A 56,350-nucleotide genomic window follows, 5' to 3' on the forward strand; every position below is an offset into this window, starting at 1 on the left:
ATATTTCCCGTCATCCCGGACGAAGCGTCAGCGCAGATCCGGGATCCAGAGCCGCGACGATGCCGAACGAAGTACGACGCGGCTCGCTTCTTCCTGAACTCTCCGCGGCTCTGGATTCCCGCTTGCGCGGGAAGGACAGCGGCGAGGTGATGGTGCCCCATCCTGCACCCGAGCCCGGACCAGCACCCGCCGCGTCATGGCCGGACGTGATCCGATCGATCCACGTCTTGGGAACCACAATGCTGCCAAGGTGCGGATGCCCGGCATGAGGCCGGCAGCGACGGGCAGAGCTCTCACCAAACGGCACAGGTTCGACGAAGACGCGACTAAAGTCGGGCATTCGTCTATTGCAAACGCGTTCGCTGTGAGATACCACTATGAGCAAGCTCTGACACAAGAGCGGCCATGAAAACGCAGAAGGAGAGAAGCGTCCTGATGCCGTGAATTGCGACGCTCGAGACGTCGCGTCCGGCCCCGCGGGAAGAACTCCGCGCCGCTCCTCCCTTCCGTTCGACTTTCGATACCCGGCAGGCTCTTGCCATGCTGAAAAAACTTGAGCGGGCGACGCTCGACTGGCGTTGCATCCGCAGCAGAAATCGAACCCCTTGAGGGAAGGAACACCATGACGCCAACATCCGCAGCGCTGAAAGCGGCTCTTCTCGGAACCGCGCTCACCATCTCGACCGTAGGCTATGCTCAGGAGATCAAGATCGGCTTCAATGGCGATCTGTCGGCTTCGCCGTCCGCCCAGAGCGGACAGGCCGGCGTGCTCGGCATCCAGGCCGCGATCGAAGACATCAACGCCGCCGGCGGCATTCTCGGCCGCAAGCTGGCGCTCGTGGTTCGCGACGATCTCTCGCAGCCGCCCAAATCGATCCAGAACATGAGCGACCTGATCGACAACGAGAAGGTGGTCACGGTTCTCGGCCCGACCAATTCGGGCAACGCGCTGGCCTGGAAGCACATTCCCAACCAGAAGAAGAACCCGTCCATCGGCTGCATCGGCTCGGCGACGGATATCACGAAGGCTGCCGGCGGCGATAACTACATGTACCGCGTGTCGATGGTCGACCGTGCGCAGGTTGCAGGCCTCATCGCCTATGCGAAGAACAATCCGTCCACCAAGAATGTCGGCTTCCTCGTCGAGACGACGGGCTATGGCCAGGGCGGTTTGAAGGATCTTCAGGAACTCGGCGAAGCCAAGGGGCTGAAGCCGGTCGCGACCGAGAAGTTCGGCGTCAACGACACCGACATGACCTCGCAGCTCAACAAGATGAAGGCTGCCGGCGTCGATACGGTCCTCGTTTGGGCGCAGGGCACTCCCATCGGCCAGCTCGTGCGCAGCATGGAGAAGATCAACTACTTCCCCGTGACGCTGACCTCCTGGTCATCGGACAATGCGAGCTTCTACGACACGGCCGGAAAGACCCTCGCCGAGAAGCCGATCTTCATGCGCACGATCACGGAGGATCGTACGCCGAAGCAGCAGCAGCTCTACGACCGCCTTGGTCCCAAGCTGACCTCGAAGAGTGCCTTCAGCTTCGCGGCGCATTGCTATGACGCAACGATGATCGCGGCGGCTGCCATCAAGCAGGCGGGCAGCACCGAAGGGCCGAAGATGCGCGAGGCGCTCGAGAATCTTCAGGCACCGGTCGACGGCATTATGAAGACCTACAACAAGCCGTTTTCCGCGACCGAGCACGAGGCGCTGACCGCTTCCGACTACCGCTGGACACACTGGAAGGACGGCAAGCTCGTCTCCTACAGCGACGACGTGGTGAAGGCCCTGAAGCCTTCGGACTTCACGCAGTAAGCCGATATCCAAGAGAGATGGTTCCGCGTGAGCGGGACCGTCTCCTCTGGATCGGCCGTATTCCCGACGGCGAACCGGTTCCGCTTCGCCGGACAATATACCGGGCCTTCCGGCCATGAGCGGCAGGCCTGACACCTTGCACCGTTGGAACGCGCCATGCTGGACGTATATCTCCAGACTCTCCTGAGCGGCCTCGCCGTCGGTGGGGTCTATGCCCTGATCGCCCTCGGCTTCAGCATCACCTTCACGACCACGAAGACGCTCAACTTCGCACAGGGCGAGTTCATCTCGTTCGGCGCGTTCATCGGTGTCACGATGCTCCTGCTGCTGTCCGGCCTCGCCGGAACGACAACGGCCGTTCCCGGTGAAGCGGCCGCCGCCTGGCGCTATCCCGCGGCGCTCGTCGGCGCCGGCGTGGTGGCGGGCGTCATGGGCATTCTCATCTTCGTCCTCGCCGTGCGCCCCTTTGCCGGAAAGGGCGGCATGAACTGGGTGATGAGCACCATCGGTTTCGGCGTGATCCTGCAGAGCGTCGGCCTCGCCATCTGGGGCCCTGCTCCCGTCATGGTGCCGTCCCCGCTGGGCGATGACGTGCTGCGCATCGCCGGAGCGGGCGTCCGTCCTCAGGAACTGCTCGTGCTCGCCTGCGCCATTCTGATCATGATCGCGCTCGATCTCGTCATGCGCCGCACGCGCATCGGCAAGGCCATGATGGCCGTCGCGCATTCGCCGCAGACCGCGAGCCTCATGGGCATCAACGTCAACCTGGTCATGATCGGCGCGTTCGCCCTGTCGAGCGGCCTTGCGGGCGTGGCCGGCGTCCTGATCGCGCCGATTGCCTCGGCGTCGCTTTTCATGGGCATGGGTTTTGCCCTCAAGGCCTTCTCCGGTGCAATCATCGGCGGATTGAACAACCCGCGCGGCTGCATCTATGGCGGCTTCATCCTGGGCGTTCTCGAATCCGCCGTCGGCCTCTGGCAGGCGCAGTGGCGCGAGATCGTCGTCTTCGGACTGATCATCCTGGTTCTGGCATTCCGCCCGGCGGGCCTCTTCGGCCGGGCTGCCGTCGACAAGGTTTAAAGCGCATGCGCCACGTCATCGGATCCATCGTCCTCGTTGCGGCTCTCGCGGTCGGCGCATCGTTCATCGAGAACGAGTTCTACCTGCGCACGCTCTTCATGATCTGCATCTATTTCCTCTGTGCCGCGGGCATGAACGTGCTGCTGGGATTCGCGGGGCAGAAATCCCTCGGCCAAGCCGGCCTCTTCGCTGCGGGAGCCTATGCGGTTGCGCTCCTGACCACGCGCTACGAGGTCGGTCCCTGGCTGTCGCTGCTGCTCGCCTGCTTCGTCTCTGGGGTCTTCGGCATCCTGATCGCCGTGCCGTCCCTACGGGTGAAAGGGCCGAGTCTTGCCATGGTGACCTTGGCCTTCGGCATCGTCATCGAAAAGGTGGTGACGGAAGGCTCCGACGTTTTCGGCGGTGCCATGGGCATCTACTCCATCCAGCCGCTGAACATCGGCGGCACGCCGTTCACGATGGTGCAGTGGGTCTGGTTCGGGTTGCTCCTGTGCCTCGCGGCTCACCTTCTGCTCCGCAATCTGCTTCGCGGGCGGTTCGGGCGCGCCTTTCTGTCCCTCCAGGCCGACGAGGTGGCCGCCGGAGCGGTCGGCGTCGCGGTGTATCGCTACAAGGTGCTGGCCTTCGTTATCGCGGCCGTGACCTGCGGCCTTGCGGGTGCGCTGGTGGCGCAGCAGAACCAATACATCAACTCCGACTTCATCAACTTCCACCTGTCGGTCTTCATCCTCCTGCTGGTGCTGTTCGGCGGAAGCGGATCGCTCTATGGGCCACTGCTCGGATCCGTGACGCTCGTGATCATCGGGGCCCTCGTGGCGCGCTGGTCCTGGATCGAGCATTTCGTCAATGGCGCTCTGCTGCTGTTCGCCCTCTACGCCATGCCCAAGGGTCTCGCAGGTGTATTCGGATCGCTCTTCCACAAGACCGGGCTGGTTCGCAGCGCGAGCGCAGATGCCGGAACAGCGCAAGGTATGGTTGCCCCCAGGCTGCCGACAAGGGCCCTGTCTCGGGCAGGAGCGGGAAGCCTTCTGACAGCCGACAAGCTCAACAAGGCCTTCGGCGGCGTCGTTCCGGCAAGGGATGTCTCCGTCAACCTGACGGAAGGCCATATCCATGCCTTGATCGGCCCGAACGGGGCGGGCAAGAGCACCTTCATCAATATGCTCACCGGGATCATCCGCCCGGATCAGGGCAAGGTGACTTTCCTGGGAGGCGAGATCACTCAGCAATCCGTCCATGGGATCTGCGACCAGGGCATCGCCCGGACCTTCCAGAACCTGAGGCTGTTCAAGGATCTGTCCGTGCGTGAGAACGTGCTGCTCGGTCAGCATTCCCGGATGCGGAACGGCTTCGTCGCGTCGCTCCTGGGCCTTCCCAAGGCCTGGCAGGAAGAGGCCCGGGCACTGCGCAAGGTGAACGACATCTTGGCCTTCACCGGCCTATCCCACTATGCCGGGACGCCGGCCGGAAGCCTGGCTTACGGCCTCCAGCGCCGGGTCGAGCTGGCGCGGGCTCTCGCGTCCGAGCCGTTTCTTCTCCTGCTCGACGAACCGGCCGCAGGCCTGAATCCCCAAGAGACGGCGGAACTGGGGCAATTGCTCGTACGCATTCGCGACGAGGGGATCACGATCCTGCTGATCGAGCATCACATGGATCTGGTCATGTCCATCTCGGATCACGTGATCGTGCTCGATTACGGCCAGAAGATCGCCGAAGGCACACCGGCCAAGATCCAAGCCGATCCGCGCGTCATGGAGGCCTATCTCGGCACCTCCACCGAGGCTGCTTAAGGCCAGGAGAGCGACAATGCTGAAAATTCAGGACGTTCATCTCGCCTACGGGCCGATCTCGGCGGTCCGCAAAGCCACCATCGAAGTCGAGGCTGGCGAGGTCGTCGCCATCGTGGGCGGCAACGGGGCCGGAAAGAGCACCTTGCTGAAAGGAATTGCCGGACTGATGCCGGTCAGTTCCGGGCAGATTCTCTTCGAAAAGGAAGATGTCACCAGGCTTCCGCCCCATCGCAGGGTCGCGCGCGGCATCGCCCTGTCGCCGGAGGGCAGGCAGGTTTTCCCGGACCAGTCTGTCTACGACAACCTGACCCTCGGGGCCTATTTCCGGCGGCTCTCCAACGAGGCCCTGGAGGCGGAAGTCGAGGAGCAGTTCAAGCTGTTCCCACGCCTGCGCGAGCGCCGTGACCAGCTGGCCGTGACCCTGTCCGGGGGTGAGCAGCAGATGCTCGCCATCGCACGCGCCCTCATGGGCAAGCCCCGGCTCCTCCTGCTCGACGAGCCTTCATTGGGCCTCGCGCCGAAGATCATCCAGGAAATCTTCGACATCATCGTGTCCCTGCGCCGCTCGGGCATCACGATCCTGCTTGTGGAGCAGATGGCCAATATGGCGCTGGCCATCGCGGACAGGGCCTATGTTCTTGAGACCGGCAATGTGACATTGTCCGGGACAGGGCAGCAGCTCCTTCACGATCCGAAGGTCCGCGCGGCCTATCTCGGGGTATCCCACGGCACGGCGTGATGCCGCGGCTTTCGGGAAGATTGGATTGAACGATGAGTATCGAGGGACGCGGCGTACAATCGGTCGAAGTCGGGGGAAGGATCCTTGCGGCCATGGTCAAGGCCGGAAAGCCCTTGATGCTGCGCGAGCTGGCCACTCTGGCGGATGTCGCACCGGCTCAGGCACATGCCTATCTCGTCAGCTTCCGCAAACTGGAACTCGTCGAGCAGGACGGGGCGAGCGGGCGGTATCAGCTCGGCCCCTTTGCTCTTCAACTCGGTATCGCGCGCCTGCGAAGCTTCGACCCGCTGCGTCTCGCCGCACAGGCGGTTGTCGAATTCGCCGAAGAGGTCGGCCTCATGGTGACGATCGCCGTGTGGGGAACCCACGGCGCCACCATCGTCCAGGTTCAGGAAGGCAGCGATCAGGTCCACGTGAACGTGCGGACCGGAACCGTCTTCTCGATTACCGGAACGGCGACGGGCAAGGTTTTCGCCGCATTCATGCCTCCGAAGATCATCGAGGCGCAATTGGCCGAGGAACTCCGCAAGGGCGCTCGCATCCAAGGCGTCGGCGCATCGACCTCGCGCAAGGAGCTGGAAGCCGAAGTGGCAACAGCCAGACGGCTTGGCTATGCGACCACCGAGAGCAAGCCTGTCACCGGCATCAACGGCATTGCGGCTCCCGTCTTCGATTACAGCGGACAGATGCAGCTCGCGATCACGTTGATCGGGCCCACGGGCGTTCTCGACATCGGTCCCAAGAGCGCCGATGCAAAGGCGTTGCTGATCTTTACTCGAAAGCTTTCGGCTCAGCTTGGCTATGCGCCGCACGCGGACAGCGAGACTTCTTCGCAGGAAGGAGCCGAGGTCGTCGTGGCACCTGTCGCCAAGCGTCGGCGCCGCGCGTAATCGTTTTACGTTCGTTTCCTTTGGTGTCGCACGCTCTGCTGCGCGGAGCGCGATCGTCCGCGTTGCGATCTTGCTTGCAGCATGTGTCGATCTACGACTATTCGCTATTTGCGAATGCGTTCGTCATATGATTATCTTGATCCAAGGCCCGATGAGTCATGCTCGGGCAATGCATCAATCACAATCAGGGAGCCGAAGCAGATGTTGCTCGAAGGGCGTATCGCACTTGTCACCGGTGCCGGTCAGGGAAATGGTGCCGCCATTGCGCGCGGGCTCGCCGCGGAAGGAGCCCGGGTCATCGTGACCGATCTGAATGGCGATGCGGCCAAGCAGACGGCTGAAGGCATTGTCCAGACGGGCGGCGAGGCTTGGTCCTATACGCTCAACGTGGCCGATGCGGAGGCCTGCAATGCACTGGCGCGCGAGGTCGAGGCTTCCATCGGTCAGGTCTCGGTTCTCGTCAACAATGCGGGCATATGCCCGCGCAACACCATCGACAGCCCTGACGTGCGCCGCTCCTGGGATGCTGCGATGCAGGTCAATCTCGACGGCACGCTCAATGTGACGCTGGCATTCGTTGCTGCCCTGCGGGCGACGAAAGGAACCGTCATCAACATGGCATCGATTGCATCCTTCGTGTCCACATCCACATCGATCAGCTATTCGACCTCGAAGGCTGCCGTGCGCATGCTGACCCAGAACCTCGCGCAGGAACTGGCCAAGGATGGTGTCCGCGTGAATGCGATTGCGCCAGGCACGCTCAACACGCCGATGACGGAAGCCACGCGCACCAATCCCGAGCGCGCGGAGCGCTTCCTGGCGCGTATTCCGCTCGGCCGCTTCGGCGAGCCCGAGGAACTGATCGGCCCGACAGTTTTTCTGGCATCCGACATGTCGACCTACGTGACGGGCACGACGCTCGTGGTCGACGGCGGCTATCTCGCCGTCTGAGGAGAGCGTCATGATCGTTCGCATGGGACTTCTGACCCGCAAGCCGGGCTTAAGCGTCGAAGAATTCCGCAATCATTGGCGGAACGTGCATGGACCCCTGGCGGCACGCCTGCCGGGCTTGAGGCGCTATCATCAGAACCACATCGTCGATAGTCGTCAGCTTGCAATCGATCATGCCAGAGGGACCTGGGTGATCGACGGCATCTCGGAACTGTGGTTCGACAGCATCGACGACATGCATCGGGCGATCTCATCCGAGGCCTATCGCGAGGTTGCTCAGGACCATGTGCGCTTCGTCGGCGAAACAGGTTTGATCACGGCCGAGCAGAACGTCGTCGTGCCCGTCAACGCCGCAGCAGGGCCGCTCGTCAAGCGCATGTCGATCCTGACGCGCAAGCGTGGCCTCACGCCAGAGCAGTTCAAGTCGGAATGGTGGGGCTTTCATGCCGACGCGGTGAAGAAGTTTCCAAACCTCATGGGCTACACCCAGAACCTCGTCGCCGACCGCAGCGCCGGTTTGGGGCAGCCCGCTTCCGACGAGGCGCTTCCCATCGACGGCATGGTGGAAATGTGGTTCCGCTCCGTCGCCGATATCGAAGCGGCGTTTCGCTCTCCAGCGGCGAACGTCTCGCAGACACATGCGCTCAGCTTCATCGAGGAAATCACGACGTTCCTCGTCGAAACGCATGAAGTGATCTGACGAACCGGGCAGTTCCAGCGTCCAAGAGGGCACTCGAAATCGTCTTGAAATAGCGAATGCATTCGTCTAAAACAAATATAACGAACGCATTCGCAAATACCGAATGCAGAAGCAGAAGCGCTCATCGGACGAGAGAGCGGGGCGAGATATGAGGAACGCCATGAAGCCGACGAAGACTGTCACGTGCGATGTTCTGGTTGTCGGGTCCGGCGCCGGCGGTTTTGCAACCGCGCTGACGGCCCGGCTTTACGGCCTCGACGTGATCATCACGGAAAAAGAACCTGTTTTCGGTGGAACGACCGCTCGCTCCGGCGGGTGGATGTGGATCCCCTGCAATCCGCTGGCGAAACGTGAGGGCTTCAAGGATTCCCGCGAGGCGGCCCGCACCTATCTTCAGCATGAGGCCGGCAATCACTTCGATGCCGCTCGCGTCGATGCCTTCCTCGACAACGGTCCGAAGATGGTCGATTTCTTCCAGGAAAAGACCGAGATGGATTTCACCCTCGGCCCGGCCTTCTCCGACTATCATCCGGATGCTCCGGGCGGCATGCCCGGCGGACGCTCCGTCGTGGCGACGCCTTACGATGGGCGCAAGCTCGGCAAGGAGATCGCGCGTCTCCGGCCCCCGCTGAAGGAGATCACGTTCCTCGGTATGATGATCGGATCGGGCAAGGAGCTACTGCACTTCTTCAACGTGACACGCTCCGTCAAATCGGCCGCCTATGTGGGCGTTCTTCTGGCGAAGTATGGCCGCGATCTTGTCTCCCACGGTCGCGCGATGCGATTGACGAACGGCAATGCGCTTATCGGTCGGCTCGCCAAGTCTGCATTGGATCAGAACATTCCGATCTGGACCTCTTCGCCTGTGAAAGATCTGATCGTCGAAGACGGTGCCGTGAAGGGCGCTTTCGTACAGACCGAGGATGGCATTACCGAAGTCCGCACCCGTCGAGGCGTGGTGCTGGCGGCGGGCGGCTTTCCGCAGGACATGCTGCGCCGGAAAGAGTTGTTCCCGCATGCGCCGACGGGGGCCGAGCATTGGTCGCCAGCCCCTCCCGGCAATACGGGCGATGGCATCCGTCTGGGCGAGCGGGTCGGAGGAAAAGCAATCGAAGGACTTCCCAATGCGGCTGCCTGGGTTCCCGTTTCGCTCGTTCCGCGCCGGGACGGCACCTCAGGACCGTTCCCGCATTTCATCGACCGCGGCAAGCCTGGCGTCATCGCCGTGACGAAGAACGGCAAGCGCTTCACGAATGAGGCGAATTCTTACCACGATTTCGTGCAGGCCATGGTCAATGCCTGCGGCGACAACCCGGAAAAAGCAGCCTGGCTCATCGTCGATCATCCGACGATCCGCCGCTACGGCCTCGGCTTCGTGAAGCCGTTCCCGGTGCCTCTGACGCCCGCTTTGCAGAACGGCTATCTGGTGAAGGGGCGCACCCTGCGCGAACTGGCGGAGAAGCTCGGCATCGACGCCGCCGCGTTCGAGCAGACGATCGAGACGTATAATCGCGACGCGCGCCAGGGCGAGGATCCGCAGTTCAAGCGCGGCAGCACTGCGTATAACCGCTATCTTGGCGATCCGGATCACAAGCCTAACCCGTGCGTCGGTCCGATCGAAAACGGTCCCTTCTATGCGGTGAAGGTCGTGCCCGGCGATCTCGGAACTTTCGCAGGACTGCGCACCGATGCCGATGCGCGGGTAATCGACGAGAGCGGAAATGCTATCCCGGGCCTCTATGCCGCCGGCAACGACATGGCGAGCATCATGGGCGGCAATTACCCGGGCGGTGGCATCACTCTTGGGCCGGCCATGACCTTCGGCTTCATCGCAGGGCGGCATCTCGCCGGTGCTGGCGCCAACGCTGTGTCAAACGCAAGCCGTCCGGCGGCTTGAGGCGCGACCATGAAGGCGCTTATCCATCGTTCTGGAGAGTGAGCAATGAATCCGGCGCGCCAACAGCCGCGGCTCTTCGAGCCCCTGACGATCCGGGGGCTCACACTCAAGAACCGCGTCGTCATCTCGCCCATGTGCCAGCATTCGGCCGAACAGGGGCTGGCTGGGGCATGGCATCTGGTCCATCTCGGCAAGTTCGCCTTAGGGGGAGCAGGATTGATCTTCGTCGAGAGCACGGCCGTCGAGCAGAACGCGAGGATCGGGGTGCGGGATGTCGGCCTGTGGGCTGACGAGCAGATTGCTCCCTTCAGGGCCATCGTCGACTTCGTTCACCAGAACGGCGCTGCCATCGGCGTGCAGCTCGCTCATGCGGGGCGAAAGGCAGGCTCGCAGGCCCTGTGGGAGGGCGGCAGAGCGTTCACAATGGAGCAGCTACGTGAGACCGGCGAGCCGTGGCGAAGGGTCGGCCCGAGCGCGATCGCAGCCGGACCCGAATGGTCCGTGCCGGATGCCTTGAGCGTGGACGAGATCACCCGCACCCGCCAGATGTTCGTCGATGCAGCCGAACGGGCGGAGCAGGCCGGATTCGACGTCCTTGAACTGCATTTCGGACATGGTTATCTCGTCGCATCTTTTCTCTCGCCGCAGTCCAATCGCCGTGATGATGAATATGGCGGATCGCGCGAGAATCGCATGCGGCTCGGCCTCGAAATCGCAGCCGACATTCGCGCCGTGTGGCCGAAGGAAAAGCCGCTCTTCGTACGCATCTCGGCTGTCGACGGAACCGAAGACGGGTGGGGCATGGACGATTCCGTCGTGTTTGCGCGGGAGCTTAAGGCCATCGGCGTGGATGTGATCGATTGCTCCTCCGGCGGGCTCTCGGACGAGACGCGCAACATGAATGTTCCGCGGGGACTTGGCTTTCAGGTTCCATTCTCAGAGCGCATTCGCTGCGAGGCGAATGTCAGGACCCAGGCCGTCGGCGTCATTCTCGACGGCCATCAGGCGGAATCGATCCTCCGGGACGGCAAGGCGGATCTGATTGCCATTGGCCGACAGGCTCTTTACGATCCCTACTGGCCCCACCATGCGGCTCACGCGCTCGGCCACGATCATGGGTTCGAGGACTGGCCGATCCAGCATGGGCCCTGGCTCGCAAAGCGGGCACCTCTCATGGAGAAGCTCAAGTTTGCCGACAACAGCGTCAGGAGTCTGACAGGCTCCGGCCACCATCAGCTGGGAGAAACAGGACAATGACTGCCAAAACTTTTGCCTCGACGGGAGACACGGCCGCCAAGACGGTCTCCTTCACCGAGATCGGGCCGGATCTTTATGCCTACACGGCCGAAGGCGATCCCAATTCCGGCATCATCGTCGGCGACGACGGCTGCATGGTCATCGATGCCCAGGCGACGCCCGCCATGGCCGAGGACGTGATCGCCCGCGTGCGCACCGTCACCGACAAACCGATCAAGTATGTGGTGCTCTCCCACTACCATGCGGTGCGGGTGCTCGGCGCCTCCGCCTACCAGGCACAGGGCATCATAGCCTCGAACACGACTTACGATCTCATCGTCGAGCGCGGCGAGCAGGACAAGGCCTCCGAGATCGGCCGCTTCCCGCGTCTGTTCCGTGGTGAGAGCAGCATCCCGGAGGGCCTGACCTGGCCGACTCTGACCTTCGAAAGCGGCATGTCGGTTTTCTTGGGCAAGCGCGAGGTCAAGTTGTTCCATCTCGGCGCCGGCCACACTGCGGGCGATATCGTCGCCTGGGTGCCGGATGCGGATGTGATGTTCACCGGCGATCTGGTGGAGTATCACTCGGCTTGCTATTGCGGCGACGCCCACCTGCGCGAATGGCCCCAGACCCTCGATTCCATCCTCGACTTCCAGCCCAAGGCCATTGCGCCGGGGCGGGGCGATGCGCTGCAGGGTGATCAGGCGGTGCGCGAGGCCGTGGCCATGACACGCGACTTCGTCAACACGCTCTATGGCGCGGCCGAACTGTCGGTGGCGCGCGGGCGCTCCCTGAAGGAAACCTTCGCCGCCACACGCGAGGTGATGGACCCGAAATTCGGCAATTTCGCCATCTACGAGCATTGCCTGCCGTTCAACGTCTCGCGTGCCTTCGACGAAGCCTCGGGCATCGACCATCCCGTCATCTGGACCGCCGAACGCGACCGCGACATGTGGGCTCAGCTCCAGGGGTAAGGATACCAACCGCACGAGAGGACTATCTCGCTCGTGCGGATAGCCGCTCAGCCGCTTCCGGATGCGTCTGGTTTGCATGAGCATCTGGAAGGATGTGTGGCATGTCCCTTGCTCAAAAGACCGAACTCCAGGCAAGGGCGCGGGCATCGGTCCCCATCGGCGTTCTTTGGGGGCTGACCGCCGCTCTGGCTTGGACGGGCTACAATGTGGGCTCAAGGCTTGGGAGGATGGACGGCCTTGCCCCCATGGACATGTCGATGCTTCGATTCGGTGTCGCGGCCCTATTGTTGATGCCATTGGTGCTATCCCGCCGCAGGACATATGGGCTGGGATGGGGAAAGCTTCTCTCGCTCACTCTTCTGGCAGGCCCTCTCTTCGGCCTGCTCATCAACACAGCCTTTGGGCTTGCACCTTTATCTCACGCAGTGGTGCTGACCGCAGGCGCGACGATGATGAGCGCCAATGCGCTCGCATGGTGGCTTGATGGGAAACGCCCGCCCACTCTTCGTGCGTTGGGCATGATGGTTCTCATCGCCGGATTGCTGCTCATTGCATCGGCCCAGCACACTCAGGCATCCCAACCGGGAACTCATGTCTGGCTTGGAGACCTGTGCTTCCTTGGAGCAGGATCGCTCTGGGGTACGTTCACGTATCTTCTCGGCCGCTGGAAGGTGGATCCGGTTGCAGGCATCGGTCAGGTCTCCATTCTGTCGGTGTTCGCCTTTCTTCCGTTCTTTCTGGCTCGGCATCACGACAGCGCCGTATCGCTGGACGTCTGGCTGGTTCAGGCATTCTTCCAGGGCCTATTGGGCGGGTGCCTGGCACCTGTCGCCATCGCCAAGGCGGTCGCCCGAATTGGATCAGGGGAAGCGGCGCTCTTTCCAGCCCTGGTTCCATCCGGGGCGCTTCTGCTCGCGATCCCACTTCTGAACGAATGGCCGAGTTTCTTCGAGATCCTGGGGATCGGGATCTGCACGCTTGGCCTGCTCACGACATTCGACTTCACGCGGTTCTTGCGAAAGAGGCGCGTCTCAGGGTGATCGTACCCTCACCGTTTGTCTGATCGAGCCGGCCATGGGAGTGAAAGCCTCCCATGGCCGGCGAAAGAACGGCTCTCCTAAACGGCTCTCCTATTGGCCATTGACCCGGCGATCATCTCCGGGCTCGAAACGCCTGTCGCGATCCAGGCGCCCGCCGTTATCGTCCAGAGCGCCGGCGTCATCCGCGCCGCGTCCCCGCACCCGCCGCATTTCGGCGAGATCGTCCGCCCCACGCGTCCGGGTCCGGGTCTGGTGCTGATCCTGGGTCCTTGTCCGGGAGTTGTCGTCGGCCCGGCTGTGATTGCGCCCATTGTCGTCGCGGCTCCGGGTCGGGCCGTCATCTGCGCCACGGCCGCGCCCGGAATTGCCGCCGCGGTTGCCGCCGTCATCGTTGCTCCGGCCGCGCCCGCCGCTATCGTCTCCGCTTTTAGCGCCGCCGTGGTCGTCGCCCCCACGGCCGCCACGACCGCCGCTGTCGTCTCCGCCGCGACCGCCGCCATCGCCACCACGAGCCAGTGCCGGTGACAAATAGGCGCTTGCGACAGCCGCCGGAATGGCTGCGGCCGTCAGGGACGCCAGAACTGCACCCAGGACCATCACGCTCGGTCCGCTCTTGATTGACTTGAACATTGCTTTCCTCCGTTCATCCGGCGCGAAAGATCGGCGCCGATGCCAGGACAATCTGAACGGAACCGGGCATGCGAACCTGATGGACCATGTCAGCGAAATATCAGTTTCGGCGTGCTATGCTGGATCGCTTGGGAAGATTTCATGATCCGACGTCAGTTTATAGTTCTCCTCACGGCCACGCTGGCTTCCACCACCCTGGGGAGCTCCTGGCCCGCCACGGTCCTCGCCAAGGATGGAGATGGTGGAGGTGGAGGTGGGGGTGGAGGAGGTGGCGATGGCGGTGGCGGCCATGGCGGTGGAGACAACAGCGGCCGAGGGGGCGGGGATGATGGCGGAAACGGCCGAGGCGGCGATGACGGTGGCCAGGGCAGGGGCCGGGGCGGCGATGATGGGGGACGTGGACGAGGCCGGGGGCGCGGCGGGGACGAGGACGAGCCTACCCGGCGCGGCTGGGGCAGAACCTCCTCCGAGAATGCCCGAGAGGCCGTCTCCCAGGGCTGGGCGCTTGCCCTGAGTGCGGTGCTGCCGGCTGTCTCGCGAGCTGTTCCCGGGCAGGTCCTGGAGGTCGACCTGCGGCAATCCTGGAGCGGCCAGTGGCGCTATGAATTTCTCATTCTCACCCGGGATCGGCGTTATCAGGAGGTCGTCGTCGATGCCCGCAACAGTCAGATCCTACAGATCCGGAGGCGCTAATGAGGGTTCTTCTCGTCGAGGATGAGCCGGCCATCGCCCGTGATGTCCAGCATGCATTGGCCGGGACCGGATACGTGGTGGATGCCGTACGGGATGGGGAGGAGGGCTGGTTTCGCGCTTCGACCGAGGATTACGATGCACTCATCCTGGACCTGGGATTGCCGAAGCTCGACGGTCTGTCCGTCGTGCGGCGGCTGCGGGACGAAGCCAGCACCATTCCGATCCTCGTACTGACGGCCCGGGGCTCCTGGCTGCAAAGGGTCGAGGGCATCGACGCCGGAGCCGACGATTATCTGACCAAGCCCTTTGAAATGGAGGAGCTGCTCGCCCGATTGGCCGCGCTGCTGCGGCGGGTCGGGCGTCATGTCACTCCGCTCATCGAGATCGGTGCCCTGCGCATTGATACGCGGCAGCTGCGGGTCATGCTCAACGGCAGAGCCATCGAGCTGTCGCCCCTCGAGTTTCGCCTGCTCCGATATCTGGCTCACAACCGGGATCGTGTCGTCGCTCAGAGCGAACTCGTCGAGCACGTCTACGGCTCGGACGAGCCGGAAAGCAATGCAGTCGAAGCTCTCGTAGCCCGTCTGCGGCGCAAGATCGGATCCGATACGATCGGAACCCGGCGCGGCCACGGCTACATCATGGAGACACCTGCGCCATGATATGCAATTCCATCCGTCTGCGGCTGCTGGTCGTCGCCGTCACATCCATCGTCGTGACGATTGCGGTGGCGGGAGCCTCTCTCGTCGTGTTCTTCGAGCGGCAGGTGCTCCGTTACGTGGAGCAGGATCTCAATATCCATTGGACCGAGCTTGCCACGGCCTTCGGCACGGAGGGAGAAGCCGGGATTGGCCAGAAGCTGACGGACCCGCGCTATCACCAACCGTATGGCGGAGCCTATTGGCAGGTCTCTGAGGGCGGACGCCCGATCATGCGGTCACGTTCCCTCTGGGACAAGGAGCTTCCCCTGGCCGGACCGCGTGAAGGTGCTGATCGCGACAGGGCCTTCGAGATGGGCGGACCCGATGGCTCGGAACTCTACGTGATCGAACGGGAGGTCACGGTCGATGGCGAACAGGGGCCTCGTCGTGTCAACTTGTCCGTCGCTCTCGATCACGGACAGGTGGTCGAGCTGCGTCAGGCCTTCGGATGGGACGTTACACGGGTCCTCATCCCCATTGCCGCGGCGCTCGTGCTCTTCGCCTGGCTTCAGCTCTCGCTGGGCCTGCGCCCATTGCGGGCCATAGGGCATGAGCTGAGTGCCGTTCAGACCGGCCAGATCCGGCGCATGACGCAACGTTTCCCCGATGAGGTGGAGCCGCTCGTCGAGAGTATCAACAAGCTCCTCGATCGGCAGGATGACCTTGTCCGTAAAGCCCGTGATCGTGCCGGCGCGCTGGCGCACGGTCTGAAGACACCGTTGACGATCCTCCGAGGAGAAGTGAGGCGGCTCGAGCAGGCGGGCCTGCATGATGCCGCAGGATGCATGCAGGAACAGCTGCAACTGATCTACACGCATGTCGAGCGCGAGGTCGCACGGGCCCGCACCAGCGGCGCATCGGTGGGCTGCGGGGCCTATACGCAAGTGGACGAGACGGTCGCTCGCCTCCTGAGACTGATGCAGCACATGCCCAGAGGCGAGCGGTTGGTCTGGGACACCGATATTCCTGCGGGCTTGGCCATCGACATGGATCCTCATGACTTCGGCGAGGTCATGGGCAATCTGCTCGACAATGCCCGAAAGTGGGCGAAGACCCGGGTCGTGGTCCACATCGGCAGGTTGGGCGACAAGGCTCGGATCAGCGTCGAAGATGACGGACCAGGATTCTCCGGCGATGCTCGCGGGGGACGACCTGAGCGCGGTATGCCGGGTGGTTCCGATCCGGACTCGAGTGGGCTCGGCCTCGGGATCGTGGAAGACATCCTGGCGGAGTACGGAACGAGCGTCGAGATCGAGAGCAATGGGCGCTGCCGCATCGTCGTCGATATCCCGCTTTGCCGACCGGGGCAGGTCCCTGTGCCATCGAAGAGCGCCGTGCCGGCAAGTTCGTGAGAGAGGGCGCCGTCATGCGCGAACTCTCATCGGCCATCGGCTCCGAAACACTATGCTTTTTGAGGTTCGGCGCTTCTCGTCACTTCGTTACGGACGAGCTGATCCCGATGAGCAAGGTCGGGGAACCAGAATCTCCATAGAACCGCGAGCGTCAAGGTCCCGAGGCCACCGATCACGACGGCTGCGGGAGCCCCGACGAACCATGCCAGCGTCCCTGACTCGAACTCGCCGAGTTCATTGGAGGCGCCGATGAACACCGTGTTCACTGCTGCCACGCGTCCCCGCAACTCGTCCGGCGTCTCCGCCTGAACGAGGGTCTGACGGACGACAACGCTGACCATGTCGGCTGCGCCGAGGATGGCGAGCAGCATGAGTGTCAGACCAAAGCTTGTCGATAATCCGAAGCCTATGGTGGCTAGTCCGAAAATACCGACAGCCTGCAGCATGCGCAGACCGGCACGGCGGCCGAGAAGGGACGAGTGGGCCAGAACGACCGCCATGGTGACGGCTCCGACGGCCGGCATGGAACGCAGGAGGCCGAGACCCCATGGCCCGACGTGGAACACGTCGCGGGCAAAGATCGGCATCAGGGCCGTCGCACCTCCGAGAAGGACGGCGAACAGGTCCAGGGAGATCGCTCCGAGCAGAAGCGGCTTCGCCCGCAGGAAGACGAGGCCTGCGACGAGGCGCGACCAGGTCACGGGCTCCCGTTTGACCTCGGCGGGCCGCAGGCGCAAGGCGGCAATGAGGAGGGCGGCCAGCCCGAAACAGACAGCCGATCCCAGGAATGGTGCCGTCGGATGAACGGCGTAGAGGATGCCTCCGACCGCCGGGCCGCTGATGGTGGCCACCTGCATGACGGAGGAGTTCCAGGCGATCGCGTTCGCCAAGTCGCCCGTTGGCACCAGGGCCGGGACGATCGCCTGAGCGGCAGGGTTGCCGAAGGCCCGGGCGGCGCCGAAGGCCACCAGAAGGCCGTAAATCGGCCAGAGGCTCGGCACGCCCGCGTGCACCTGCACAAGCAGGCCGAGGGAGGTCAGGGTCATCGCCGAGAAGACCAGAAGAAGGATCCATCGCCGGCTGTACCGGTCTGCGACAAGGCCGGTGACGAGCACGAGGGCCATCGTGGGCAGGAACGACGCGAGCCCGACAAGGCCGAGGTTCAGCGCAGAGCCGCTGAAGTCGTAGACGAGCCATGCGACGGCAACGGTTTGGACCTGAACGGCAAGCGCCATGGCAAACCGGGCCGCGCAGAACAATCGAAAATCCGTATTGCGGAAGGCCGCCCAGCCCCTGGATCCCATTCTCGAGTATCCTAACCCCTGTTCGGATGTAGCGTGAGCTTCTCTAGCGCATCGTGCGGAAAAGTGGATCCGGTTTTTCCGCCGACGCCGATACTCGGGGCTGCGTCCATCGACGCACTCTCCGACGAGCAAGCAACGGCTGCGACCTCAACGGCTATCTCAATCCGATGTTTCATAAGCAAGCCGTACGCGTCGCACGTAAGGCTCAGCTCGAGCTTGCATCGTTTGACACTAGAAATGTTCGAAACTAACCTACTTTAAAGCGAAGAAGTTGTTGCAGTGCGAAATCACAGGGAGGGTGACCATGAACATGGAACTCTCACGACGCGGCTTCCTCAAGGCTGCAGGCGTGGGTGTTGCCGGGACCACGATGGGAGCCTTCGGGTTCGCGGATCTTGAGGCGGCGCAGGCCGCGGCCATCCGGCCCTTCAAGCTGACGAACACGATGGAGACGCGCAATACCTGCCCGTATTGCTCCGTGGCCTGCGGCATCATCATGTATTCGAAGGGGGACCTTCGGAAAGGCGAGACGGCCGAGATCGTCCATATCGAAGGCGACGCCGATCACCCGACCAACCGTGGCACTCTCTGCCCGAAAGGTGCGGCGCTCAAGGACTTCGTGAAGGCGGAGACCCGGCTGAAATACCCGATGGTCCGCAAGCCGGGTTCCGACAGGTTCGAGCGGGTCTCATGGGATCAGGCGCTCGACCGCATCGCCAAGCTGCTGAAGGAAGACCGTGACGCGAATTTCATCGCCGCGAACGCAGCCGGCGTTCCGGTCAATCGTTGGACGACGGTCGGTTTCCTGGCTGCATCGGCGACGACGAACGAAACCGCTTGGCTGACTTACAAGGTCGTCCGCAGCACAGGGATAGTCGCATTCGATAATCAGGCACGCGTTTGACACGGCCCCACGGTGTCCAGTCTGGGCCCAACTTTCGGTCGTGGCGCGATGACCAATTCTTGGACGGATATCCGGAACACGGATCTCGTCGTCATCATGGGCGGCAATGCCGCTGAAGCGCATCCGTGCGGATTCAAATGGGTCACGGAAGCGAAGGCCAATCGTGGCGCGAAGCTGATCGTCGTCGATCCGCGTTACACGCGCTCGGCCTCGGTGTCCGATTTCTATGCACCCATCCGGCAGGGGACCGACATCGCGTTCCTGCTCGGCGTGATCAATTACTGCATCCAGAACGACAAGGTTCAGTGGGAATACGTAAAGGCCTTCACCAACGCGGCCTATATCGTGAAGGAGGGCTTCACCTACAACGATGGCCTGTTCACGGGCTACGACGAGAACAAGCGCGATTACGACCGCTCGACTTGGGAGTACGAGATCGGGCCGGACGGCTTTGCCGTGGTGGACGACACGCTGCAGAATCCACGCTGCGTCTGGAACCTGCTCAAGACCCATGTGGCGACCTACACGCCCGACATGGTCGAGCGCATCTGCGGAACGCCCAAGGACAAGTTCTTGAAGGTGGCGCAGATGATCTCCGAGTGCTCGTCGCCGACCAAGACCATGACGTCGATGTATGCGCTCGGCTGGACGCAGCATTCCAAGGGATCGCAGAATATCCGATCCATGGCGATGCTGCAGCTCATCCTTGGCAATATCGGCGTGCGCGGCGGCGGCATGAATGCTCTGCGCGGGCACTCGAACATTCAGGGCCTGACCGATATCGGCCTGATGTCGAACCTCCTGCCGGGCTACCTGAACATTCCGGTGGAGCGGGAGACCGATTTCACAACCTACATGTCGAGCCGGGCGTTCAAGCCGCTGCGGCCGAACCAGACCAGCTACTGGCAGAACTACAAGAAGTTCTTCGTCAGTTTCCAGAAGGTCATGTGGGGTGAGGCGGCGACGGCGCAGAACGAATTCGCTTACCAGTACCTGCCCAAGCTCGACGTGCCGGCCTATGACGTGCTGCGCACCTTCGAGATGATGCACCAGGGGAAGGTGAACGGATACTTCTGCCAGGGCTTCAACCCGCTTCTGGCCTTCCCGAACCGCCAGAAGATCACGGAGTCGCTGTCAAGATTGAAATGGCTCGTGACCATGGATCCCCTGGAGACGGAAACGTCTCGGTTCTGGGAGAACCACGGCGAGTACAACAACGTGAACCCCGCGTCGATTCAGACGGAGGTGTTCCAGCTCCCATCCACCTGCTTTGCGGAGGATGATGGCGCGCTCGTCAATTCAGGCCGTTGGCTGCAATGGCACTGGGCGGGCGGCAGCCCTCCCGGCGAGGCGAAGCACGACACGTGGATCATGGCGCAGATCCATCGGCGGCTGCGGGCGCTCTATGAGAATGAGGGGGGGGCCTTCCCAGATCCGATCCTCAACCTCACCTGGAACTACCAGGATCCGGACGAGCCTTCCCCGGAAGAACTCGCCAAGGAGCTCAACGGCTACGCAGTCGAGACCCTCACCGATCCAGCGGACCCGACCAAGGTCGTGCTTGAGAAGGGCAAGCAGCTCGTCAACTTCTCGGTCATGCGCGATGACGGCACCACCGCCTGCGCCTGCTGGATCTATTCCGGCTGCTTCAACGAGGCCGGCAACAACATGGCGCGCCGGGACAACACCGATCCGGACGACACGGGCGCCTATCCCAACTGGTCGTTCTCGTGGCCGCTCAACCGGCGCATCCTCTACAACCGCGCCTCGGCAGATCTGCAGGGCAACCCGTGGGATCCGTCCCGCAAGCTGATCGCCTGGGACGGAACGAAATGGTCGGGCTACGACGTTCCCGACATTGCGCCAACTGCGAAGCCCGGCGAGGTCGGCCCCTTCATCATGAACCAGGAAGGCGTGTCGCGTCTCTTCGCCCGGGGGCTCATGCGGGAAGGGCCGTTCCCGGTGCATTACGAGCCCTTCGAGGCTCCGATCGCCAACGTGATCGCTCCGAAGATCCGGGGCAATCCTGTTGCGCGGATCTTCCAGAGCGACGTGGCGCAGTTCGCCACCTCGGAGGAGTTCCCCTATGCGGCGACCTCCTATCGCCTGACGGAGCATTTCCACTATTGGACGAAGCACAATCGCGTGAACGCGGCGCTTCAGCCGGAATTCTTCGTGGAAATCTCCGAGCAGCTCGCGGCGGAAAAGGGCATCGCGGCCGGTTCATGGGTGCGCGTCTGGTCCAAGCGCGGCGAGGTGAAGGCGAAGGCCCTCGTAACGAAGCGGATCAAGCCTCTCATCTGCGACGGCAAGCCCGTCCATGTGGTGGGCATTCCGCTGCATTGGGGCTTCATGGGCCAGGCGCGGAAGGGCTGGGGACCGAATTCCCTCACGCCCTTCGTGGGCGACGCCAACATCGAGACGCCTGAATACAAGGCGTTCCTGGTCAATATCGAGCCCACGACGGCCCCGGCGACGGCCTGAGGAGAAGCGGAATGGAACCAAGTCCTCACACCGCAACCAGCAACCCGCCGGTCGCCGCGACCAACGCAAACCTGACGGAGCGGGATCTCGTTCGCCGCTCCGCCTCGACGGTCCCGCCGCCCGCGCGGCAACTGGAGCCGGTCGCGAAGCTCATCGACGTGTCGAAATGCATCGGCTGCAAGGCGTGCCAGTCGGCCTGCATCGAGTGGAACGATACCAATCCAGCCATCGAGACCAACACGGGCGTCTACGACAACCCGCATGATCTAACGCCCGACATGTTCACCCTGATGCGGTTCACCGAATGGGATAATCCGCAGACGGGCAATCTCGAATGGCTGATCCGCAAGGACGGCTGCATGCATTGCGAGGACCCGGGCTGCCTGAAGGCCTGTCCCGCGCCCGGCGCCATCGTGCAGTATTCAAACGGCATCGTGGATTTCGTGCACGAGAACTGCATCGGCTGCGGCTATTGCATCAAGGGATGTCCGTTCAACATCCCGCGCATCTCGAAGGTCGACCATACGGCCTACAAGTGCACTCTCTGTTCCGACCGCGTCGCCGTGGGGCAGGGACCTGCCTGCGCAAAGGCCTGCCCGACCCATGCGATCACCTTCGGCACGAAGGACGACATGAAGAAGCTGGCCGACAGCCGCATTGAGGACCTCAAGTCCCGAGGCTACGACAATGCCGGCCTGTACGATCCGCCGGGTGTCGGCGGGACGCATGTGATGTACGTTTTGCACCACAACGACCAGCCGGAGATCTATGCGGGCCTGCCGAGAGATCCGAGGGTCAGCCCCGTCGTGAATGCCTGGAAGGGCATGGCCAAGTATCTCGGCTTCGCCGCCATGGGGCTCGCGGCGGCGGCGGGCGTCCTTCATTCGGCGCTGGTCAGCCCGAACCGGGTCACGCGGGAGGATGAGGAGAAGGCCGAGGATCTCGTGAGGGAGAAGACCTGATGGCACAGACGAGCATCGAGAAGGAAGATGCGATCCATCCCGGCAACCCGGTCGTCGTCGACCGGTATAACCTGGGCGCGCGGGCCAATCACTGGATCACGGCGGTATCGCTCATTCTTCTTGCTCTGTCCGGCCTTGCCTTCTTCCATCCTTCCCTGTTCTTCCTGACGGGCCTGTTCGGGGGCGGACAGAGCGCCCGCGCCCTCCACCCCTGGATCGGCGTCATCCTGTTCTTCAGCTTCGCGGGTCTCTTCATCCGATTCTGGCGCGCCAACCTGCCGGAGAGGGCCGATCGGCAATGGCTCGCCCATGCCGGCGACATGATCAAGGGCGACGAGGAGAAGGTGCCGCCGGTCGGGCGGTACAATCCGATCCAGAAGTTCAATTTCTGGGTCATGTCTCTCCTCATCATCGCCTTGATCCTGACCGGGATCGCGATCTGGGATCAGTATTTCTTCGATTGGACCACCATCCCACAGAAGCGCGTGGCGGTGCTTATCCACTCCCTCGCAGCCGTCGCGCTGATCTGCATCTGGATCGCCCACGTCTATGCGGCGATCTGGGCGCGGGGTACGCTGCGGGCCATGACGCGCGGTTCGGTCACGGGAGGCTGGGCCTGGAAGCACCACCGGCTCTGGTTGAAGGAACTGGCCGAGCGTCATAGAGTGAAGAAGCCGGCTACGCCTGCCGAGTAGTCACATGATGACACGTAACCCGTGCGGTTCGTGAGGTAGCATGACACATCCAGGTTCCGTCGATCCCAATCCCGCCTCCATCGGCCGCGTCCCCGCTCCTCCGTTTGTCAGGCTGCCCGATCCACGACGATTGTTCGAGGCGCGAAAGGAGCGGCTCGATGTTCTGGCGGAGACGGGCGAGCTTGCGCCTTACCTTCGTTTCATCGCAGGCATCGCGGCCGTCCAGAGCGCCATTCAGGATGGTCTGCCCGTGCCTGAGCTTCCGCCTCCGGATGCGCTCGACCGCGCCCGCGAATTCGGCATGCCGCCGCTGGATCGCAACCAGACCGATATTGACGATGCCGTAAGCGAAACCCTGCGCCGCCTGTTCGATGCCGTCGTTTCGCTCGCCAAGCCGGCCGAGGCACAGGCGGCTCTCGAGCGGGTCAAGGCGGCCTCGCCGGACGAGACGCGCGACATGGTGCGCCATGTCCTCTCGGATTCCATTCCAGCCGAGACCATTGCCGAGCACGTTTATGTGGCGGCGGGATTGCAGGTGCATTTCACCCGTCTCGCGGCAAGGCTCGACAAGGATAAGCTCACGCGGATCAGCGACGGCACATGCCCCTGTTGCGGTGGTGCGCCGACATCGTCCCTCGTCGTCGGATGGATGGAAGCGGAGGGGACGCGCTACTGCTCCTGCTCCCTGTGCGGGACGCTCTGGAACGTCGTTCGCGTGAAATGCGTGTTGTGCGGCTCAGGAAAAGGGATCGGCTACCAGGAGATCGAAGGTGGGGCCGGGACGATCAAGGCGGAGTGCTGCGACACCTGCAGGGGCTATGTCAAAATCCTGTACCAGCAGAAGGACATGGCTCTCGATCCGGTCGCAGACGATATCGCGAGCCTTGGGCTCGACCTTCTCTTGAAGGACGGTGAATACCGTCGCGGCAGTTTCAATCCCTATCTGCTCGGGCTTTAGGAATGGCCGAAACGGCACTTTCCCCTCTACGCCATCTCCCGTCGGTTGATCGCGTGCTGCGCCAGCCGGATGTCGCGATCCTCATCGGGAAGTACGGCCGCGCTGAAACCACCCGGGCTGTTCGCGAGGCCCTTGCGGCTCTGCGGGATGAAATGAAGCCCGGAGCCGTGTTCGACGACGCGGCCATCTCTGCCTCCGTCCTGGCCTATCTCGAAGCGCGGGCGGAGCCCCGGCTGAAGCCGCTCTTCAATCTGACCGGAACAGTGCTCCACACCAATCTCGGACGTGCGGTTCTGGCGGAAGAGGCCATCAAGGCCGCGACGGTCGCCATGCGAAATGCCGTCTCCCTCGAGTTCGATCTCGCGACCGGCAAAAGAGGGGAGAGAGACGACCATGTCCGTGCGCTTATCTGCGAATTGACGGGCGCGGAGGACGCGACCCTCGTCAACAACAATGCGGCTGCGGTGCTTCTTGCCCTCAACACCCTTGCGCAAGGCAGGGAGGCCGTCGTCTCCCGCGGCGAACTGATCGAAATCGGCGGTGCGTTCCGCATGCCCGAGATCATGGCGCGAGCTGGAGCGCGTCTGCGCGAGGTCGGTACGACCAACCGGACCCATCCGCGCGATTACGCAGATGCGATGAGCCCTGAGACCGGTCTGATCCTGAAGGTGCACACCTCGAACTATCGCATAGAAGGCTTCACCGCAGAGGTCGGCGCCCGCGACCTCGCGACGCTCGCACGACAGCACAATGTGCCCTTCGTCAACGATCTCGGCTCAGGAACTCTCGCCGATCTGTCCCGGTTCGGCCTCAGAAAGGAGCCGACCGTCCGTGAGGCGGTGGACGAGGGAGCCGATCTCATCACGTTCTCCGGCGACAAGCTCCTTGGCGGACCGCAGGCTGGTTTCATCGTCGGCCGGAAGGATCTCATCGCGGCCATCAACCGTAACCCCATGAAGCGTGCGCTGCGGGTGGACAAGATGCGTCTCGCAGCCTGCGAGGCGACCTTGCGGCTCTATCGCGATCCCGACCGACTCGCGCAGAGACTTCCCACCATGCGCTTCCTCGCGCGGAGCATGGAAGACGTGCGGAAGCAGGCCATTCGTCTTGCGCCCGTTCTGGCCGCAATTCTGGAAGGCAGCGCTGTCGTCGAAGCGGCGTCATGCTCAAGTCAGATCGGTTCTGGCGCGCTTCCCCTCGACACGATCCCGAGTTTCGGGCTGGTCATGCGGCCGAAAGGTGGAGGGCGAGCGGTCGAAGCTTTGAGTGCGGCGTTCAGACGCCTGCCATGGCCCGTCATCGGCCGCGTTGCCGAGGGTGCACTCGTCTTCGATCTCAGGTGCCTGGAAGACGAAGGCCTATTTCGGGAAAATATCACGTCACTGCGCTTCGAGGCCTCTTCATGATCGTCGGCACGGCAGGCCACATCGATCATGGCAAAACGGCGCTCGTCAAAGCGCTGACGGGTGTCGACGCGGATCGCCTGAAGGAGGAGAAGGCGCGCGGCATCACCATCGATCTCGGCTTCGCCTATTGGCCTCAGAGCACCGGTGACGTGATCGGCTTTGTCGACGTGCCCGGGCATGAGCGCTTCGTCCACACCATGGTGGCAGGTGCCAGCGGCGTCGACTTCATCATGCTCGTGGTAGCAGTGGACGATGCGGTGAAGCCGCAGACCCTCGAACATCTGGCGATCATCGACATCCTGGGAATCGAGCAGGGCGTCGTCGTGCTCAGCAAGGTCGATCTTGCCGGCGAGGAGCGCCGTGGGGAGGCCACTGCGCAGATTAGAAATGCCCTGGCAGGCACGGTCTTGGCGGAGTGCCCGATCATTCCCGTGTCCGTTGTCACCGGTGAAGGGATCGATACGCTAAAAGTGCATTTGCAGCGGGCGGCATCGGCACGGAGAGAGCGGAACGAGGCTGGAATCTTTCGCCTTTCGGTCGACCGCAGCTTCGTCCTTTCAGGTGCCGGCACGGTGGTCACGGGAACCGTTCTCTCCGGCTCGGTTTCCATCGGCGATCAGGTGATCGTCAGCCCGTCCGGACGCACGGCCCGTGTCCGTTCGATCCATGCGCAGAACCGGGCCGCGGAGCGCGGCATTGCCGGCCAGCGCTGTGCCCTCAATCTCACAGGCGAGGGCATATCGAAGGACAGCATTGCCCGTGGCGACATGGTGCTCGCACCTGAACTTCATGCGCCGACCGACCGGATCGATGCGAGCCTGCGGCTCCTTCCGAGCGAGAAGAAACCTGTCGGCCAGTGGTTTCCCGTTCGCTTGCATCATGCGGCCATGGAGGTTGGGGCACGGATCGTTCTTCTGCAGGATGAGCCCATACAACCGGGCGAGAAAAGCATCGTTCAACTCGTCCTCGATCGTCCGATTGCTGCTACCGTGCATGACCGCTTCGTGGTCCGGGACACATCGGCCCAGCGGACCATCGGAGGCGGGTTCTTCATCGATCTACGCGCGCCTGCCCGTCACAGGCGCGGCGAGGAGCGGCGTGCGCATCTCTCGGCTCTGGCACAGGACGATCTAGCTATCGCCATGAAGGACTTGGCTTCGGTGCATCCCGGATTCTTCGATCTGGTGGCCTTCGCCCGGGACCGGGCCTTGCCCCTCGGCGCCGCGACAGGCATGGCCGACAGGCTCGGCTTCGTGCGCCTTGCCGCAGGCACTGCCCTTCTGGCGCTCGCAAGAGAACGCTGGCTTGCCTTCGAGGCAGGCTTGGTCGGCATTCTTGACACATTCCACGGGGAGAACCCGGATCTGCAGGGAATGGGTTTCGAGCGACTACGTCTTCAATGCGAGCTGCGCCTGCCGACACCGGCTTTCCGCGCTGCGCTGCAGTCCCTCGTCGCGGATGGTCGGATCAAGGTCGATGGTTCATGGGTACGTCTACCGGGTCACGAGGTGCGTCTCGACAGCCGGGAGGAGGGCATATGGGAGGCGATCCAGCCGCTCCTTGCAGGGGAGGAACGCTTCCGGCCGCCCCGGGTGCGGGATATCGCCGATGGGATGGGCGTGCCGGAGAACGAGATCCGACGCCTCTGCAAGATTCTGAGCCGCCTCGGACACGTCGACGAAGTCGCCCATGACCACTTCTTTCTGCGCAGCACGATCGCAGAGATGGTCGACATAATCCAGGCACTCGCTCTTCATGCAGCGGACGGGCAGTTCACGGCCGCGCAGTTCCGAGACTGTGCCCAGAACGGGCGCAAGGTCGCCATCCAGATCCTGGAATTCTTCGATCGTCACGGCGTCACCTTGCGCCGCGGCGATCTTCGTCGCATCAATCCTCATCGGCTGGATCTCTTCCGTGCGATTCCGCCGTTCGATGATGCTCATGGAGGAGAGGCGTCCCCGGTGGGGCGTCCGGACTTCAAATCCGGGTGGGGCCGCGAGCCGGTCCTAGGTGGGTTCGACTCCCACTCTCTTCCGCCAACATCTCCCAGCAGCCTGACGCGAGGACGGAATTAGCGGTCGCCGGCCTTTGTCGCGTCAACGAGACGGCGTGCACCCGCGGGACGGCCCGGCGGGAGCCGCAGAGGCGCTTTTCATCGGATCGAGGCCGCTCGCTGTCGCGGGATGATCCGACGGGGATTGCGGGGTGGGACCTTTCGGAGTCGTGCCGATGAAGGAGCCACCGAGTCCTCCGGTCCAGCCGGACGATCCGGCCGTTCCCGGTGAGGTGCCGGAGGCTTGGTTGTTCGGATCGGGCGCCGTGGCGGCCGTGGTCGCAGGCTCTTCCGGGCAGGGGTTCTGTGCTGCGCTCTGCGCCCAGCACGGTGTCGACAAGCCCACAGCCGCAACGACAAGGATCAGGGGGGCACGCATGGCATCCGGCTCCTCTTGGCTAAGCTCTCTGAGCAACGTGGCGGAGGACGGTGGGTTCCGGCGGACCCTAGATCACTTTGACCTGCGGAGATCCTGCTTCCGCATGGCCGACAATACGGGCCGATGGATAGCCGGCCTCGACGATGAGCCTGAGAATCTGCTCTGCCCGTTCCGGCGCGCAGGCGACGAGGAGCCCTCCGGAGGTCTGGGGATCCGTGAGCAATTGCCTCTGCCACGGCTCGAGACTCTCGGGCAACAGGATGCCGTCCGCGTAGCTGTCCCAATTGCGGGTCGAGGCTCCCGTCACATAGCCTTTCCGGGCAAGCGAAGCGGCCTCCTGCAGCAGGGGCAGGCGGGCATGGTCGATGCTCAAGGTCAGGCCGGACCCACGGGCCATTTCGAGGCCGTGGCCGAGAATGCCGAAGCCGGTGACATCCGTGATGGCATGGATGTCGGGGTCCCGGGCGAGTTCGGCGCCGATCCTGTTCAGCAGGGTGACCGAGTTGATCATTTCCGCATAAGCGTCCGGCGGAAGCGCATCCTTCTTGAAGGCTGCCGAATAGATGCCGACGCCTAGCGCCTTCGTCAGGATCAGCGCGTCCCCGGCCTGCGCGCCGCTGTTGCGGCGGATCTCGCCGGGTTTGGCCGTTCCGGTCACGGCAAGCCCATAGACGGGCTCCGGGCAGTCAATGGAGTGCCCGCCTGCCACCGGGATGCCGGCTTCGGCGCAGATCGCAGCACCGCCCCGCAGAATCTCTCGGACGGTCGCAGGCGCAATCTTGCCCAGCGGCATTCCGAGGATCGCCAGAGCCATGATCGGGCGGCCACCCATGGCGTAGACGTCAGAAATGGCATTGGTTGCCGCGATGCGCCCGAAATCAAACGGATCATCCACCATCGGCATGAAGAAGTCCGTGGTCGCGATGATGCAGGTCTCGTCGTCCAGTTGCCAGACGGCTGCATCATCCGCCGTCTCCGTGCCGACGAGAAGCTGCCGGAACGGCCCGGCTGCCGGCTGCTCGGAGAGGAGTTGCTGGAGGACGGACGGCGCCAGTTTGCAGCCGCAGCCGCCCCCATGGGACAAATGGCTGAGCCGAACGTTTTGCGTGTCCATAAGCGTCGTCCTCCCATTTTCAAATCATGGTTTCAGGTTCGGGCCCGCAAGGCAACCACGCCGGTCTTCGGGGCGTTGCTCTGAAAGCCAAGCTCCTCGGGACAGGAGGAGGATCTTGCGTTTCGATAAGCGCAATGCCCCTATGGAGAGGCTGCCGATGAATGCGCTTGAAAGCAGGGGAGCCGATGACGCCGGTTGAAGATGCCAAGCAGGAGAGTGCCATCGGCAGGGACCATGAGGATTCTGCACTTCCCACGGCTCTGGAGGCGCCGATCACAGTCATCCCCTTCGAGGGCACTGGGGTGTCTTGCGGAACGCGGGCGATCCCGTCGGAGGTGCCGGTCAATCTCGTCTATGGCGGAATACCCTTCGCCGTCATGATGACGACGCCGTCCGACCTGGAGGATTTCGCGTTGGGCTTCAGCCTGACCGAGGGCATCATCACACATCCGCAGGACATTCGCGGCAGTCGCGTGGAGCAGGATGAGCGCGGCCTTCGGCTCGCCATCGATCTGGTTCCCGACAGGCTGCACGAGCATCTGGCGCGCAAACGCGCCCTGTCGGGGCGAACGGGTTGCGGATTGTGCGGCATCGACGATCTCAAGTCCCTGCCTCAGGCCCGAGCGCCCGAAGGCGATGCGCCGGTCGTCGCGGTGTCAGCCATCCATTCGGCTCTCCTCGGTCTTGATCGCCGGCAGGATCTCAACGAGCGGACCCGCGCGGTGCATGCGGCCGCCTGGGCCGATCGCGATGGAACGATCCGCTTCGTCCGCGAGGATGTCGGCCGTCACAATGCTCTCGACAAGCTCATCGGCGCAGCATGCCGGGCGGGTACGCCACCGGACAGCGGTTTCGTCGTCGTCACGAGCCGCTGTTCCTTCGAACTGGTGGAGAAGGTTGCCGCCTTCGGAGCGAGGACTCTCGTTTCGATCTCGGCGCCGACCTCGCTCGCCTTGGAACGGGCACGACATCTCGACATCACCCTCATCGGGATCGCCCGCCGCGACACCATGACGGTCTTCCATGGCATCGAGCGCATCATCCGCATGGACGGTGCTTAGCCATTTGGCAGACACGCGGATATTGGTCCGGGAGCCATCGCGTCAAAGCCGCTCTACTGCACGTGTCCCGTGAACACGTATCCCACGCCACGCACCGATTTCACCAGCATGGGATGCTTCGGATCGGGCTCGATCTTGCGCCGCAGGCGCGCCACCTGGGCGTCGATCGAGCGGTCGATGGCCTCCCATTGCCGGCCGCGCGTCAAGTCCATCAGCTGGTCGCGGTTGAGCACCCGGCCAGGGTGGCGGGCCAAGGTCATCAGCAGCTCGAATTCCCCGGTGGTCAGTGCGATCTCGGATCCGTCCGGCGCCTTCAGCTCCCGCCGTCCCAGATCGAGCCGCCATCCGTCGAACCGGATAACCTCGCCGGCATCCAGCGGAGCCATGACGCCCGGTTGCACTGACACGTCTGGTTGGGTGCGTCGAAGGACGCTCCTGATCCGGGCCAGGACCTCGCGCAGTTGAAACGGCTTGGCGATGTAATCGTCGGCTCCCACCTCGAGGCCCACCACCATGTCGACCATGTCGGACCGACCTGTCAGCATGATGATGCCGGTCTTGGCCACGCCCGGCCGTGCCCGCAAATCGCGGGCGAGCTGAAAGCCGTCCTCGCCGGGCAGGACCAGATCCAGAAGCACCAGATCGATCTGCGTACGGTTCAGGCATCCCCGCATGGCCTCGCCGTTGGCGGCAGCGCTGACCTGAAAGCCTTCACCGGTCAGATAGCGGGTGAGCATCTGACGGATTTTGGCATCGTCATCGACGATGAGGATATGCGGTGCCTCTGTCATCACCGGCCAAGGTCCATGAGTTCGGTCTCTCCTGACATTGGTCCTGTTACGTTATCGCGTGAACCCGAGGTCTGGAAATACTCCTGAATTGCCACGGTCGAGTTGTGGGCCGTTCTCTAGGCGCGATGCTGTTACGAACCGTTACAGGCCGGCACACAATCGCACAGGACAACGGCACCGGTGTGACATTCGACTGCTTTAGTCACGACAGTCAGGATCGTGTTCGGAGCATCCCATGTACTCCTCCCATCTCCTTCCTTCAGCTGGAAGCGCAACCCTCCCGACGTTCGGCATGCCAGCCGAGAATTTGACCTTGGAGCATCTGTTCGCCGGCCAGCCAGCGGACAAATTCGCCGCTGGGGAAGGAGTGTTCTGGGAGGGCGATCCGGCGTCCGACATCGTCCAGATCGTCGAGGGCTGCATGCGCCTGTGCCGTATTCTGCCCGACGGGCGACGGGCGATCGTGGGTTTCAAGTTCGCCGGCGAGACGCTCGGGCTCTCCTGCGAGGAAACTCATTGCTACACGGCAGAGGCCGTTACGCCTGTGCGGCTGCGGCGACTGAGCCGTGCCCGCCTGCGGGCGATGGGCGAGGAGGCCAGGCCATTGCAATCGCTGTTCCTGGCGAAGGTCTTCGAGGAGATCCGCGATGCCCGACAGCATATCATCGTGCTGGGGCAATTGGGGGCCGAGGAGAGAACGGCCCATTTCCTGGTGTCCGCGGCATACCGGACAGGAGCCGACCGGAGGCGTCCGGTGACGATCGAGCTGCCGATGACGCGCCAGGACATCGCCGATTATCTTGGCCTGACCATCGAGACCGTCTGCCGTATCCTGTCGAAACTCAAGCGCGATGGATTGCTCGCCCTGGATGGGCGCCACAGGATCACCCTGCTTCGGATGGCGGATCTGCAGCACCTCGCCGGCGAGTTCGACGATGCGGAGCCGCAGACTGCGTCCTGGACGCCGGCCAAGTGGCCGCACTGATTGTCCAGGAGGTGATCGATGGGTGAGCATCGGGCCGGTCCCAAAAGCGCAAGTCCACTTTTCCGAACGATGCTCTAGTCTGGAGTCCAGCCCGGAGAGGGTGATCGAGCAATCACATCCCGGGTGACGTGAAGTTGCCGGCGATTGTCCGGCCTGACGGCAGTTTCGCATTTGGTCCGAGGAGCTCGGGACAGGGATCGGATTGCATGGGCCATGGTGTCAAAGAAAAGGATCCATCGGGTTCTGCGGGAGCACCGAACGATCTGGTCGATGGCCCTGATCATTCGCTCTTCCAACTGGTGTTCGACCAAGCGGTGGTCGGGATCGAACTGGTGGACAGCAATGGTCGCCTGCTCGACGTGAACGCCGCCGTCTGCGCCCTGCTCGGCTATGCCAGGGACGAGCTGATCGGGCGCCGCTTCGAGGAGATCGTACATCCCGAGGATCGGCAGCAGGTGTCGGCACTCGTGGCCCAACTCATGGCGCGCAAGATCCCCAGTTATCGGATCGAGAAACGCTACCTGTGCAAGAACGGCACGATCGCCTGGGTTCGCGTGAGCTCATCCTTGGCGGCGGCCGATCCCGAGCGTCCCTACCGAATTTCCATTGTCGAGGATATCAGCGAGCGCAAGCAGGCCGAAGAGGTGCAGCGGGCGAGCGAGGCCCGGCTGCGCACCGTGCTCGAGGCGATCCCCATCGGGGCGATCCTGTCGGATGCCGACGGCCGGGTGCTAGAGGCCAACAAGGCCTATCTCGGTCTGATCGGCCGTTCGCTGGCGGATCTCCGCGCAGGCCGCGTGCGCTGGGACGAGATCACGCCGCCCGAATGGCTGGCCGCCGACGAGCGCGCCATCGCCGAGGCCCGGGCTCATGGCGTCTCATCCCTGTACGAGAAGGAATATCTTCGTGACGGCAAGCGCATCCCGGTTCTCCTGAAACTGGCTTCGGTCAACAATGGCCATACCTTCGCGGTATTCGTGCTCGACCTGACGGAACGCAAGGCTTCCGAGGCGGCCCTGCAGGCGCGGACGACGGAGTGGGAGGCCCTGATCGAGACTGCCCCGGTGGCGGTCTGGTTCACCTACGATCCCGACCTGCGCGAGGTGAGGGCCAATCGGCTCGCCTCCGAGCTGCTCGACCTCCCCCTCGTCTTTGGCCTGTCGGATCGAGAGTCGAGACCATTGTCCCGTCGCCGCATCTTTCGGAACGGTGCGGAGGTCACGTTGGATCAGGCGCCTCTCCGGCGGGCGATCCGAGGTGGAGAAGTCCGCAACGAGGAGTGGGAGTGCCGGTTCGAGGACGACCGGCGTGTGGACCTGCTGTACAATGCCTCGCCGCTGCGGGACCGCTCGGGCGCCGTGGTTGGAGCAATTGCCGCCGCCGTCGACATTACCGCCCGCAAGCATTCAGAGGCCGTTCTGCAGGAACGCGAGGCGCGGCTTCATTCCATTCTGGAAACAGTGCCGGAGGCCCTGATCACGATCAGCGAAAAGGGAGCCGTCGAGTCCTTCAGCCGCTCGGCAGCAGCCCTGTTCGGGTACCTGCCTGACGAGGTGATCGGGCGAAACATCAGCATGCTGATGCCATCGCCATACCGGGAGGCGCATGACAGCTACCTGGAGCGCTATCTGCGGACGGGCGAGAAGCGCATCATCGGCATCGGGCGCGTTGTCAGCGGTCAGCGCAAGGACGGCAGCGTGTTTCCGATGGAACTCGCCGTGGGCGAGGTGAAGGTGGGTGGGCAGCACATGTTTACCGGCTTCGTCCGCGATCTCACCGCAACCCAGAAAGTCGAGCAGGAACTGCGTCAGGCCCAGAGGATGGAGGCTGTCGGCCAACTGACCGGCGGTGTCGCGCACGACTTCAACAATCTGCTCACCGTCATTCTCGGCAATCTCGAAATGCTCGAGATGCGGCTGACGGACGACCGTGAACTGGAATTGGTGCGAGAGGCCCGAGAGACGGCCGAGCATGGCGCCCAGCTGACCGAGCGCCTGCTCGCTTTCGGACGCCGACAGCCGCTGCAGCCCAAGCTGACCGATGTCGGAGATCTCCTGGGCGAGATGACACCCCTGTTGCGGCGTACCCTGGGCGAGACTATCCAGGTGAGGAGCCGTTCGGACAACGACCTCTGGCAGGTCCTGGTCGATCCGAGCCAGCTGCAGAACGCGATCTTGAACCTGGCGCTCAACGCCCGCGACGCCATGCCTGCCGGTGGTCGGCTGACGATCATGGCCGAGAATGCGGAACTCGAGCCGGACTATGCCCGGATGCATCCGGAAGTCCGAGCCGGCCGCTATGTGCTGGTAGCCGTTACCGATACCGGCATTGGTATGCCCACGGAGATACAGGAGCGCGCATTCGAACCGTTCTTCACCACGAAGGAAGTGGGGGCTGGAAGCGGGCTTGGCCTGTCGATGGTCTACGGTTTCGTCAAGCAGTCGGGCGGCCATGTGGCGATCTACAGCGAGCCCGGTCATGGGACGACGATCAGGATGTACCTGCCACGTGCGGCGATCCCGGACGAGGCCGTGGAGGAATCCGCGCCCGTGACCCCCGTGGAAGCCTTGCATGGGCAGGGCGAGATCGTGCTTCTGGTCGAGGACGAACCCCGGGTGCGGCGAATGACGACGGCCCGTCTGCAGGATCTCGGCTACCGGGTGGTGGATGCGGCCAATGGCCCTGCCGCGCTGGCAATGCTCGACCTTCATCCGGAGATCGACCTGTTGTTTACCGACATGGTGATGCCCGGTGGCATGACTGGGACGGACTTGGCCGAGGCCGTGCGGATCAGGCGACCCGAAATCAGGATTCTGTTCACGTCAGGTTATGCTGAGCCGGATGTGGTGCTCCGCGGGCAAACGACTGAGGCGCGCTGGCTCAAGAAGCCCTACAGCACCCGGGAACTGGCGCGAACCCTCCGAGAGGTTCTCGACGCAGGATCATAGGTCGGGCCGGGTGATGATCGGACCAGCAGGGTGAACCAAGCCTGACAATCCATAGGGCTATTACGAAGCGTTACAAAACGGAACACGATTTCACGGGTGTGTGGTTCGGGCGTAACAGAAGCAGTCTTATATGGTTCCATGAACCAAGATGGGAGCCAGCCATGAAGGTCGCTCGTCCTATCTCCCTTCTCAGCGCAGGCGCACGGGCCGTCCTAGTCCTGACGGCTCTCGTCGGGGCAGCAGATTTCGCGACCGGGCTGGCTTTCAGCCGAAATGCGATCCAGATGCGGGTGGACGGCGTCATGCGGCATGCTCCGAGCCTGACTTCGTCCGATGAAGGAGATGAGGTCACGGTTCCGCTTCATTGATCTGCTCGACGCTTTTCAACTGAAATGCTCGGGGCCCGTCATCCCCGTTTCCGATGCATCCGCGTTCAATGACAATGATGAGGCATTGGCATATCGGCGGATCGTAGTGTCGGGGTCTGAAGCCAGCACGCAGGCGCAGCACAGCCGTCGCGGCAAGGTCGACATTACGCTTCCGGCCCAGCCTCACTCCAGACGCTTCGTCGGCAAACCTCTGATTGTCGGCATTGCCGTCTCGATTACCGTTCCGAGCCCATAGCCGATTTCTGCTCAGGCGGCGAAGTCTTCGTGGTTGCCTCAATCATCATGAACTTCGGGCTCCTGCCCGCGGTCGTTCTGTCCGTGCTGCTTTCGATGCTCACTTCTCTTGGCTGGCGCACCGTTTTGTTCGGAAAACCTGTCCACGTTATCCGCATGATGCGCCAGAGACAATTTGGCGCCTGTCACCTTTCATTAACATGGGTTAAAAGCGTGAGCGTTGACCTCCACCGTAGGTCGGTGGTCGAGGGTTGCCATGGACGCTTCGCTCACCAGCCGTCCGGTTTACCGAGCCTATGTGATCGATCCCAATGGCGGAATTCTGATCGCACATCCACTGATCTGCCAAAACGACGAGGAGGCGATCAGCAAGGCCAAGGAGTACGCCGACGGCAATGCGGTTGAGTTGTGGGACAGAGGCCGCAAGATTGCGTTCATTCCTTTGGGTGGCGCTCCCTGCGTGGTCTTCTAACGACGCTCATTGGCATCATCGTTTCGATGCTCATGTCTCTGGTTCGGAAGGCCGAAACGTGACCTTGAAGACCAGGCAGCCATCCATCCCGCTCACGGCGACAAAGCTGTTCATCGGATCGCGGCAACGGTCCGCAAGAAGCAGGGTAATATGGCCGGCATGCGCTCGCGCGGCACTTTCATCCGGGAAGACCTGTCCGAGTCCGTCCACTGTCGACTGACCGTCCAGGACGATATTGAAGAAGTATTTGGGCATGGATTCCATCTTCCCAACACCACTCCATATTCACCTATCTGATCGCGGAGCCGCTGGCCTTGCCATTTGTCAATTTGCCGGATGTCATCATTAGGTTGTCCATGCCGCCCTTCCGTCATGGATGTTGATACAGACTTGTAATGTAGGCTGTGACATCCTGGAGTTCCTTGGGCTCCAGCATGATGTTCGGCATCGTCTCATGCGAAGTCCTCATGGCGACCGTCAACGCGGTCGTGGTCATGCCTGGAACGCGCGCGATTTGAGTGAATGTCGGCGCCTGTGCGTGAGGAGATCGAGTCTGTCCGGCTTCGACGGCGTGGCAGGCTGCACAGGTTTCGCGAGCTACGCGGAGCCCTGCAGCCGGATCGCCTTGTTCCTGTGCATGCAGCCCAACCGGCACCATCAGGAAAAGGATGACGGATCCGCGGATCATGGACGGCTCCCCTGCCGAAGCCTTGAACCGGCCGCCGATAGCGCATCGATCAGTAAGATAGCTCCGGATAGTGATCGGCGCATCTTTGAGCCCTCCCTGAGCGTCAGGTTGAGAGACCTCTAAGATGCGCCGTGAAGCACCCTTCGGCTTTGACTATTCGCAACCCTCGCAAAACCTGATGCGACGGGAGCTCACGAGGGATCGACATCGGGGACGCCGCTCTCCAGTTCGGTGAGCCAGACGCCCTGTCCCGCGTCGGATGGCGCGCGCCAGTCGCCGCGCGGCGACAGCGATCCGCCGGACGATATCTTCGGTCCGTTCGGCATGGCCGTGCGCTTGAACTGGCTGGTGAAGAACCGGCCGAGGAAGACCCGCAGCCATTTCTTGATCTCGCCGAGTTCGTAAGCCCTTTGCGAGGCGTCCGGGATGTTGGGCGGCCACGTGCCGGTGTCGACATCACTCCAGGCATGCCAGGAGAGATAAGCGATCTTGGAAGGCCGGAAGCCGTAACGCGTCAGGTAATAGAGATTGAAGTCCTGCAGCGCGTAGGGACCGATCATAGCCTCCGTCGACTGGATCTGGCCAGAGGCGTCCTGTGGCACCAGTTCGGGAGAAATTTCGGTGGCCAGAATGGCGTGCAGGATTTCGGCCGTTTCATCATTCACGTCGCCGGAGGCCGCGACGAAGCGGATCAGGTGCTGGATCAGGGTCTTCGCGACCGACGCGTTGACATTGTAATGGGACATCTGGTCGCCGACACCGTAGGTGCACCAGCCGAGCCCCAGCTCGGAGAGATCGCCGGTGCCTACGACGATCCCGCGGTGGTGGTTGGCGAGCCGGAACAGGTAATCGGTCCGCAAGCCCGCCTGAACGTTTTCGAAGGTCACGTCGTAGGTCGGTTCACCGTCGGCAAAGGGGTGTTCGAGATCCTTCAGCATCTGCCGCGCCGCCGGGCGGATGTCGATCTCCGATGCGCTGACGCCAAGGGCTTGCATGAGGGCCCAGGCATTGCCCTTCGTGCCTTCGCTCGTGGCGAAACCGGGCAGCGTGTAGGCGAGGATGTTCTCACGAGGAAGGCCCAGCTTGTCCATGGCGCGGCAGCAGACGAGGAGGGCCTGTGTGGAATCGAGGCCGCCCGATACGCCGATGACCACTTTTTCGGTTCGGGTTGCCTGCAGACGCTTCGCAAGCCCCTGGACCTGGATGTTGTAGGCCTCGTAGCAGTTCTCGGCGAGCTTCGCGGGATCCGCGGGAACATAGGGAAACCGCTCGACAGGCCGGCGCAGCGGCAGCGCCTCCTCCGGCGTATCTATGTGAAGGGGAACGATGCGGAAATCGCCAGGAACCACCTCCAACGCGTCGGCGCAATCGCGGAAAGTGACCCGCCGCATGCGTTCCTGACGCAGGCGCCCGAGATCGACATCGGCCACGGCCATGGTGGAAGCCGGGGAAAAACGCTCGGTCTCGGCAAGCCGCACACCGTCCTCGAAGATGCCGCCGTGGCCGTCCCAGGCGAGATCCGTGGTCGATTCGCCCGGACCCGCCGCCGAATAGGCATAGGCGGCGACGCAGCGCATGGACTGGGAGCCGCACAGGAGGCGCCGATCCTCGGCTTTCCCGATGGTGATGTTGCTGGCCGAGAGGTTGAGAAGAATCTCGGCGCCCGCCAGGGCGGCCGTGGTGCTGGGCGGCTGCGGAACCCACATGTCCTCGCACACCTCCACATGGAACGTGAAGGCGCAACTGCCTGCCGACCGGAACAGCAGATCGATACCGAAGGGAACCCGCAGGCCGGCAACGGCGATCGTCTGTCCCCGAATGCCTGCTCCCGGGGCGAAGTGCCGGCGCTCGTAGAACTCGCGGTAGTTCGGCAGGTAGGCCTTTGGCACCACCCCCAGGATGCGCCCGGCATGGATGACGACGGCGGCGTTGTAGAGGCGGCCGTCCAGGCGGAGAGGGGCTCCGACCACGAAGGCCGGGAAAAGATCGGCGCTTTCCTCGGCCAGGTGGGCGAGCCCCCGTTCGACGGCTTCCAGGAGGGCATCCTGATGCAGGAGATCGTCGATGGCATAGGCCGAGAGGCCGAGTTCAGGGAACACCATCAGGGCGATTCGCTCCTGATGTCCCCGACGCAGCAACTCAAGGGTCCGGTCGACATTGAAGGCCGGATCCGCGACCTCGATGCGCGGAACGCAGGCCGCGATGCGGACAAAGTCATGGCGGTAGGGTGTGAAGAACGAGATCATTCCGCGTCCGATCAGAGTTGGCCTTCATGGACAGGACCGGCCCCTTCGCTATCGGATGATGGGCCCGCCATGCCGGTGCTGATACGCTCGGTAACTAGCACAAGGAAACCAATCCGCCATGGGGGCTCCGCAAGCATCAGGGCCTGGCTGCGACGATAGACTGCCTGGTATCATCCAGATCGGGTTCCAGGGACTTATTGACCCGACGCAGGATCGGCGCCGCGCTCACCGGAGCGGGGGGCAAGGGCGCGGTCATCGACGCGCAGGTCGGCGGCAACCTGACGCTGGAATCGCGCCAGGATACGGCGCATGGCTCCTCGTCCTCATCGAGCATCGGCGGCTCTCTGATGATTACGATCCGCAACGAGGACAAGTTAAAGTCACTCGAAGATGATCGTGTGTTCTCACCTCATCTCCAGCTCGAACGCCGACACGATGTGCTGGGGCCAACGTTTCGGCGCGATGAACACCGCATCGGCGCGCCATGTCTTGCCCTGAGCCCAGTCGTTGCGCGAGAGCCACGTGCGGACCGTGCGGGAGAAGCGCTGGCGCTTGCGGGCCGTGATGGCCGAGAGGGCGTCGTCCATGTGCCCGCGCGCCTTCACCTCGACGAACGCGATGGTATCGCCGCGCATCACGATCAGGTCGATCTCGCCGCCCGAGGCCGCATAGCGGCGGGCGAGCGGGCGGTAGCCTTTCATGATGAGAAACAGCAGCGCGATCCACTCGGCGCGGTGGCCGCGCAGGAATGTGGCGCGGCGCCGTTCGAGTGCGCCCGTCATGCGTCCTTCTTGGCGAGCGTCAGGGCGCGGGCATAGACCTCGCGCTTGGGCAGATCGAGTTCCGCCGCGACGAGCGCCGCGGCATCCTTGATCGAGTGGTTCTTGAGTGCCGCTTCGAGCTTGCCGTCGAGCGCCGCATCGGCTTCCGCCGCATGCATCTCCTTCGTCGCCTCGCCGATCAGCACCACGATCTCGCCCTTGGGCGGACCTTCCTCAGCGAATTGCCGGGCGAGGTCCGGCAGGGTGCCGCGCCGGATCGTTTCGAACATCTTGGTCAGCTCGCGTGCCACCACGGCCTGACGCTCGCCGAGCACCTCCGCCGCGTCGGCGAGCATTTCGGGCAGGCGGTGCGGGCCTTCGAAGAGCATCAGCGTGCCGGGGATCGCGCCGATCTCGGCAAGCCTTGCGCGGCGCGCGGCGCTCTTGGGCGGCAGGAAACCTTCGAAGAAGAAACGATCCGTCGGAAGGCCCGAGGCGACGAGGGCGGTGAGCACGGCGGAGGGGCCGGGAATCGGCGTGACCGGCAGCCCTTCCTCGATGGCCGCCTGAACGAGCTTGTAGCCCGGGTCCGACACCAGGGGCGTGCCCGCATCCGACACCAGCGCCAGGGCCTGGCCTTGCCGGATGCGGTGGACCATGCGCTCGCGCACGGCGTCGTTGGAATGCTCGTGATAGGCCACCAGCGGCGTGGTGATGCCGTAATGGGCGAGCAGCGTCTTCGTCACCCGCGTATCCTCGGCGAGGATCGCGTCCGCGGCCGCGAGCACGTTCAGCGCGCGGAAGGACACGTCCTGCAGATTGCCGATGGGGGTCGCGACCACGTAGAGCCCCGGCGACAGGGGCTTGGCCTCAGCGGCGAGGCCGAAGGCGGTGAAGGTGGCAACCCGTTCGTTCGGTTCGCGCCGCTTGGTTCTGTTGTCGATTCTCTGGCTCATCGTCGTCACTGTCGCATGAAGGGGCGTCGTCGCGAAAGCGGGGTTCTCAATCCGTCAACCGGCATTGGAAACAATGTTTACCTTTTTCTGCCACGCTTGGCCTCTTGCTTGAGCTGTTTCCAAAGGGGGTGGAGATGGCGCGCTTCATCGAACGAGCAGCCGTCCTGTCCGGGCGTGCCGCCTGGGTTATGGTTTTGTCCGCATCGCTGGCGCTGTCCGGATGCGTCGGCTCCGGCAGCCGTACCTCGTCGCGCAAGCCGGCTCGGCCTGTCGCCGCCGCGCCAGCCGAACCGGTTTACGCGGCCGACCTCTCGTCGACCGGTGTCCCCGCGTCGAGCGCTTCGCCTGCGCCGAGGTTGGAGGGGACCACCATCGGCAATGGTCCCGTCAGGGTCGCGTTGATCCTGCCCATGACGGAAGCGGGCCAAGGGTCCGTGGTGGCGCAGAGCATGCGCAACGCCGCGGAACTGGCCCTCGACGAATTCCAGGGCTCCACCCTCACTCTCCTGGTGAAGGACGATGCCGGCACGCCGGAAGGCGCCCAGTCGGCGACGCAGCAGGCTTTGGCCGAGGGAGCAGAGCTCATCATCGGGCCGCTCTATGCAGGCTCCGTGCAAGCCGCCGGACAGACGGCCCGCCAGCGAGGAAAGACCGTCATCGGCTTCTCGACGGATGCCAGCGTCGCCAGCCAGGGCGTCTATCTCCTCAGCTTCATGGTGCAGGAGGAGGTGGACCGCATCGTGTCGTTCGCGGCCAGCCAGGGACGCCGCTCGATTGCGGCCTTGATCCCGGAAACGCAGTATGGACGCGTGGCCGCGACGCGGCTGCAGCAGGCGGCGGCCCGGCAAGGCGTCCGCATCGCTGCGCTCGACTATTATCCGCCGGGCCGGCCTCAGGACGCCGTGCAGCGCATGGCGCCCGTCATCGGCGGGCCTTCGCCGCAGGCCGACGCATTGTTCATTTCGGAGAATGGCGATGGTCTTCCGGCTATCGCCCAGGCGCTGCAGATGGCGGGCTTCGATCCGCAGCGCGTCAAGCCGCTCGGCACGGGCCTGTGGGACGAGCCGCGCGTGGCGGCGCTCCCGATCCTGCAGGGAGGCTGGTATGCAGCCCCCGACAAGCGCGGCTTCGCGGCCTTCGCCGAGCGCTACCGTGCGCGCTTCAATGCCGATCCGATCCGGCTGGCGACCCTGTCCTACGATGCCGTGACGCTCGCTGCCGCACTCGCGCGGATGCAGGGTGCGCAGGCCTTTACCGATGCCATGCTGACGAGCCCGGCCGGTTTCGCCGGCGCCGACGGCGTGTTCCGCTTCAATCCCAATGGCACCAACGAGCGCGGATTGACCGTGCAGGAAATCCGCGGCGGCACCGCCGTGGCGATCAGCGGCGCGCCGCGAACCCTGGTGGCTGGGAATTAACGGCACTCTGCTTCTCCTGCCTTAACCTTCCAAAGCGGAAAAGCCACCTCCGTCCTCATCCTGAGGAGCAGCCGCAGGCTGCGTCTCGAAGGATATTCCAGAATGCACTGGATCCTCCTTCGAGACGGCGCTACGCGCCTCCTCAGGATGAGGTGAGAGATTTACGAAGAACCTCTCAAGACGAGTGTACTCTGAAACGGCAGCCTTACTTGCGCGTCAGCGTGGCGCTCAATTCGGGCTTGTTGTTGAGGGTCTGGAACACGACGCAGTAGCGCTCGGTGAGCTTGAGCAGCTGGTCGATCTTCTCCTGCGGCGCATCCGTGTCGATCTCGAACGAGAGGCGGATGTTCCTGAAGCCGACCGGGGCCGTCTTGTCGACGCCGAGCGTGCCGCGGAAGTCGAGGTCGCCTTCGGCTTTCACGGCACCATGGCGCAGGTCGATCTCAAGGGCGGTCGCCACTGCTTTCAGCGTCACGCCCGCGCAGGCGACGAGCGCTTCGAGGAGCATGTCGCCCGAGCACAGTTCCGCGCCGGAGCCGCCGGTGGCCGGGTGAAGGCCCGCAACGGCGAGCGCGCGGCCGGTCTCGACCTTGCAGGCGATGTGCTGGTCGTCGAGCGTACCCTGCGCCTTCAAGGTGATCACGGCCTTGTCGGGATCGTTGCGGTATTGATCCTTCAGTGGCGCCTGGAGGGCGCGAAGGGCGGTCGCATCCATGATGAAGTCCTTTTCGTTCCTACCACCACAACGCAGCGGCCTGGCGGTCGCGTTCACGCTGCGGCTGCAATTGCGGTGCTTTGAGGGAATGGTCCAGGGCCGTCAAGATGCGGCGCACCGAGGTCTCGAAGGGAAGGCCCGTCTTGTCACGCGGTCGCGAGAGCGTCAGCGGCAATTCGTCGAAGATCCGGCCGGGCTTCGGCTGCATCACGACGGCCCGGTCGGCGAGCGTCACCGCTTCCTGCACGTCGTGGGTCACGAGCACAACGGTCGGGCGCGTCTCCTCCCACAATCCAAGCAGATGCTCGTGCAGGCTCGCGCGGGTGAAGGCATCGAGCGCCGAGAATGGCTCATCGAGGAGCAGCACCTTCGGGTTGGTCACGAAGGCGCGGGCAATCGAAACACGCTGCTGCTGGCCGCCCGACAGGTCGCGCGGCCAGCGGTCGGCGTGTTCAATCAAGCCGATCTTGTCGAGCGCATGCGCAACGCGCGCCTTCTTCTCGGCGGCGGTCACGTCATCGAGCCCGAAGGCGATGTTGTCGGCAACCGACAGCCAGGGCAGCAGACGCGGCTCCTGGAACACGATGCCCACGGCCGGATGCGGGCCTGACAGAACTTCATCGTCAAGGCTGATGCGGCCGGCGCTCGCCCGGTCGAGGCCCGCGATGAGACGCAGCAACGTGGTCTTGCCGCAGCCCGAGCCGCCGATCAGGGAGACGATCTCACCTTCATGCACGACGAGATTGATGTCGAACAAAGCCCGCGTGCCGTCGGCATAGGTTTTCGAGAGGTGTTCGAGGTTCAGCATTGACGACCTCGTGTCAAATATACCGGCCTCATCCTGAGGAGGTGCGAAGCACCGTCTCGAAGGATCGTCCAGAGTGCACTGGAGACACAATCCTCGTCCTTCGAGACGCCGCCATGCGGCTCCTCAGGATGAGGATTTCTGGTGGTGTAGTCTTTCAATGAAAGCTGCATCACAGCCTCTCCCGCACGGTGTCCTGCCAGCGCACGAGCGGTTTGGTGCCGGCGACGAGCAGGCTGTCGGCGATCTTGCCGAGGAGCGCGAAGGCGATGATGGCGGCGAGAATCTGGTCGGGCTTGCCCATCTGCTGGCCATCGACGAGCAGGTATCCAAGGCCTTCCGATGCTCCCATGAATTCCGCTGCGACCACGAACATGAAGCCGAGGCCGAGGCCCGAGCGGAGCGCGATCACGGCTTCGGGCAGAACGGCCGGCAGCAGGATGCGGCGGGCGAGCTGCACGCGCGAGAGACGGAACACATGACCGACCTCCACGAGCTTGCGGTCGACCGACAGGATAGCGCCCGCGATGCCGAGATAGACGGGGAAGAACACGCCGACCGCAATCAGCGCCACTTTCGAGGCCTCGAAGATGCCGAGCCACAGAATGAAGAGCGGCACCCAGGCGATGGAGGGTATCGCGCGCAACGCTTGAAGCGTCGGGTCGAGCAATTGCCGGATGGTCTTGCTGGAGCCGGAAAGCGCGCCGAGCACGATTCCTGCAGCAGCGCCGATCACGAAGCCGACGACAACGCGCCAGAGCGTCATCCAGGTATGGGTCCACAATTCCCCGGTCTGAGCCAGACCCCAGAGCGTCGCGAGGATGCGGCTCGGGGGAGGGACGAGGCGTCCCTGCGCGAGGCCGAACCGAACGGCGGCCTCCCAGAGAAGCGCAACTGCGATAGGCAAAAAAAAGCCGAGAAGGATGCGCCAGTCGAAGGCGCGTCGCTTCTCGGCGGAGGCTGGGGCCGCGAGAGCGGCGGCACCCTCATGGGAGGACCAGGCGTTGCTTGTAGCTTGGCCTGTCACGGCGCTCTCCCGTGATGAAGTCATCAGCGCGACGCGGTGGCGAAGCGGCGGTCGATGAGGGAATCGACGGCAGCCTGCACATTCGCGTCGGCGGGGATCACACCGGCCTGCTGCAGGGCGAGACCCGCGGCGAGGATCGTATCGACTTGCGGCTGGCCGATGTTGGAATGGGTCAGTTCCGTGCGCTCGAGCTGGCGCTCGATCACCGCGTCGGACAGCTTGGTATAGGTGATGAGGGTCTTCTTCAGCTCGTCCTTGTTGGCGAGCGCATATTTACGGGCTTCTTCATAAGCCTTGAGCACGCGCTGCACGAGAGCCGGGTTGTCCTTGGCGAAAGCTTCCGAGACGTTGAGCACGCCCCAGGTGTTGGCGCCGGCATTGCGGTAGAAGAGCTGCGCGCCGCTTTCCACTTCGGCCGCCGCCATCAGCGGGTCGAGGCCGGCCCATGCATCCACGTCGCCGCGTTCGAGGGCGGTGCGGCCGTCCGGGTGCTGGAGCAGAACGAGCTTCACGTCCTTCTCGGTGAGTTTGGCTTCCTGCAGGGCACGCACGAGGAAGATGTGCGGGTCGGTGCCGCGGGTCACGGCGACGCGCTTGCCCTTCAGGTCCTCGACCTTCGTGATGCCGGTATCCTTGCGGGTGACGAGGGCGGTCCATTCGGGGCGGGAATAGACGTAGATCGACTTGATCGGGTTGCCGTTGATCTTGCCGATCAGGGCGGCGGCGCCGGCCGTGGAGCCGAAATCGATCGAACCGGCATTGAGGAATTCGAGCGCCTTGTTGGAGCCGAGCGACTGCACCCAGCGCACGGTGATGCCGTCCTTCTCCAGCTCCTTCTCGAGGAAGCCCTTGTCCTTCAGGACGAGGCTGACCGGGTTGTAGGTGGCGTAATCAATGCGGATTTCCTTCACCTGCGCGGAAGCCGCGGTGACCAAGGAGGCAAGGCCCGTGGCGATGGAGGCGGCAATCAGGAGGCGGCGCGTCAGGCTCATCGTGTTCTTCCCATGTTTTGCGCATGGGAGCTTCGTTGGAGGCGCCCGGCGCTTTAGCTGCACTTGTTTCGCGCCCGCAATCTGCATGCTCAAATCGGCGCGTGTCCGGTTTATAGAACTCAGTGTTTTTTATGTCAAACAATATCTCTTATAAAGAACAAACTATCCGTTCCGACGGATAGTTCCAGTCCTCCCTTTGGCGAAGGCTCTTCCGGTGATAAGTCAGGGAGTTCCTCGCGTGCGGTTGTTCCATGAGCCTTCATAGCCCCAAGAGCGTCCTGAAAGCCCTCGGCAGCGAGCCGATCCGCGATGCGGCTGAGCTGCGCGCCAGGCTCGTGCCCGAGTTGAGGACACTGCTCGACCGGGGGCATGAGGAGGCTCAGGCCAAGCTCCAGGAGAGCCAGAACGGGTTCATCTGCGCGCGCTATCTCTGCGAGCGGATGGATGAGCTGGTGCGCATCGTCCACGATGCCGTGGTTCAGCATCTCTACCCGGCTGCCAACCCTTCGGCCGGCGAGCGCCTCGCCGTGGTGGCGACCGGCGGCTACGGGCGCGGAACCCTGGCGCCGGGCTCCGACGTCGATCTCCTGTTCCTGCTGCCCTACAAGCAGACCGCCTGGAGCGAGAGCGTCGTCGAGGCGATGCTCTATGTGTTCTGGGACCTGAAGCTTAAGGTCGGGCACGCGACGCGCTCGGTCGAGGAATGCCTGCGCGAGGCCCAAGCGGACATGACGATCCGCACCTCCCTGCTCGAAGCCCGCTTCCTGTTCGGCGACCGGGAGCTTTTCGACAATCTGGAGAAGCGCTTCGACCAGGAGATCGTCGCGACCTCGGCGGCGGAGTTCGTGGATGCCAAGCTGAAGGAACGCGATGCCCGCGTGGCCAAGGCCGGCGCGTCCCGCTACCTCGTCGAGCCGAATGTGAAGGACGGGAAGGGTGGGCTGCGCGATCTCAACACGCTCTTCTGGATCGCAAAGTACGTCTACCGGGTGAAAGAGCCCAAGGAACTGGTGAAGGCCGGGCTCTTCACGCAAGCCGAGTTCAATCTCTTCTCCCGCTGCGAGGAATTCCTGTGGCGCGTGCGCTGCCACATGCATTTCGCCACGGGCCGCGCCGAGGAGCGCCTGACCTTCGACCTGCAGCGCACCATCGCCGAGCGCATCGGCTTCGCGCCGCGCGGCGGCCTGTCGGCGGTCGAGCGCTTCATGAAATCCTACTTCCTCATCGCCAAGGACGTGGGCGACCTCACGGCCATCGTCTGCGCCGAGCTCGAGGCGCGCCAGACCAAGCGCCGTCCGATGCTCGACCGCATGTTCGGCCGCTTCCGCCGCCGCAGCGGCGGCGCGCTGGTGAGCGAGGGCTTCATCATCGACAACAATCGCCTCAACGTGGAGAACGAGGAGGCGTTCGAGCGCGATCCGGTCAACCTGATCCGCCTGTTCTGGCTCGCCGACCGGCGCAACCTCGCCATCCATCCCGACGCGACGCGTTTGGCGACGCGCTCGCTCAGGCTGATCGGTCACAACCTGCGCACCGACCCGGAGGCGAACAAGCTGTTCCTGGAGATCATCACCTCCAAGAACGTCCCCGAAGTGGTGCTGCGGCGCATGAACGAGGCGGGCGTGCTCGGGCGCTTCATTCCCGATTTCGGCCGTATCGTGGCGATGATGCAGTTCAACATGTACCACCACTACACGGTGGACGAGCACCTGATCCGCTCGGTCGGCGTGCTCACCGAGATCGAGGCGGGACAGCTCGGGAGCGAGCATCCGCTCGCCAACCAGATCTTCCCCTCGATCCGCAACCGCCGCGCCCTCTACGTGGCGGTCTTCCTGCACGACATCGCCAAAGGCCGGCCGGAGGATCACTCGGAAGCAGGCGCCGTGATCGCCCGCAAGCTCGGGCCGCGCTTCGGGCTCTCCGAAGCCGAGACCGAGACGGTGGCGTGGCTCGTCGAGCACCATCTGCTCATGTCGAACACGGCCCAGAGCCGCGACCTGTCGGATCCCGCCACCATCAAGAGCTTCGCCGAGGTGGTGCAGACCATGGAGCGCCTGAAACTGCTCCTCGTGCTCACCATCGCGGACATCAAGGCCGTGGGGCCGGGCACCTGGACCGGCTGGAAGGGGCAGCTCCTGCGCAATCTCTACCAGGAGACCGAGGTGATCCTCGGCGGTGGCGCGGTCGACCTCGCCCGTTCGGAGCGCGTGCGCATGGCGCAGGAGCGGCTGCGCTCCGAGCTGCCCGACTGGTCCGATGCGGAATTCGAGGCCTTCGCCGCGCGCCATACGCCGGGTTACTGGCTGAAAACCGACGAGACCCGGCGGGCCAAGCAGGCAAGGCTCCTGCGGGAGGCCGAGAAGGGCGGACGCACGGTGACCACGACCTACGAGACGGACCAGTTCCGGGGCGTGACGGAGCTCACCATCCTGTCGCCCGACCATCCGCGCCTGCTCGCCATCGTGACGGGCGCCTGCGCGGCGGCGGGCGGCAACATCGTGGACGCGCAGATCTTCACCACCACGGACGGCATGGCGCTCGACACCATCGTGCTCTCCCGCGCCTTCGACCGGGATGAGGATGAGCTGCGCCGGGCCGAGCGGGTCGCCAAGGCCATCGAGCGGGCCCTGAAGGGGGAGGTGAAGATCGCCGACCTCGTCGACGGCAAGCGTCCGGCCAAGGAGCGCTCCAAGGCCTTCCACGTGCCGCCGGAGGTCAATATCGACAATTCCCTATCGAGCCGCCAGACGGTGATCGAGATCTCCGGCCTCGACAGGCCGGGCCTGCTCTACGACCTCACGACCGCCCTGGGGAAGCTCAACCTGAACATCGCCTCGGCGCACATCGTCACCTTCGGCGAAAAGGCCGTCGACGTGTTCTACGTGACCGACCTGACGGGCACGAAAATCACCCATGCGGGGCGCCAGGCCACCATCACCCGCACCCTGCTCGAGGTGTTCAAGGCCGAGGAATCGGAGCCTCTCCACAGGCGTAGCGCTTGATTTGTGAGGCCAGGGACCTGATATGTGGCCCGAACCTTTCTTTCTCCCACCTTTAGTTGATCGACCATGAATCCGAACGACACGGAAAACCAGAATGCGGCCCCCCAGGCCGAGCCCGCCACTGACGCCGCTCCCGGAACGGCTTCCGCGCCCGAGGCCGATCCGATTGCCGTTCTCGAGGCCGAGAAGGCGGATCTGAAGGACAAGCTTCTGCGCCTGATGGCCGATATGGAGAACCTGCGCCGCCGCACCGAGCGCGAAATTGCGGATGCGCGGACCTATGCGGTGGCGAACTTCGCCCGCGACATGCTCAACGTGGCCGACAATATCCACCGGGCCATCGAGAGCGTCCCCGAGGAGGCCCGCAGCACCGCCGAGGGCGCCTTCAAGGGCCTCATCGAGGGCATCGACCTCACCGAGCGCGACCTCCTGAAGACCCTCGAACGCCACGGGGTGAAGAAGCTCGACCCGCAGGGCCAGAAGTTCGACCCGAACGTGCATCAGGCCATGTTCGAGATCCCCAACGCGGAGGTCCCGAACGGCACGGTCCTGCAGGTGGTCCAGTCCGGCTACGTCATCGGCGAGCGCGTCCTGCGCCCGGCCCTGGTCGGCGTCTCCAAGGGCGGCCCGAAGGCTGCCGCCAACGATGCCGAAGCGACGGATAGTTCCTCGGCCACCCAGTAAACGACATGAGCGAATTTTTCAGGCGAAGCGGCAGGCGCTCCGCCTGAAAATGCTGTAAGCGAACACCTCAAAGCCCTCATCCTGACGAGGTCACGCCAGTAACCACGGCGAAGGACGAGGGCTTTCCAGTGTGCACTGGATCCTCCTTCGAGACGCCGCTTGCCTCGGCTCCTCAGGACGAGATCCGGGATTATGGCAGGTGTTCCCGGTGGACTTCCTTCAAAGCATCCCTTTCGAAACCATCGGCGTTGCGGTCTTCGCGCTGTCCGGCGCTCTGATGGCGGCCCGCAAGGGCATGGATCCGTTCGGCTTTGCCCTGCTCGCCACCCTCACCGGAGTCGGCGGCGGCACGGTCAGGGACCTGCTCATCGGCACGCGGCCCGTATTCTGGGTCGGAGATCCGACCGACGTGCTCGTCTGCCTGATCGTGGCGGAACTCGTCTTCGCTCTCGGCCCCAAGCGGGTGTCGATGATCGAGGGCGGACGGCAGGGGCGCGTCCTTCTCTGGGCCGATGCCCTGGGACTGGCCCTCTTCGCCGTCTCGGGTACCGGCAAGGCGCTGGCGGCCGGCGTTCCGGCCCTCTCCGCGATCGCACTCGGCACCACCACGGCCACCTTCGGCGGCATCATCCGCGATATCTTTGCCGGAACGACGCCCCTGGTCCTGCGCCAGGAGATCTATGTCACGGCCGCGGCCCTGGGCGCTTCGGTGATGGTTGCCCTGCAGGCGGCGGGCTTCGATCCGTTCTTGAGCGCCGCCGCAGGCTTTGCCGCCGCCTTCGTCTTAAGGGCGCTCGCCCTCCTGCGCGGCTGGTCCCTGCCGGCCTTCCCGAAGCGGGATTAAAAGCATCTTTGCACGCAAAAGGGGAACCCGTTTTGCGTCCGACGCTTCAGGGATTCATATCGATCCCGTCGATCACCGTGCGGAAGCGAGGCAGGTTCTGGTCCCGCTGCTCGACCCGGGTGAGGCCGATCATGCGCACGTAGCGGTCGGGCTCGAAGCGGATGGTCTGCATCACCACGATCGGCTGGCCGGACTCGGCTTCCACCGCCGTGGCGACGATCTCGTGCCAGTCCTGGCCCTTGAAGCGGAAGGACTCGGAGCGCTCGATTTTGATGTCCTTGAGGATCTGGTTGGAATTCAGGGCCGCGCGGGCGAATTGGCTGCGTTTGTCCTGCGGTGGAATGGGTCCGTTGAGTGAGGCGGCCACGATGACCATCGGTTGCTCCACCGCCTTGACCGTGTCCTGCGGACCGTCCGTGAACAGGGCCGAATTGCCTGAAATCACCCGCACGGGGCGAAAACCGGCCTTGTCGCCGATGCGGAAGGGCAGGGCGGAGATCTGCTCGTCGACGGACACCGGACCCCGCAGGGCGATGCTCTTCAGGGCCTCCTGCATCTGGGCCTCGCTGTACCCGTCCTGGCCCCCGCGCACCTGCGCGATCACGAGGGCGGTGAGGTCCTCGTCCTTGACGGCCATCACCCATTTGCGCCCCTGCACGGGCCCCGCCATGGTGCCGCCGATGAGCACGCCTGTCCGGGTGCCGAGCTTCAGGTTCTCCCGGGAGGTCTCGCTCATGCCCTGGCGCTTCAGGGCCTCCTTGGTGAGCCCGTTCACCAGCTGTCCATAGGCCGCCGCGGGCATCTCCACGAAGTTGATGGCCGCCGCCTTCTCCTCGCTTTCGAACCCGCTGAAGCGCTTCGAGACCGTCATCTCATCGGGCGGAACGATGCCGATCCGCGAGGCCGGCGGGAAAACCGGCTCGGCCGCGAGGACGGCCTGAACGGACAGGGCCAAGCCCAGGGCAGCGGCTGCAAAACCTTTCATGGATGCCTCTCTAAAAGGAAACTTGCAGGTCATGACACGGTCGAAAGCTAAAGCGGCTTTCCCACCTTGCGCAAGGTGAGATTGAGCCGCCCGCCCTGCGGCAGCAGGTCCGAGCTTCCGGCCGTGAGGCGGTCAATCCCATGATAGATCAGCCGCGCGGGCCCGCCGAACACGATCGCGTCACCGGAGCGGAGGCGGATCGATTTCGTCGGGTCCTTCCGCTCCAGCCCGCCATAGCGGAAGAGCGCCGTGTCGCCGAGGGAGAGCGACACGACCGGGGCGGCGAATTCCTCCTCGTCCTTGTCCTGGTGCAGACCCATCCGGGCCTCGGGGGAGTAGAAATTGACCAGGCAGGCATCGGGCAGGTGCGGATACTCGCTCAGCTCCTCCCACGCCCGCAGCACCTGATCCGGCATGGCGGGCCAGGGTTTGCCCGTCTCGGGATGGGTCGGCTGGTAGCGATAGCCCTCCGGGTCCGAGACCCAGCCGAGCGGCCCGCAATTGGTCATGCGCACAGAGAACGGCTTTCCGGTGCGCGGCATGCGCGGGGTGAACAGGGGCGCCTCACGAGTGATCTCGCGCAGGGACAAGAGCAGCCGCTCCTGGGCCGGGCGGTCGAGGTAGTCGGGGTAGTAGGTGAGGCCGGGGGCGAGGGTGAGCATGAATCGAAATGCACTCCGGTGTCATTCCGGGGCCGCGTAGCGGAGCCCGGAACCCATAAACACGACAGCTCAGGAAGGGGCGAGCGGCGCTGCTTTCTGCAACGACAGCGGCTATGGGTTCCGGGTTCGCCTGCGGCGCACCGGAATGACGGTGCGCCAGATGCTCACCCCTCCAAAACCTCCTTGCTGGCGACGGTCGTGTCGTCGTTGAGGTCGTAGACCAGCGGAATGCCCGTCGCGAGTTCGAGGCTCGGGATGGTCTCGGAGGTCAGGCCGTCGAGCACCATCACGAGAGCGCGAAGGGAGTTGCCGTGCGCAGCGACCAGAACGCGCTCGCCGCGCATGACGCGGGGCAGGATCTCGCGGATGTAGTAGGGCAGCACGCGGGCGACCGTGTCCTTCAGGCTCTCGCCGCCGGGAGGGGGCACGTCGTAGGAACGGCGCCAGACATGGACCTGCTCCTCGCCCCAGCGGGCGCGGGCGTCATCCTTGTTGAGGCCGGAGAGATCGCCGTAATCGCGCTCGTTCAGGGCCTGGTTCGCGATCGTCGTCAGGTTGGGCTGGCCGATCTCTTCCAGGATCAGCTTGCAGGTGCGCTGTGCCCGGGACAGGTCGGACGTGAAGGCGACGTCGAACTGGACGCCCATCTCCTTCAGGCGACGGCCGGCATTGCGCGCCTCCTCGATGCCGAGATCGGTGAGCCCCGGATCCTTCCAGCCGGTGAACAGGTTCTTGAGATTCCATTCGCTCTGGCCGTGGCGTGCAAGGACGAGAAGGCGGTTCATGTCTTGGCGTCTCCGAAAATGAAGAGAGTGTTGGCGTGTTTTAGAGCTGATCGAGGCCAAGGACATTGGCCATGGTGTAATAGCCGGGCTTCTTGTCGAAGCCCCAGAGCGCGGCCTTCACGGCGCCACGGGCGAAGATGCTCCGGTCTTCGGCACGATGCGCCAGCTCCAGGCGCTCGCTCTGACCGGCGAAGATCACGGAATGCTCACCGACGACCGTTCCGCCGCGCAGGGTCGCAAAGCCGATATCACCCGGATTCCGGGCTCCCATGTGGCCGTCGCGGCTGCGTACCGAGCGCTCCTTCAGCGAGATTTTGCGTCCCTCCGCCGCCGCCTCGCCGAGGAGGAGGGCCGTGCCCGAAGGCGCATCCACCTTCATGCGATGATGCATTTCGAGGATTTCGATGTCGAAATCCTCGCCCAGCGTCGCCGCGACCTTGCGCACGAGACCCGCAAGCAGGTTGACGCCGAGCGACATGTTGCCGGACTGGATGATGCGCGCATGGCGTGCGGCCGCCTCGATCTTGGTGAAATCGGCCTCCTGCAGGCCGGTGGTTCCGATCACGTGGACGATGCGCGCCTGGGCGGCCAGCGCGGCGTAGGCCGTGGTGGCGGCGGGCGCGGTGAAATCCAGCACGCCGTCGGCCTGGGCGAAGACGGTGAGCGGATCGTCGGTCACGGTCACGTCGAGGAGCCCCGTTCCGGCGAGCAATCCCGCATCCTGGCCGAGCACGGGAGAGCCTTCCCGCTCGATGGCGCCGACGAGGATGCAGCCCTCGGTCTCCGCCACGGCCTTGATGAGCATGCGCCCCATGCGTCCGGCAGCCCCCACCACGACGAGTCGCATCTCGCTCATGCCGCTCTCCTGTTGTTACGGGCTCAGGATATAGCCGCTTAGGGTAGGGCTGAGAAGCGTGGATAAAACCCCCTATGTCATTCCCGGCGAGCCGAAGGCGAGGGAAGGGGATCCACGGTCAAGCCCAGAGTCTATGGGTTCCCTTCCCCTCCGCTGCGCGTCCTCCCGGAAATGACACCCGCCCCGTCATGGCCGGCCTTGTGCCGGCCATCCCGATCCCGTGAAGCGTTGCGCCTCTCCAGTCGAGATCACCGGCACGAGGCCGGTGATGACGGTTGAGGCAACTCAACCCGGCTGCGGACCCTCGTAGCCCTCGATGATGATGATGTCGGCGACCGCATGGCCGTCGCGATGGGCCTTGGCGGCCTGGTACTCGGGCGAATCCCAGCACTCCAGGGCCGCCTGATAGCTCGGAAACTCGATCACCACGTTGCGGGCGCGGGCCTCGCCCTCGGCTATCCGGTACGCGCCGCCGCGCACCAGGAAGCGGGCGCCGTATTTGGCGAAGGGGACCGCATTCGCCTTCACGTAGTTCTGGTAGGCGTCGGGGTTCGAGACATCGACGCGGCCGATCCAATAGCCCTTCATCGCTCAGGCTCCTTCCACGAGAACGAATTCGGCCTCGCAGGCGCCTTGGCGCTTGGCTTTCGCTGCCTGATATTCCGGAGAATGATAATAGGTCCGGGCCTGCTCGACCGAGTCGAACTCGATCACCACGTTGCGGGGTCGCGCCTCGCCCTCCAGCGCCTCGTAGGCGCCGCCTCGCACGAGCGGCCGCCCGCCGTACTGGCGGATCGCCTCCGTCGCGCCCTTGGCGTACTCCGCATAGGCTTCGGGGTTCGTGACGGTCACGCGTGCAATGACATAGCCTTTGGGCATGAGGCGCTCCTGTTGATTTTCGGGAGGCGCAGCGAACGCCAGCGGAGCCTTAGCGTCAAGCCTTCACGTCGGCGATTTCCTGCACAATCGCTTCCGTAGCGGCGCGCGGATCGGATGCCTTCACGATGGGCCGGCCCACCACGAGATGGTCGGCGCCGAGGCGAATGCCCTCTGCGGGCGCGACGACGCGCTTCTGGTCTCCCGCGTCGGCTCCGGCAGGCCGGATGCCCGGGGTGACGATGAGCCTATCGGGGCCGACGACGGCGCGCACGCGCTCGGCTTCCGTGGCCGCGCAGACGATGCCGTCGATTCCCAGGTTGCGCGCCTGTCCGGCCCGGCGGGCGACGAGCTCCGCAGTCGTCACGGGGGCATAGCCCGCCTCGACGAGGTCCTGGTCGTCATAGGAGGTGAGCACGGTGACCGCGAGGATCTTCAAGGAGGATCCCGCCTTGCCGGCCACCGCCGCGCGCATGGTCTGCGGATAGGCGTGGACCGTCAGGAACGTGGCGCCGAGACGGGCGACCGAGCGCACGCCTTCCTCGACGGTGTTGCCGATGTCGTGGAGCTTGAGGTCGAGAAAGACCTTCTTGCCCTGGCCGATCAGCTCGCGGGCGAATTCGAAGCCGCCCGCATAGGCGAGCTGGTAGCCGATCTTGTAGAAGGTCCCCGCATCCCCGATGCGGCTGACGACGGCGCGGGCCTCCTCCACGGAGGGAACGTCGAGGCCGATGATGAGCTTGTCGCGAATGTCTCCTGCGGGAATGGGATTCGGCGGAAGAGACATCGCGGCGCTCATGGGTGGTTGACCTTGTTGTAGACCCAGACGCGGGCCGGGGGGAGGTTGCGCCAGATCCGGTTGGAGGCCCTGGCCTTGTGTGTTTGCGAGCGCGCCGGGATCGGCGGCACCACCGCGTAGGTGAACTGGATGAAGGGCGCGTTGGGGTGCATCAGCGCCTGGGCGGTCTCCAGAAGCTCCAGGCGCTGGTCCATGGGCTTGGTGAAGAGCGGCAGGCTCGACACGGTCGCGGCCGCGGGCTCCTTCAGGATGCCGCCGAGGGTTTCCTTGAGGTCGTAGGCATCGCCTTGGATGATCGTCGCCTTCGGAAAGCGGCGCTTCAGGAGCTGGCAGAATTCGGGATTGAACTCGATCAGAACCAGCCGCTCCTGCGCCACGCCGCGCCGGATCAGGGCATCGGTGACCGGGCCCGTGCCGGGTCCGAGCTCGATGACGGGGCCGGGAATGCGCGGATCCACGTAGGACGCCATGGTCCGGGCCAGGATCTTGCCGGAAGGGGTCACGGCCCCGATGACGAGGGGCCGCTCGAGCCAGGAGCGCAGGAACCGGGCCTCATCCTGGAAGCGATCCTTCTTGAGAGGGATTTTCCGGGCCGTGGGCCGTTGGAACGACTGATGCACTGAGAAGACCCTTTTGCGGCGGATCACGTTCGCTGTTGAGAACCCTAAAGCATCGGACCCAAGAGCGGAGGCCACTTTCGGGATCGCTCCGATGCTTACGCTTTAACCTGCCACATCGTCTAGAGCGGAAAAACCGGATCCACTTCTTCCGCACGATGCGCTGATAAAACGACCGTCAAGTTAAGTTGATCCGCCCAAGCCGTCGATAAACTCCCGAAACCGCGAGAAAAAGCCTGAGCTCTCCGGATGATTTTCCTTGGAGCATTCCTGGTCGAACTCGGTCAGGAGCTCGCGCTGGCGCTTGGTCAGCTTCTGCGGGGTTTCCACAACAACCTGGATGTAGAGGTCGCCCACGTCCCGCGAACGCAGCACCGGCATGCCCTTGCCGCGCAGGCGGAACTGCTTGCCGGTCTGGGTGCCCTCGGGAACCTTCACGAGCGCGTCGGTGCCGCCCAGGGTCGGAACGCTGAACTCGCCGCCGAGTGCCGCCGTCACCATGGAGATCGGCACCCGGCAGAACAGGTCCGCCCCGTCGCGTTGGTAGAATGGATGGGCTTTCAGGGACAGGAAGATGTAGAGATCGCCTGCAGGCCCGCCGCGCAGGCCGGCCTCGCCTTCGCCCGCAAGGCGGATGCGCGTGCCGTCCTCGACGCCCGCCGGGATGTTGACCGAGAGGGTGCGCTCGCGGGTGACCCGGCCCGCGCCGCCGCACTGGCCGCAGGGGTCGTCGATGACCTCACCGCGCCCGTGGCAGTTAGGGCAGGTGCGCTCGATGGAGAAGAACCCTTGAGTCGCCCGCACCCGGCCCGCACCGCCGCAGGTGGGGCAGGTCTTGGGCTTGGAGCCCGGCTTCGCGCCCGAGCCCGAACAGGCCTCGCAGGTGATGGAGGTCGGGATCTTCAGCTCGGCGGTCTTGCCGTTGAAGGCTTCGTCGAGGGAGATTTCCAGGTTGTAGCGCATGTCGGCGCCGCGCTCGCGCCCGCCGGTGCTCCGGCCCCGTCCGC

Annotated in this window: 52 protein-coding genes, 1 tRNA gene and 2 pseudogenes (1 of these 55 cut by a window edge); 33 read left to right on the forward strand and 22 right to left on the reverse strand. The window is 63.9% G+C overall.

The window, feature by feature from the left end; translation table 11 throughout:
* The first annotated feature begins 622 nt into the window (after positions 1-622).
* The 15 genes from AB4097_RS14645 to AB4097_RS14715 all read left to right on the forward strand — a co-directional run bounded on the left by AB4097_RS14645 (position 623) and on the right by AB4097_RS14715 (position 16,486).
* On the forward strand, positions 623-1,813 hold the full coding sequence (locus AB4097_RS14645) for an ABC transporter substrate-binding protein (RefSeq protein ID WP_442040765.1): 1,191 nt from the start codon (positions 623-625) through the stop codon (positions 1,811-1,813).
* Positions 1,814-1,969: 156 nt separating this feature from the next.
* A complete protein-coding gene (locus AB4097_RS14650; protein WP_442040768.1) occupies positions 1,970-2,893 on the forward strand; it encodes a branched-chain amino acid ABC transporter permease in 924 nt (307 codons plus the stop codon).
* Between the two features lie 5 nt (positions 2,894-2,898).
* Positions 2,899-4,683 (forward strand): branched-chain amino acid ABC transporter ATP-binding protein/permease, encoded by a 1,785-nt coding sequence (locus tag AB4097_RS14655; protein WP_442040770.1) that lies wholly within the window; start codon positions 2,899-2,901, stop codon positions 4,681-4,683.
* A 16-nt stretch (positions 4,684-4,699) separates the two neighbouring features.
* A complete protein-coding gene (locus tag AB4097_RS14660; protein ID WP_442040772.1) occupies positions 4,700-5,422 on the forward strand; it encodes an ABC transporter ATP-binding protein in 723 nt (240 codons plus the stop codon).
* Positions 5,423-5,454: 32 nt separating this feature from the next.
* A complete protein-coding gene (locus AB4097_RS14665; RefSeq protein ID WP_442040774.1) occupies positions 5,455-6,312 on the forward strand; it encodes an IclR family transcriptional regulator in 858 nt (285 codons plus the stop codon).
* 201 nt (positions 6,313-6,513) lie between these two features.
* Positions 6,514-7,263 carry an SDR family NAD(P)-dependent oxidoreductase gene (locus AB4097_RS14670; protein ID WP_442040776.1) on the forward strand — a complete coding sequence of 250 codons (750 nt, stop codon included), beginning with the start codon at positions 6,514-6,516 and terminating at the stop codon, positions 7,261-7,263.
* Between the two features lie 10 nt (positions 7,264-7,273).
* Positions 7,274-7,963: an EthD domain-containing protein gene (locus tag AB4097_RS14675; protein ID WP_442040779.1), complete on the forward strand. Its 690-nt coding sequence runs from the start codon at positions 7,274-7,276 to the stop codon at positions 7,961-7,963.
* Positions 7,964-8,123: 160 nt separating this feature from the next.
* Positions 8,124-9,860 carry an FAD-dependent oxidoreductase gene (locus AB4097_RS14680; RefSeq protein WP_442040781.1) on the forward strand — a complete coding sequence of 579 codons (1,737 nt, stop codon included), beginning with the start codon at positions 8,124-8,126 and terminating at the stop codon, positions 9,858-9,860.
* Between the two features lie 45 nt (positions 9,861-9,905).
* The gene (locus AB4097_RS14685; RefSeq protein ID WP_442040783.1) at positions 9,906-11,117 is read left to right on the forward strand and encodes an NADH:flavin oxidoreductase/NADH oxidase; all 1,212 of its coding nucleotides are present in this window, start codon (positions 9,906-9,908) and stop codon (positions 11,115-11,117) included.
* The gene (locus tag AB4097_RS14690; protein ID WP_442040785.1) at positions 11,114-12,070 is read left to right on the forward strand and encodes an MBL fold metallo-hydrolase; all 957 of its coding nucleotides are present in this window, start codon (positions 11,114-11,116) and stop codon (positions 12,068-12,070) included. The genes AB4097_RS14685 and AB4097_RS14690 overlap by 4 nt, the downstream gene beginning before the upstream one ends.
* 101 nt (positions 12,071-12,171) lie before the next feature.
* On the forward strand, positions 12,172-13,110 hold the full coding sequence (locus AB4097_RS14695) for a DMT family transporter (protein WP_442040787.1): 939 nt from the start codon (positions 12,172-12,174) through the stop codon (positions 13,108-13,110).
* A 93-nt stretch (positions 13,111-13,203) separates the two neighbouring features.
* Positions 13,204-13,635, forward strand: coding sequence for a hypothetical protein (locus AB4097_RS14700; protein ID WP_442040789.1), 432 nt, complete (start codon positions 13,204-13,206; stop codon positions 13,633-13,635).
* 246 nt (positions 13,636-13,881) lie between these two features.
* A complete protein-coding gene (locus AB4097_RS14705) occupies positions 13,882-14,433 on the forward strand; it encodes a PepSY domain-containing protein (protein ID WP_442040791.1) in 552 nt (183 codons plus the stop codon).
* Complete coding sequence (locus AB4097_RS14710) at positions 14,433-15,095, forward strand: response regulator transcription factor (RefSeq protein WP_442040793.1); 663 nt, start codon at positions 14,433-14,435, stop codon at positions 15,093-15,095. The genes AB4097_RS14705 and AB4097_RS14710 overlap by 1 nt, the downstream gene beginning before the upstream one ends.
* The gene (locus AB4097_RS14715; protein WP_442040795.1) at positions 15,092-16,486 is read left to right on the forward strand and encodes an ATP-binding protein; all 1,395 of its coding nucleotides are present in this window, start codon (positions 15,092-15,094) and stop codon (positions 16,484-16,486) included. The genes AB4097_RS14710 and AB4097_RS14715 overlap by 4 nt, the downstream gene beginning before the upstream one ends.
* Positions 16,487-16,536: 50 nt before the next feature.
* Here the strand turns inward: AB4097_RS14715 and AB4097_RS14720 are convergent, their stop codons facing one another.
* On the reverse strand, positions 16,537-17,790 hold the full coding sequence (locus AB4097_RS14720) for an MFS transporter (RefSeq protein ID WP_442040797.1): 1,254 nt from the start codon (positions 17,788-17,790) through the stop codon (positions 16,537-16,539).
* Between the two features lie 304 nt (positions 17,791-18,094).
* On the opposite strand from AB4097_RS14720, the gene fdnG reads away from it, so the two are divergent.
* The 7 genes and pseudogenes from fdnG (at position 18,095) to AB4097_RS14755 (ending at position 27,238) form a co-directional block, all read left to right on the forward strand.
* Positions 18,095-21,178 (forward strand): formate dehydrogenase-N subunit alpha, encoded by a 3,084-nt coding sequence (gene fdnG / locus AB4097_RS14725; protein ID WP_442040799.1) that lies wholly within the window; start codon positions 18,095-18,097, stop codon positions 21,176-21,178.
* Between the two features lie 11 nt (positions 21,179-21,189).
* Entirely contained in the window at positions 21,190-22,140 is a 951-nt protein-coding gene (fdxH, locus tag AB4097_RS14730) for a formate dehydrogenase subunit beta (RefSeq protein WP_442040801.1), read from the forward strand.
* Positions 22,140-22,835 carry a formate dehydrogenase subunit gamma gene (locus AB4097_RS14735; RefSeq protein WP_442040803.1) on the forward strand — a complete coding sequence of 232 codons (696 nt, stop codon included), beginning with the start codon at positions 22,140-22,142 and terminating at the stop codon, positions 22,833-22,835. The genes fdxH and AB4097_RS14735 overlap by 1 nt, the downstream gene beginning before the upstream one ends.
* Before the next feature lie 40 nt (positions 22,836-22,875).
* On the forward strand, positions 22,876-23,793 hold the full coding sequence (gene fdhE / locus AB4097_RS14740) for a formate dehydrogenase accessory protein FdhE (RefSeq protein ID WP_442040805.1): 918 nt from the start codon (positions 22,876-22,878) through the stop codon (positions 23,791-23,793).
* A gap of 2 nt (positions 23,794-23,795) precedes the next feature.
* Positions 23,796-25,199 carry an L-seryl-tRNA(Sec) selenium transferase gene (selA, locus tag AB4097_RS14745; RefSeq protein ID WP_442040807.1) on the forward strand — a complete coding sequence of 468 codons (1,404 nt, stop codon included), beginning with the start codon at positions 23,796-23,798 and terminating at the stop codon, positions 25,197-25,199.
* Positions 25,196-27,025: pseudogene (gene selB / locus AB4097_RS14750) on the forward strand (selenocysteine-specific translation elongation factor); the annotation flags it as partial. The gene selA and the pseudogene selB, both read left to right, overlap by 4 nt.
* 117 nt (positions 27,026-27,142) lie before the next feature.
* A tRNA-Sec gene (locus AB4097_RS14755) sits at positions 27,143-27,238 on the forward strand.
* A gap of 57 nt (positions 27,239-27,295) precedes the next feature.
* On the opposite strand, the gene AB4097_RS14760 is transcribed toward AB4097_RS14755, so the two are convergent.
* Both AB4097_RS14760 and selD read right to left on the reverse strand, forming a co-directional pair.
* Entirely contained in the window at positions 27,296-27,631 is a 336-nt protein-coding gene (locus AB4097_RS14760) for a hypothetical protein (RefSeq protein ID WP_442040809.1), read from the reverse strand.
* A gap of 67 nt (positions 27,632-27,698) precedes the next feature.
* Positions 27,699-28,745 (reverse strand): selenide, water dikinase SelD, encoded by a 1,047-nt coding sequence (gene selD / locus AB4097_RS14765; RefSeq protein ID WP_442040811.1) that lies wholly within the window; start codon positions 28,743-28,745, stop codon positions 27,699-27,701.
* Between the two features lie 185 nt (positions 28,746-28,930).
* On the opposite strand from selD, the gene fdhD reads away from it, so the two are divergent.
* Positions 28,931-29,806, forward strand: a complete 876-nt coding sequence (fdhD, locus tag AB4097_RS14770) for a formate dehydrogenase accessory sulfurtransferase FdhD (protein WP_442040813.1) — start codon at positions 28,931-28,933, stop codon at positions 29,804-29,806.
* A gap of 53 nt (positions 29,807-29,859) precedes the next feature.
* Here fdhD and AB4097_RS14775 read toward each other — a convergent pair whose 3' ends face one another.
* The gene (locus AB4097_RS14775; protein WP_442040815.1) at positions 29,860-30,597 is read right to left on the reverse strand and encodes a response regulator; all 738 of its coding nucleotides are present in this window, start codon (positions 30,595-30,597) and stop codon (positions 29,860-29,862) included.
* Between the two features lie 292 nt (positions 30,598-30,889).
* Here AB4097_RS14775 and AB4097_RS14780 point away from each other — a divergent pair, with 292 nt between their 5' ends.
* The 5 genes from AB4097_RS14780 to AB4097_RS14800 all read left to right on the forward strand — a co-directional run bounded on the left by AB4097_RS14780 (position 30,890) and on the right by AB4097_RS14800 (position 35,625).
* The gene (locus AB4097_RS14780; RefSeq protein ID WP_442040817.1) at positions 30,890-31,582 is read left to right on the forward strand and encodes a helix-turn-helix domain-containing protein; all 693 of its coding nucleotides are present in this window, start codon (positions 30,890-30,892) and stop codon (positions 31,580-31,582) included.
* Positions 31,583-31,788: 206 nt separating this feature from the next.
* Positions 31,789-34,530, forward strand: coding sequence for a PAS domain S-box protein (locus tag AB4097_RS14785; RefSeq protein WP_442040819.1), 2,742 nt, complete (start codon positions 31,789-31,791; stop codon positions 34,528-34,530).
* Between the two features lie 161 nt (positions 34,531-34,691).
* Entirely contained in the window at positions 34,692-34,898 is a 207-nt protein-coding gene (locus AB4097_RS14790; protein WP_442040821.1) for a hypothetical protein, read from the forward strand.
* Entirely contained in the window at positions 34,873-35,154 is a 282-nt protein-coding gene (locus tag AB4097_RS14795) for a hypothetical protein (protein ID WP_442040823.1), read from the forward strand. The genes AB4097_RS14790 and AB4097_RS14795 overlap by 26 nt, the downstream gene beginning before the upstream one ends.
* A 255-nt stretch (positions 35,155-35,409) precedes the next feature.
* A complete protein-coding gene (locus AB4097_RS14800; RefSeq protein ID WP_442040825.1) occupies positions 35,410-35,625 on the forward strand; it encodes a hypothetical protein in 216 nt (71 codons plus the stop codon).
* Positions 35,626-35,655: 30 nt separating this feature from the next.
* Here the strand turns inward: AB4097_RS14800 and AB4097_RS14805 are convergent, their stop codons facing one another.
* The 3 genes from AB4097_RS14805 to AB4097_RS14815 form a co-directional block, all read right to left on the reverse strand.
* A complete protein-coding gene (locus AB4097_RS14805; protein ID WP_442040827.1) occupies positions 35,656-35,880 on the reverse strand; it encodes a DUF6894 family protein in 225 nt (74 codons plus the stop codon).
* A 115-nt stretch (positions 35,881-35,995) separates the two neighbouring features.
* Positions 35,996-36,313: a c-type cytochrome gene (locus tag AB4097_RS14810; protein ID WP_442040829.1), complete on the reverse strand. Its 318-nt coding sequence runs from the start codon at positions 36,311-36,313 to the stop codon at positions 35,996-35,998.
* A gap of 191 nt (positions 36,314-36,504) precedes the next feature.
* Positions 36,505-38,559 carry an NAD(+) synthase gene (locus tag AB4097_RS14815; protein ID WP_442040831.1) on the reverse strand — a complete coding sequence of 685 codons (2,055 nt, stop codon included), beginning with the start codon at positions 38,557-38,559 and terminating at the stop codon, positions 36,505-36,507.
* Between the two features lie 197 nt (positions 38,560-38,756).
* Here AB4097_RS14815 and AB4097_RS14820 point away from each other — a divergent pair.
* Positions 38,757-38,837 (forward strand): annotated as a pseudogene (locus AB4097_RS14820) (hypothetical protein); the annotation flags it as partial.
* Positions 38,838-38,963: 126 nt separating this feature from the next.
* Here the strand turns inward: AB4097_RS14820 and AB4097_RS14825 are convergent.
* Both AB4097_RS14825 and rsmI read right to left on the reverse strand, forming a co-directional pair.
* Positions 38,964-39,341, reverse strand: a complete 378-nt coding sequence (locus AB4097_RS14825; protein WP_442040833.1) for a YraN family protein — start codon at positions 39,339-39,341, stop codon at positions 38,964-38,966.
* Complete coding sequence (gene rsmI, locus AB4097_RS14830) at positions 39,338-40,276, reverse strand: 16S rRNA (cytidine(1402)-2'-O)-methyltransferase (RefSeq protein ID WP_442040835.1); 939 nt, start codon at positions 40,274-40,276, stop codon at positions 39,338-39,340. The genes AB4097_RS14825 and rsmI overlap by 4 nt, the downstream gene beginning before the upstream one ends.
* 134 nt (positions 40,277-40,410) lie before the next feature.
* Here rsmI and AB4097_RS14835 point away from each other — a divergent pair, with 134 nt between their 5' ends.
* Positions 40,411-41,694: a penicillin-binding protein activator gene (locus AB4097_RS14835; protein WP_442040837.1), complete on the forward strand. Its 1,284-nt coding sequence runs from the start codon at positions 40,411-40,413 to the stop codon at positions 41,692-41,694.
* 205 nt (positions 41,695-41,899) lie between these two features.
* Here the strand turns inward: AB4097_RS14835 and AB4097_RS14840 are convergent, their stop codons facing one another.
* The 4 genes from AB4097_RS14840 to AB4097_RS14855 form a co-directional block, all read right to left on the reverse strand.
* Positions 41,900-42,409, reverse strand: coding sequence for an OsmC family protein (locus tag AB4097_RS14840; protein ID WP_442040839.1), 510 nt, complete (start codon positions 42,407-42,409; stop codon positions 41,900-41,902).
* A gap of 19 nt (positions 42,410-42,428) precedes the next feature.
* Positions 42,429-43,217: an ABC transporter ATP-binding protein gene (locus tag AB4097_RS14845; RefSeq protein WP_442040841.1), complete on the reverse strand. Its 789-nt coding sequence runs from the start codon at positions 43,215-43,217 to the stop codon at positions 42,429-42,431.
* Between the two features lie 169 nt (positions 43,218-43,386).
* A complete protein-coding gene (locus tag AB4097_RS14850; protein ID WP_442040844.1) occupies positions 43,387-44,241 on the reverse strand; it encodes an ABC transporter permease in 855 nt (284 codons plus the stop codon).
* A 23-nt stretch (positions 44,242-44,264) separates the two neighbouring features.
* Positions 44,265-45,233: an aliphatic sulfonate ABC transporter substrate-binding protein gene (locus AB4097_RS14855; protein ID WP_442040846.1), complete on the reverse strand. Its 969-nt coding sequence runs from the start codon at positions 45,231-45,233 to the stop codon at positions 44,265-44,267.
* A 251-nt stretch (positions 45,234-45,484) separates the two neighbouring features.
* On the opposite strand from AB4097_RS14855, the gene AB4097_RS14860 reads away from it, so the two are divergent.
* The 3 genes from AB4097_RS14860 (at position 45,485) to AB4097_RS14870 (ending at position 49,763) form a co-directional block, all read left to right on the forward strand.
* On the forward strand, positions 45,485-48,235 hold the full coding sequence (locus tag AB4097_RS14860; RefSeq protein ID WP_442040848.1) for a [protein-PII] uridylyltransferase: 2,751 nt from the start codon (positions 45,485-45,487) through the stop codon (positions 48,233-48,235).
* Between the two features lie 66 nt (positions 48,236-48,301).
* A complete protein-coding gene (gene grpE / locus AB4097_RS14865) occupies positions 48,302-48,919 on the forward strand; it encodes a nucleotide exchange factor GrpE (protein ID WP_442040850.1) in 618 nt (205 codons plus the stop codon).
* Between the two features lie 208 nt (positions 48,920-49,127).
* Complete coding sequence (locus tag AB4097_RS14870; protein WP_442040852.1) at positions 49,128-49,763, forward strand: trimeric intracellular cation channel family protein; 636 nt, start codon at positions 49,128-49,130, stop codon at positions 49,761-49,763.
* Positions 49,764-49,809: 46 nt separating this feature from the next.
* Here the strand turns inward: AB4097_RS14870 and AB4097_RS14875 are convergent, their stop codons facing one another.
* From AB4097_RS14875 to dnaJ, 9 genes are all read right to left on the reverse strand, one after another.
* The gene (locus tag AB4097_RS14875; protein WP_442040854.1) at positions 49,810-50,748 is read right to left on the reverse strand and encodes a hypothetical protein; all 939 of its coding nucleotides are present in this window, start codon (positions 50,746-50,748) and stop codon (positions 49,810-49,812) included.
* A gap of 47 nt (positions 50,749-50,795) precedes the next feature.
* Positions 50,796-51,410, reverse strand: coding sequence for an alpha-ketoglutarate-dependent dioxygenase AlkB family protein (locus AB4097_RS14880; protein WP_442040856.1), 615 nt, complete (start codon positions 51,408-51,410; stop codon positions 50,796-50,798).
* A 164-nt stretch (positions 51,411-51,574) separates the two neighbouring features.
* Entirely contained in the window at positions 51,575-52,195 is a 621-nt protein-coding gene (locus AB4097_RS14885; RefSeq protein ID WP_442040858.1) for a 2,3-bisphosphoglycerate-dependent phosphoglycerate mutase, read from the reverse strand.
* A 40-nt stretch (positions 52,196-52,235) separates the two neighbouring features.
* Entirely contained in the window at positions 52,236-53,042 is an 807-nt protein-coding gene (gene dapB, locus AB4097_RS14890) for a 4-hydroxy-tetrahydrodipicolinate reductase (RefSeq protein ID WP_442040872.1), read from the reverse strand.
* 294 nt (positions 53,043-53,336) lie between these two features.
* Positions 53,337-53,639 (reverse strand): DUF1330 domain-containing protein, encoded by a 303-nt coding sequence (locus AB4097_RS14895; RefSeq protein ID WP_114947456.1) that lies wholly within the window; start codon positions 53,637-53,639, stop codon positions 53,337-53,339.
* Between the two features lie 3 nt (positions 53,640-53,642).
* Positions 53,643-53,930: a DUF1330 domain-containing protein gene (locus AB4097_RS14900; protein ID WP_442040861.1), complete on the reverse strand. Its 288-nt coding sequence runs from the start codon at positions 53,928-53,930 to the stop codon at positions 53,643-53,645.
* Between the two features lie 55 nt (positions 53,931-53,985).
* Positions 53,986-54,714: an orotidine-5'-phosphate decarboxylase gene (gene pyrF / locus AB4097_RS14905; protein WP_442040863.1), complete on the reverse strand. Its 729-nt coding sequence runs from the start codon at positions 54,712-54,714 to the stop codon at positions 53,986-53,988.
* Between the two features lie 8 nt (positions 54,715-54,722).
* Positions 54,723-55,346 (reverse strand): class I SAM-dependent methyltransferase, encoded by a 624-nt coding sequence (locus AB4097_RS14910; protein ID WP_442040865.1) that lies wholly within the window; start codon positions 55,344-55,346, stop codon positions 54,723-54,725.
* Between the two features lie 180 nt (positions 55,347-55,526).
* On the reverse strand, positions 55,527-56,350 hold the 3' portion of the coding sequence (dnaJ, locus tag AB4097_RS14915) for a molecular chaperone DnaJ (protein ID WP_442040867.1). Its footprint extends 328 nt past the window's final position; the window shows 824 of its 1,152 coding nt (coding positions 329-1,152); its start codon lies beyond the right edge, outside the window; the stop codon is at positions 55,527-55,529.

The organism is Microvirga sp. 2MCAF35 (genome assembly GCF_052115545.1).
Taxonomy (GTDB): Bacteria; Pseudomonadota; Alphaproteobacteria; order Rhizobiales; family Beijerinckiaceae; genus Microvirga.

What these genes read in the sequence shown, in the direction of transcription:
- AB4097_RS14645 (WP_442040765.1), top strand. Translation starts at nt 623, where the DNA reads ATGACGCCAACATCCGCAGCGCTGAAAGCGGCTCTTCTCGGAACCGCG.
- AB4097_RS14650 (WP_442040768.1), top strand. Translation starts at nt 1,970, where the DNA reads ATGCTGGACGTATATCTCCAGACTCTCCTGAGCGGCCTCGCCGTCGGT.
- AB4097_RS14655 (WP_442040770.1), top strand. Translation starts at nt 2,899, where the DNA reads ATGCGCCACGTCATCGGATCCATCGTCCTCGTTGCGGCTCTCGCGGTC.
- AB4097_RS14660 (WP_442040772.1), top strand. Translation starts at nt 4,700, where the DNA reads ATGCTGAAAATTCAGGACGTTCATCTCGCCTACGGGCCGATCTCGGCG.
- AB4097_RS14665 (WP_442040774.1), top strand. Translation starts at nt 5,455, where the DNA reads ATGAGTATCGAGGGACGCGGCGTACAATCGGTCGAAGTCGGGGGAAGG.
- AB4097_RS14670 (WP_442040776.1), top strand. Translation starts at nt 6,514, where the DNA reads ATGTTGCTCGAAGGGCGTATCGCACTTGTCACCGGTGCCGGTCAGGGA.
- AB4097_RS14675 (WP_442040779.1), top strand. Translation starts at nt 7,274, where the DNA reads ATGATCGTTCGCATGGGACTTCTGACCCGCAAGCCGGGCTTAAGCGTC.
- AB4097_RS14680 (WP_442040781.1), top strand. Translation starts at nt 8,124, where the DNA reads ATGAAGCCGACGAAGACTGTCACGTGCGATGTTCTGGTTGTCGGGTCC.
- AB4097_RS14685 (WP_442040783.1), top strand. Translation starts at nt 9,906, where the DNA reads ATGAATCCGGCGCGCCAACAGCCGCGGCTCTTCGAGCCCCTGACGATC.
- AB4097_RS14690 (WP_442040785.1), top strand. Translation starts at nt 11,114, where the DNA reads ATGACTGCCAAAACTTTTGCCTCGACGGGAGACACGGCCGCCAAGACG.
- AB4097_RS14695 (WP_442040787.1), top strand. Translation starts at nt 12,172, where the DNA reads ATGTCCCTTGCTCAAAAGACCGAACTCCAGGCAAGGGCGCGGGCATCG.
- AB4097_RS14705 (WP_442040791.1), top strand. Translation starts at nt 13,882, where the DNA reads ATGATCCGACGTCAGTTTATAGTTCTCCTCACGGCCACGCTGGCTTCC.
- AB4097_RS14710 (WP_442040793.1), top strand. Translation starts at nt 14,433, where the DNA reads ATGAGGGTTCTTCTCGTCGAGGATGAGCCGGCCATCGCCCGTGATGTC.
- AB4097_RS14715 (WP_442040795.1), top strand. Translation starts at nt 15,092, where the DNA reads ATGATATGCAATTCCATCCGTCTGCGGCTGCTGGTCGTCGCCGTCACA.
- AB4097_RS14720 (WP_442040797.1), bottom strand. Translation starts at nt 17,790, where the DNA reads ATGGGATCCAGGGGCTGGGCGGCCTTCCGCAATACGGATTTTCGATTG.
- fdxH (WP_442040801.1), top strand. Translation starts at nt 21,190, where the DNA reads ATGGAACCAAGTCCTCACACCGCAACCAGCAACCCGCCGGTCGCCGCG.
- AB4097_RS14735 (WP_442040803.1), top strand. Translation starts at nt 22,140, where the DNA reads ATGGCACAGACGAGCATCGAGAAGGAAGATGCGATCCATCCCGGCAAC.
- fdhE (WP_442040805.1), top strand. Translation starts at nt 22,876, where the DNA reads ATGACACATCCAGGTTCCGTCGATCCCAATCCCGCCTCCATCGGCCGC.
- selA (WP_442040807.1), top strand. Translation starts at nt 23,796, where the DNA reads ATGGCCGAAACGGCACTTTCCCCTCTACGCCATCTCCCGTCGGTTGAT.
- AB4097_RS14760 (WP_442040809.1), bottom strand. Translation starts at nt 27,631, where the DNA reads ATGCGTGCCCCCCTGATCCTTGTCGTTGCGGCTGTGGGCTTGTCGACA.
- selD (WP_442040811.1), bottom strand. Translation starts at nt 28,745, where the DNA reads ATGGACACGCAAAACGTTCGGCTCAGCCATTTGTCCCATGGGGGCGGC.
- fdhD (WP_442040813.1), top strand. Translation starts at nt 28,931, where the DNA reads ATGACGCCGGTTGAAGATGCCAAGCAGGAGAGTGCCATCGGCAGGGAC.
- AB4097_RS14775 (WP_442040815.1), bottom strand. Translation starts at nt 30,597, where the DNA reads ATGACAGAGGCACCGCATATCCTCATCGTCGATGACGATGCCAAAATC.
- AB4097_RS14780 (WP_442040817.1), top strand. Translation starts at nt 30,890, where the DNA reads ATGCCAGCCGAGAATTTGACCTTGGAGCATCTGTTCGCCGGCCAGCCA.
- AB4097_RS14785 (WP_442040819.1), top strand. Translation starts at nt 31,789, where the DNA reads ATGGGCCATGGTGTCAAAGAAAAGGATCCATCGGGTTCTGCGGGAGCA.
- AB4097_RS14790 (WP_442040821.1), top strand. Translation starts at nt 34,692, where the DNA reads ATGAAGGTCGCTCGTCCTATCTCCCTTCTCAGCGCAGGCGCACGGGCC.
- AB4097_RS14795 (WP_442040823.1), top strand. Translation starts at nt 34,873, where the DNA reads ATGAGGTCACGGTTCCGCTTCATTGATCTGCTCGACGCTTTTCAACTG.
- AB4097_RS14800 (WP_442040825.1), top strand. Translation starts at nt 35,410, where the DNA reads ATGGACGCTTCGCTCACCAGCCGTCCGGTTTACCGAGCCTATGTGATC.
- AB4097_RS14805 (WP_442040827.1), bottom strand. Translation starts at nt 35,880, where the DNA reads ATGCCCAAATACTTCTTCAATATCGTCCTGGACGGTCAGTCGACAGTG.
- AB4097_RS14810 (WP_442040829.1), bottom strand. Translation starts at nt 36,313, where the DNA reads ATGATCCGCGGATCCGTCATCCTTTTCCTGATGGTGCCGGTTGGGCTG.
- AB4097_RS14815 (WP_442040831.1), bottom strand. Translation starts at nt 38,559, where the DNA reads ATGATCTCGTTCTTCACACCCTACCGCCATGACTTTGTCCGCATCGCG.
- AB4097_RS14825 (WP_442040833.1), bottom strand. Translation starts at nt 39,341, where the DNA reads ATGACGGGCGCACTCGAACGGCGCCGCGCCACATTCCTGCGCGGCCAC.
- rsmI (WP_442040835.1), bottom strand. Translation starts at nt 40,276, where the DNA reads ATGAGCCAGAGAATCGACAACAGAACCAAGCGGCGCGAACCGAACGAA.
- AB4097_RS14835 (WP_442040837.1), top strand. Translation starts at nt 40,411, where the DNA reads ATGGCGCGCTTCATCGAACGAGCAGCCGTCCTGTCCGGGCGTGCCGCC.
- AB4097_RS14840 (WP_442040839.1), bottom strand. Translation starts at nt 42,409, where the DNA reads ATGGATGCGACCGCCCTTCGCGCCCTCCAGGCGCCACTGAAGGATCAA.
- AB4097_RS14845 (WP_442040841.1), bottom strand. Translation starts at nt 43,217, where the DNA reads ATGCTGAACCTCGAACACCTCTCGAAAACCTATGCCGACGGCACGCGG.
- AB4097_RS14855 (WP_442040846.1), bottom strand. Translation starts at nt 45,233, where the DNA reads ATGAGCCTGACGCGCCGCCTCCTGATTGCCGCCTCCATCGCCACGGGC.
- AB4097_RS14860 (WP_442040848.1), top strand. Translation starts at nt 45,485, where the DNA reads ATGAGCCTTCATAGCCCCAAGAGCGTCCTGAAAGCCCTCGGCAGCGAG.
- grpE (WP_442040850.1), top strand. Translation starts at nt 48,302, where the DNA reads ATGAATCCGAACGACACGGAAAACCAGAATGCGGCCCCCCAGGCCGAG.
- AB4097_RS14875 (WP_442040854.1), bottom strand. Translation starts at nt 50,748, where the DNA reads ATGAAAGGTTTTGCAGCCGCTGCCCTGGGCTTGGCCCTGTCCGTTCAG.
- AB4097_RS14880 (WP_442040856.1), bottom strand. Translation starts at nt 51,410, where the DNA reads ATGCTCACCCTCGCCCCCGGCCTCACCTACTACCCCGACTACCTCGAC.
- AB4097_RS14885 (WP_442040858.1), bottom strand. Translation starts at nt 52,195, where the DNA reads ATGAACCGCCTTCTCGTCCTTGCACGCCACGGCCAGAGCGAATGGAAT.
- dapB (WP_442040872.1), bottom strand. Translation starts at nt 53,042, where the DNA reads ATGCGACTCGTCGTGGTGGGGGCTGCCGGACGCATGGGGCGCATGCTC.
- AB4097_RS14895 (WP_114947456.1), bottom strand. Translation starts at nt 53,639, where the DNA reads ATGAAGGGCTATTGGATCGGCCGCGTCGATGTCTCGAACCCCGACGCC.
- AB4097_RS14900 (WP_442040861.1), bottom strand. Translation starts at nt 53,930, where the DNA reads ATGCCCAAAGGCTATGTCATTGCACGCGTGACCGTCACGAACCCCGAA.
- pyrF (WP_442040863.1), bottom strand. Translation starts at nt 54,714, where the DNA reads ATGTCTCTTCCGCCGAATCCCATTCCCGCAGGAGACATTCGCGACAAG.